Here is a 56,340-nt window from a genome sequence, read left to right as displayed (position 1 = left end):
ACGAGGGGTTGAAGTCCCGCCTCAAGGACTGGCGCGCAGCACGCAGCGCCGCCGTGACCGAGCGACCGCACGACTGATGCTGAAGCGCGGCTCCACCATCGGCATCCTGGGCGGGGGACAGCTTGGCCGGATGATGGCGGCAGCCGCCACCCAGCTCGGCTACAAGTGCATCGGCTACGCTCCCGAAGGCGACAATGTCGCAGGCGAGCTATGCGAGGATTTCTTCACCAACCGCTGGGACGACAAGGCCGCGCTCGCCGCTTTCGCCGCCCGCTGCGACGTGGTGACCTGGGAATTCGAGAACGTGCCGGTCGAAACCGCACGTGCCATTCCCGCTGGCCGTATCTTCCCCGATCCGCGCGCGCTCGAAACCGCGCAGGACCGGTTGAACGAGAAGCGCTTCGTCGAAGGCCTGGGCGGGCGACCGGCGGCCTATGCCAAGGTCGATTCGCCATCCGACCTCGAAGCTGCCGCCGACCGGCTCGGCGCGCCCGGCATCCTCAAGACCCGCCGCGACGGCTATGACGGCAAGGGCCAGTGGCGCATCATGTCGGGACGCGATGCCGCAGGGCTCAAGCTGCCCGACGTGTCCACGATCTACGAAGGCTTCGTCGAGTTCGACGCGGAATTCTCCGTCATCCTCGTGCGCGGACAGGACGGCGAAATCCGCTTCTGGGATAGCGCGCGCAACGTCCACGAGGATGGCATACTTGCCGCCTCGCTGCTGCCTGCCGGCGATATCGTCGAGCCGCAGGTGGCCGAGGCCCGCCGCCTTGCCGGAGAGGTCGCAGACGCGCTCGGTTACGTCGGCGTGTTGACGCTCGAGTTCTTCGCCACGCGCGAAGGGCCGATCTTCAACGAGATGGCACCGCGCGTGCACAATTCCGGCCACTGGACCATCGAGGGCGCGGCGACGAGCCAGTTCGAGAACCACATCCGCGCCGTCGCCGGTCTGCCGCTGGGCGACACGCGCACGGTCGCCGGGGTGATCGAGATGCGCAACATCATCGGAAGCGAGATCGCGGGCGCACATGCCTTCCTCGCCGAGCCCGATTGCCACGTCCACGACTATGGCAAGGCCGAGGTGCGCGAAGGGCGCAAGATGGGCCATCTGACCCGCCTGACCCGCGCATGAGCCTGTTCTGCATCTATGCCCGCGCCGCCAATGGCGCGATCGGCAAGGACGGCCAGCTGCCATGGCACCTGCCCGCCGATTTGAAGCGCTTCAAGGCGCTGACCATGGGCAGGCCGATGATCATGGGCCGCAAGACTTTCGAGAGCCTGCCGGGCCTCTTGCCAGGTCGCCGCCATATCGTCCTCACCCGGCGCGAGCGCTGGGATTCGACTGGCGCAGAAGTGGTCCGCTCGGTTGAGGAAGCGATCGCCGCCGCAGGCGAGGACGCGGCTGTTATCGGCGGTGCGGCGATCTTCGATGTCTTCCTCCCGCACTCGGCCCGTGTCGAGCTGACCGAGATCCACCGCGATTTCGAGGGCGACGTCTTCATGCCCCCGCTCGGCCCCGAATGGGACCTGTCGGGACGCGAAGATTTCGCTGCGGAGGGCGATACACCGGCCTATTCCTTCCTCACCTATAGCCGCGTGGGAGATACGGCCGGATGAAGCGCAAGGCCGGGATCGCTATCGGGATGCTGCCGCTCACGGGCGTGGTGGCGTTTTTCGTCATCGGCCCGGGCTGGATCGAGCGCGACCTCAACCGCATCGACGGCGAGCCGCTGATCGAGGTTTCGCAGGAGGCGCGCGACTTGCACGCGCGGCTGCAGATCGTCGATTTGCATTCGGACACGCTCCTGTGGAAGCGTAACGTGCTGGACCGCGCAGACCGCGGCCATGTCGACCTCCCGCGGCTGAAGGACGGCAATATTGCCCTGCAGGTCTTCTCCAGCGTGACCAAGTCGCCGCGCGGCCAGAATTACGATTCGAACACTGGCGAGACTGACAACATCACCCCGCTGGTGATCGGCCAGCTGCAGCCGGTCCGCACCTGGGGCAGCCTGCTCGAACGCTCGCTATGGCATGCAACGAAGCTCGACCGCGCGGTCGAGGAAGAACGCGACACGCTGTTCCAGATCAATGGCCGCGAAGACATCGAGCGCCTCATCCGGTCGCGCGACATGGGCCGCCCGAGCGTGGGCGCGATGCTATCCATCGAGGGCCTGCACAATCTCGAAGGCGATCCGGGCAATCTCGACACGCTCCACGCGGCGGGCTTCCGCATGGCCGGCCTCGCCCATTTCTTCGACAATGACCTCGCCGGATCGATGCACGGGACCGAGAAGGGCGGACTCACCGACAAGGGCCGCGCAGTGGTCCGCCGGATGGAAGAGCTCGGCATGGTAGTAGACATCGCGCATTGCAGCCCGGCCTGCGTCGGCGACATCCTGTCCATGGCCCGCCGCCCCGTCGTCTCCAGCCATGGCGGGGTGCAGGCGACCTGCGAGGTCAACCGCAACCTTTCGGACGAACAGATTCGCGGCGTCGCGGCGACGGGCGGCATCATCGGTGTGGGTTACTGGCCGGGCGCCGTGTGCGACACCTCGCCGCGCTCGGTGGCGAAGGCCATGCGCCACATCCGCGACCTCGTCGGTATCGGCCATGTCGCCCTCGGCAGCGATTTCGACGGCTCGGTGACGACACGGTTCGACACCAGCCAGCTGGTGCAGGTAACGCAGGCGCTGATGGACGAAGGCTTCACCGAAGAAGAGATTCGCGCTGCAATGGGCGGCAATGCCCTGCGCGTCCTGACGGCGGGGATCGAGCCGATGGAGCTGGCCTCGTGAGGTTCCTCGACCACCGCGAATCTCTGCCGCAGTCCTTGCGCGGGGCGATCATCGCGCTCGGCAATTTCGACGGTTTCCACCTCGGCCACCAGGCCGTGGCGAAGGAGGCGATCGACTGGGCGCGTGCCGAGGGTCGGCCCTCGATCATCGCCACTTTCGATCCGCATCCGGTGCGCCATTTCCGGCCCGATGCCCCGCCCTTTCGCCTGACCACGCTGGAGCAGCGGCAGGAACTTTACCTCGCGGCCGGCGCCACCGCGATGCTGGTGTTCCACTTCGACGGCGAGCTTGCAGGTACCACGGCGGAGGATTTCGTGAAGGTCCTGCTGGCCGAGCACCTCGGCGTGGCAGGCGTGGTGACGGGCGAGGATTTCACCTTCGGCAAGGGTCGTGGTGGCAACCGCGAAGTGCTCGAAACCCTCGGCCGCGAAGTCGGCATCGAGGCCCGCGCCGTCCCGGCTGTCCTGGACAAGGGCGCGCCCGTATCTTCCAGCCGCGTGCGCGACGCGCTGCGTGACGGCGACCCGCAGGAGGCCGCCCGCCTGCTCACCCGGCCCTTCGCGATCCGCGGCGTGGTCGAACACGGCGACAAGCGCGGGCGGACCATCGGCTATCCCACCGCGAACCTGTCGATCGAGCATTACCTGCGCCCGAAATACGGCATCTACGCCGTCACGGGCCGCATCCTGTCGACCGGCGAGGTGCTGAAGGGCGCGGCCAACATCGGTGTACGCCCGCAGTTCGAACCGCCGAAGGAATTGCTCGAGCCCTATTTCTTCGACTTCTCCGGCGACCTTTACGGGCAGGAAATCGAGGTGGCGTTCCACCACTTCCTGCGCGGCGAAGCGAAGTTCGACAGCCTGGATGAACTGGTCGCGCAGATGGAAAAGGACTGCGAGAGGGCGAAGGCCCTGCTCAAATGAGGACACACCTCAAGCGAGGCGGCCTCGCCTTCGCGCTTGCCCTGCTGGTCTTCAGCCTCGTCAATGCCAGCTGGCTGGCCCCGGACCCTGTCGGCGCGCCCAAGCTCATCGCCCATCGCGGCCTCTACCAGATGTACGACAAGGCCGGCGTCGGTCGCGACACCTGCACCGCCGACCGGATTTACGAGCCCTACCATCCCTATCTCGAGAACACGGTGGACAGCGTGCTTCGCGCGCACAAGCTGGGCGCGTGGCTGGTCGAGGTCGATATTGCGCCGACGAAGGACAACGAGCTGGTCGTCTTCCACGACTGGACGCTCGATTGCCGGACCGAAGGTACAGGCGAAGTGCGCGATGCGACGCTGCCTGAACTGAAGGCACTCGACATCGGCCATGGCTACACCGCCGACGGCGGCAAGACTTTCCCGTTTCGCGGCAAGTTCAAGGGCGCGATGCCCACCTTCACCGAGGTCCTCGCCGTCCTGCCGCCGCGCGGGCGCCTGATGGTCAATTTCAAATCGAAGGACCCAGCCGAAGCCGATCTCGTCGCCCGCGAACTGCGCAAGGCAGGCCGCGATCCGGTGAAATCGGGCGACGGCTTCTACGGCCATGACGGGCCGATCGACCGAATTCGCGAACTCTATCCCGAAGCCTGGGCGTGGAGCCAGGCGGGCGCCAAGCAGTGCTCGAAGGACTATGTCGCCTATGGCTGGACCGGCTACCTACCGCAGAGTTGCCGGGGCGAGACCTTGTTCGTGCCGCTCAACTACCAATGGGCGTTTTCAGGCTGGCCCAACCGCCTGATCGCGCGGATGGAAGCCCATGGCGGGCGGGTCATCGTGATCGGTCCCATCGGCGAAAATCGCCCCCGCGGCCTCACCCTGCCCGAGCAGCTGACCGAGATACCCGACAGCTTCAACGGCTATGTCTGGGTGGAGGATGCCTTTACCATTGCCTCGGCGCTCTATCCGAGCTTCGACGATCGCACGGTGGAGGAATGGGAAGCGAGCGAGGCCGCACTCGAGCAGCGCCGGGCAAGGAACCGCGATTGACGCTTTATCGCGCGGCGCAAATCCCCTAACGGCCAGCACCTATGTCCGAGCAGCGCGATTACAAAGACACGGTCTTCCTTCCCAAGACCGATTTCCCCATGAAAGCCGGCCTCCCGCAGAAGGAGCCGCAGATCCTTGCGCGCTGGCAGGAAGAGAACCTCTACGCCCAGCTGCGCGAGGCGCGCGCGGGACGCGAGAAGTTCATCCTCCACGATGGCCCGCCCTATGCCAATGGCGACATGCATATCGGCCATGCGCTGAACCGCATCCTGAAAGACATGGTGGTGCGTTCGCAGACGCTGCTCGGCAAGGATGCGCCTTTCGTGCCCGGCTGGGATTGCCACGGTCTGCCGATCGAATGGAAGGTCGAGGAACAGTTCCGCAAGAAGAAGCGCGACAAGAACGAAATCCCGGCCAGCGAATTCCGCGCCGAATGCCGCGCTTATGCGCAGCACTGGGTCGACGTTCAGCGCGAACAGCTGAAGCGCCTGGGGCTGATGGCGGATTTCGACAATCCCTATCTCACCATGCAGTTCGAAAGCGAAGCGACCATTGTTGCCGAGCTGATGAAGTTCGCCGAAGCCGGAAACCTCTATCGCGGATCGAAGCCAGTGATGTGGTCGCCGGTCGAGGAAACCGCGCTGGCCGAAGCCGAGGTCGAGTACGAAGACATCACCTCGACCCAGATCGACGTGGCATTCGAAATCGTGGAATCGCCGATTGCGGAACTGGTCGGCGCGCATGCGGTGATCTGGACCACCACGCCGTGGACGATCCCCGTGAACCAGGCTTTGGCCTATGGGCCAGAGGTTGAGTATGTCCTGCTGTCCGTGACTGCTGACACGGTGGGAATTGGAGCGCAAGGCGACAAGCTGGTCAACGAGGTTTTGGCGGCAGCCGGACTCCCGTTTCATACCAATCGTGTTTCCAAGTTTCTCGTTGCAAAAGAGTTGGCCACAGCCTTCGCTGAGCGCCTCAACAAAGCAGCGAAGGCGCTCGACTTCGGTGAAGTTGGCCCGCCCTCTCTCCAAGAGTATGTTGATCCTTACTCAGACCGAGAGGCGTCGATCAAAGGCTCCGACCTCGCCGGAACCGTCGCGCGTCACCCGATGCACCATCTCGGGGGCTTCTACGCCACGCCGCGTCCGCTGCTCGCGGGCGATTTCGTCACCACCGACAGCGGTACGGGCCTCGTCCATATGTCGCCCGACCATGGCGAGGACGACTTCCTGCTCTGCCGCGAACACGGCATCGAGCCGGTCTTCGCGGTCATGGGCGACGGGCGCTATCGCGATGACTGGGAATGGCTCGGCGCATCCGACGACCGCCGCCGTGCGGTGATCAACAAGGCCTTCAACGCGCCCGACGGCCCGATCTGCTCGGATTTGCGCGAAGCAGGCGCGCTGCTCTCGGCCAGCGACGACTACGCGCACTCTTATCCGCATTCATGGCGCTCAAAGGCCAAGGTCATCTATCGCTGCACGCCGCAATGGTTCGTGCCGATGGACAAGCCGCTCGACACGGGCGACTTCGACGTGGCCGCACCCGAAGGTTTCGGTGCTGCCGTGGCGATATTCACCAGCAAGGACCACTCCACCTTGCGCGAAATCGCCATGCGCGAAATCGAGCGGGTGAAGTTCTATCCCGAAAAGGGCCGCCGCCGCATCGGCTCCATGGTCGAAGGCCGCCCCGACTGGGTGCTTTCGCGCCAGCGCGCATGGGGCGTACCGATCACGCTCTTCGTGCGCAGCGACGGCACGTACCTGCAGGACCCTGCAGTCAATGCCCGCGTGGTAGAGGCAGTGCGCGAGAAGGGCGTCGATGCCTGGGACGAGGCCCGCAAGGCCGAATTCCTCGGGCCGGATTACGACGCGAACGAATTCGAGATGGTCACCGACATTCTCGACGTCTGGTTCGATTCGGGCTGCACCCACGCCTTCACGCTGGAAGGCGACCGCTGGCCCGATCAGCGCTGGCCCGCCGACCTCTATCTGGAAGGCAGCGACCAGCATCGCGGCTGGTTCCAGTCGAGCCTGCTTGAAAGCTCCGCCACCCGCGGCCGTGCGCCCTATGACGCGGTGCTGACCCATGGCTTCACCATGGATTCGGCCGGCAAGAAGATGTCGAAGAGCCTCGGCAACACCATCGACCCGCTGAAAGTCATGGAACAGTACGGCGCGGACATCATCCGCCTGTGGGCGCTGTCCGTCGACTTCACCGAAGACCACCGCATCGGCGATGAGATCCTGAAAGGCGTCGGCGACCAGTACCGCCGCCTGCGCAACACCTTCCGCTATCTCCTCGGCGCGCTCGACGGCTTCGTCGGCGACATGGGCGATGTGGGCGAGATCCCCGAGCTGGAGCGCTACGTGCTCGCGCTGCTGGCCGATCTCGACGGCAAGCTGAAAGCCGCGCTCGAGAGCTACGACTACAACACCTACACGCGCCTGCTGGTCGATTTCTGCAACGAGGACCTGTCCGCGTTCTATTTCGACATCCGCAAGGACTGCCTCTATTGCGACGGGCCGGACAGCGTGAAGCGCAATGCCTATCGCACCGTGCTCGACCTGCTGTTCCATGCACTCGTCCGCTACGCCGCGCCCGTGCTGGTGTTCACGGCGGAAGAGGCCTGGACCACGCGCTACCCCGATGGCGGCAGCGTACACCTGCTCGACTGGCCGGCGGTCCCCGGCGTCACCGCCGACGGCGCGCGCTGGGACAAGCTGCGCGCGCTTCGCGAAAAGGTCACCGAGGCGATCGAGCCGCTGCGCCGCGACAAGACCATCCGTTCGAGCCTCGAGGCCGACGTAGTCGTGCCCGCTGCCGCAGTTCCGGAAGGCTTCAGCGACGAAGACCTCGCCGAACTGTTCATCACCGCGTCAGTCGCACGCGGCGATAGCGACAGCGTGACTGTCACGCGAACCGGTGAACACAAATGCGGCCGCTGCTGGCGCCTGCTGCCCTCGGTCCCCGAGGACGGCGCGCTGTGCGATCGCTGCGAGGACGTGATCGAACAGATGGATGCTGCCGGGAGTGCGGGCCAATGACCCCCGTCCTGCGCAATCGCCTGACCGGCGTCGCCATCGCCTTTGCGATCTATGCCGCGGATCAGATCACCAAATGGTGGGTCGACGGGCCGCTGGGCCTCAAGGTGCCGGGCGACAAGCTCGACCTCCTGCCCTTCTTCGATTTCTACCGCGTCCACAATTACGGCGTCTCGCTGGGCTTGTTCGAGGCGACCAGCCCCGAAACGCGCTGGGCGCTAGTCGGAGTGACCGGGCTGATCGCGCTGCTGGTCACCGTCTGGATGTTCCGCGAGAAGCTGTTCGGGGACATTCTCGGCCTGTCGCTGATCCTCGGCGGCGCGCTCGGCAACATCAAGGATCGCTACGAGCTCGGCTACGTCCTCGACTTCGCCGATTTCCATATCGGGGAATTCCGCCCCTTCCTCATTTTCAATATCGCCGATGCCGCTATCACCATCGGTGTCGTTATCATCCTTGCCCGCGCGTTCTTCATGCGCGACAAGGACGTCGACGACATGATGGACGGCAAGCCGGCAGACGCCGCGGAGAGCAATACATGAAGACTATCACCCGCATCGCCCTCGTGAGCGCAGCCGCGAGCACGCTCGCCGCCTGTGGCAGCGGCGGTTTCCTCAACCGCGACCGTCCCGACGAATTCGCCGTGCAGCGCGCAGCCCCGCTGGTCGTGCCGCCGGACTTCAACCTCGTGCCCCCGGCACCCGGCGCACCGCGCCCGGCCGAAGGCACTGCCGCAGAACAGGCACTCGACGCGCTGTTCGGCGGTCCGGCACCGCGCAGCAGCGTGGAAACCTCGGTCCTCGATCGTGCCGGCACCCCCGAACCGGGCATCCGCAGCGCGGTCGGTAGCGCAGGCACCAACACGGTCGCCAAGGGCACCGTGGTCCGCGACATCGTCGCCGCCCCCGAAGGCGACGGCGCTTCGGCACAGGCCGTCATTCCCGGCTGATGCAGTGATGTGCGCACCCGCTTGGCGGCGGGTGCGGCAGACCTAGCCGTCGTCCTGGTCGACCGGTTTCGCCGGTCCCAGCGAGGTGACGAGCAATTTGTCGATCCGGCGTTCGTCGAGATCGACGACTTCGAACCGCCAGCCCTGTTCCTCGAACCATTCGCCTTCAACTGGCAGCTTCTTGAGCACGGCGAGGACGAAGCCCGCCACGGTCGCGAATTCGCGGTCGTCGCCATAATCGAGCCCGAGCCGGTCGGCGAGGGCATCGGCGCTGAGCGATCCTGCCACCAGAAGCGAGCCGTCCGCCCGCTCGACGATGCCCGGCGCATCGCCCGGATCCTGGTCGCTGGCGAAATCGCCGACCAGCGCGGTCAGCAGGTCCACCGGCGTGACGATCCCGTCGAGATGGCCGTATTCGTCATGCACCATGGCCATGGCGACATCGGCCTGCTGCAGGACGCGCAGCGCATCGACCGCGTCGAGCTGGTCGGGCACGACCTCCGCCCGGAGCAGCAGGTCGGCAAGCACGACCGGCTCGCCCGCGACCTGCGCGGCAAGGATTTCGCGCACGCGCACGAGCCCCACGACCTTGTCCGGCGATCCGTCGGCAACCGGCCAGACCGAATGCGGGCTTTCTGCCAGCAGAGCGGAGATCGCCTCCTCGTCGGCCGAGATATCCAGCCAGTCGACATCGGTCCGCGGCGTCATCACCTCGCGCACTGGGCGCTGGGCGAGACGGACCACGCCCGCCAGCATCTGGTGCTGTTCGTGCTCGATGATGCCGGTCTTGGTCGCTTCGGCGAACAGCATGTGCAGTTCTTCTGCCGTGACCGAGCTCTGCCCTGCAGGGCGCACGCCCAGCGCGCGGATGATCACGCTCGACGAGGTGTCGAGCAGCCAGACCAGTGGTGCTGCCACGCGCGCCAGCAGGGCCATGGGCAGCGACATGGCAGTCGCAATCGGGACGGCGGCGCGCAGGGCAACCTGCTTGGGGACCAGTTCGCCGATGACGAGGCTGAAATAGGTGGTCAGCGCGATGACCAGCGCGAAGCCCGCCTCGCTGGCCCAGTCGGTCGGGACACCGAGCGCCGCAAGCCGCTCGCCCACGGGTCCGCCAAGGCTCGCGCCGGAATAGGCACCGGCGATGATGCCGACCAGCGTAATGCCGATCTGCACGGTCGAGAGGAACTTGCCCGGGTCGGCAGCGAGCGCCAGCGCGGCCTTCGCGCCGGCGCTGCCCTGCTGGGCGGCCGAACGCAGCCGCGCAGTGCGCGCCGAAACGATGGCGAGCTCGCTCATGGCAAAGACGCCGTTGAGCAAAATCAGCCCGGCGATAATGAGAAGGTCGGTCCAGGGGAAAGGTGTCACGCTGCTGCGCTAGCACAATTATGGCCTCATGCCAGCGCTTCGCGGAACACGTAGGCGGTTCGCTTGTTAGAAGCTTCAGAGGCGCTGGTGGGCGCGTCCCGCCATGCGCGGTTCCGGCAGGAAAGAACAAGAGGCCGGTGCCGCACTCTGACAAGGGGAACGACATATGAAAAAATCACGCATTTTCCTCGCAGGTTTCTCGGCAGTGGCCCTGATGGGCACCTCGGCCTGCGTCACCGACCCGAATACGGGTGAGCAGAAGGTTTCGCGTACCGTCCTCGGCGGTCTCGGCGGCGCGGTTGCCGGCGGCCTGCTGGGCGGCGTCATCGGCGGCAAGACCGGCCGTATCGTCGGCGCGGTCGCAGGCGGCGCAGCTGGCGGTTACGTCGGCTACCGCATGGACCAGCAGATCAAGGAACTGAAGGAACAGACCGCAGGCTCGGGCGTCGATGTGACCGAAACCGATGGCGGCGAGGCGATTCTCGTCAACCTGCCCAACGGCGTCACTTTCGCTACCGGCAGCTCCAACATCAACGAGACCTTCCGCCGCACGCTCGACAATGTGGCGGCGAACCTGGTCCAGTATCCCAACAGCCTGATCGACGTTTACGGCTATACCGACACGGTCGGCGCTTCGGACTTCAACCAGCGCCTTTCGGAACAGCGTGCGCAGGCCGTTGCCAACTATCTGACCTCGCGCGGTGTCAGCTCTTCGCGCATCCGCTGGATGGGTTTCGGCGAAACGCGCCTCGCGGTGCAGACCGGCGACAACGTCAACGAGCCGCTGAACCGCCGCGTCGAAATCAAGATCATCCCCTTCGACCAGCAAGACGTCGAAGCCGCCCAGCAGGGCAACTGAAGAGCCGAGCCCTTCGGATAGTGTCGCAGAGGAAGGGGCCGGGTCGAACCCGGTCCCTTTTTCTATGCGTGTCCTATGCGCGGGAGAACGTCGCGGCGCGGTCCGACAGGTGCTCGACCGTGGCGCCGTGAATGCCCGGAGCGCTGGCGATGAGGCCGAAGGCGCGCGGGTCGCGCTTGTTGTAATCGAGCTTGCGGCCGAAAGCGTCGGACACGGCTGCCCCCGCCTCTCGCGCGACGAGCGCAGCTGCGGCGATGTCCCATTCGAAACCCCAGCGCAGCGTCGCGACGAGATCCGCCTCGTCGGCAGCGACCATGGCGATGCGCAGGGCGATGGAATTGGGCTGGTCGACCTTGGTCAGGATCCGGTCCTGCTTCATCAGGTCGGCGGCAGGCACGCGCGCGCCTGCAAACTCGAGCCGGTTCGATGCTTCCAGCTTCGCGCCATTGCGCGTCGCACCCTTGCCGGCGACGGCCTGCCATACCTCGCCCCGGGCAGGCGCGCAGAGCGAACCGATCAGCGGTCGACCGTTCGAGATCAGCGCGACCGACACGGCCCAGCCTGGCCTGCCGCGAATGAAATCGCGGGTCCCGTCGATCGGGTCGACCAGCCAGATGAGATCGCGTTCGAGCCGGGCAGGATCGTCCGCCGTCTCTTCGGACAGCCAGCCTGCCGAGGGCAGCAATGCGCCCAGTTCGCGCTTCAGGAAGGTGTCGACGGCGAGGTCCGCCTCGCACACGGGGCTGCCGGGAGTCTTCTCCCAGATGCGCACGTCGGCACCCGCCCCCGGCCAGAGGTCGAGTGCGATCCGCCCCGCTTCGGAGACGATCGATTCGAGTCGCTTGTCGTCGATCATGGATGGCGTGCGCCCCTGCACCCGAAAGTCGCACTTTTCAAGCGCCGCCAGACATGCTTATGCGCCCACGCGACTCTCTATCCCTCCAGCCGCGCCATTACGCGAAGGACGAAAGCCCGACATGAACATTCACGAATACCAGGCCAAGGAACTGCTGGCGAAGTACGGCATCGCGATTCCCGCCGGTCACGCCGCCCTCACCGTCGAAGAAGCGGTCGCAGGTGCGAAACAGCTGCCCGGCCCGCTCTACGTGGTGAAAGCCCAGATCCACGCCGGTGGCCGCGGCAAGGGCAAGTTCAAGGAACTCGGCCCCGATGCGAAGGGCGGCGTCCGCCTGTCGAAGAGCATCGAGGAAGTCGAAGCCAACGCGAAGGAAATGCTCGGCAACACGCTGGTGACCATCCAGACCGGCGTCGAAGGCAAGCAGGTCAACCGCCTCTACGTCACCGACGGCGTCGACATCGCCAAGGAATACTACCTCTCGATGCTCGTCGACCGCGCCAGCGGCCAGGTCGCGATGATCGCCTCGACCGAGGGCGGCATGGACATCGAGGACGTGGCCCACAACACGCCTGAGAAGATCACCACCATCACGATCGACCCGGCGCAGGGCTTCATGCCCCACCACGGCCGCGCGGTCGCCTTCGCTCTCAAGCTGACGGGCGAAACGAACAAGCAGTGCCAGAAGCTGGCCAAGCAGCTTTACACCGCCTTCATGGACCTCGACATGGAAATGCTCGAGATCAACCCGCTGGTCGAAACCGACAAGGGCGACCTGCTGGTGCTCGACACCAAGATGAGCTTCGACGGCAATGCGCTCTATCGTCACAAGGACGTGGAAGCGATGCGCGACGAGACCGAGGAAGACCCGGCCGAAGTCGAAGCGAGCGAATACGACCTCGCCTACATCAAGCTCGACGGCAACATCGGCTGCATGGTCAACGGCGCGGGCCTCGCCATGGCGACGATGGACATCATCAAGCTCAACGGCGCCTTCCCGGCGAACTTCCTCGACGTGGGCGGCGGCGCCACCACCGAGAAGGTCACCGCGGCGTTCAAGATCATCCTCAAGGACCCGGCGGTCGAGGGCATCCTCGTCAACATCTTCGGCGGCATCATGAAGTGCGACGTCATCGCCAATGGCATCGTCCAGGCGGCGAAGGACGTGAACCTGTCGGTTCCGCTGGTGGTCCGCCTCGAGGGCACCAATGTCCAGCAGGGTAAGGACATCCTCGAGAATTCGGGCCTGCCGATCGTGAGCGCCGACGACCTCGGCGACGCGGCGAAGAAGATCGTCGCGGAAGTGAAGAAGGCCGCCTGAGGGGCTGCCTGAAGGCACTGGAAGATTACCAAGGGCGGGCTCTGGCGACAGGGTCCGCCCTTCAAGTTTGAGGCGCGGGGAACACTCGCTCTCCGCCCGTCTTGTCTAAGGAAGGACTGACCCCGTCGCAGCTTGACGTTTACGTAAACGCAAGGTAGGTGGGCGCCAGACACATCCAGAGGAAGGAATACCCATGAAAATCCTCGTGCCCGTCAAGCGGGTGATCGACTACAATGTGAAGCCGCGCGTGAAGGCGGACGGGTCGGGCGTCGACCTCGCCAACGTGAAGATGAGCATGAACCCCTTCGACGAAATCGCCGTCGAAGAGGCCATCCGCATAAAGGAAGCGGGCAAGGCGGAAGAAATCATCGCCGTGTCCGTCGGCCCGGCCAAGGCACAGGAAACGCTGCGCACCGCGCTCGCCATGGGTGCGGACCGCGCCATCCTCGTCGAAGCCGATGACGAAGTCGAACCGCTCGCTGTCGCCAAGATCCTCAAGGCCATCGCCGAGGAAGAGCAGCCCGGCATCGTGATGCTCGGCAAGCAGGCGATCGACGACGATTCGAACCAGACCGGCCAGATGCTCGCCGCCCTCATGGGCCGTCCGCAGGGCACCTTTGCCAACACCGTCGCAGTCGAAGGCGATAGCGTCACCGTAAAGCGCGAAGTCGACGGCGGTCTCGAGACCGTGAAGCTGACGCTTCCCGCGATCGTCACCACCGACCTGCGCCTGAACGAGCCGCGCTATGCTTCGCTGCCGAACATCATGAAGGCCAAGAAGAAGCCGCTCGATACCAAGACCCCGGGTGATTACGGCGTCGACACCGCGCCGCGCCTCAAGACCACCAACGTCTCCGAACCGCCGGTTCGCCAGGCAGGCGAAAAGGTCGAGGACGTCGATGCGCTGGTCGCCAAGATCAAAGCCCTCGGCATCGCCTGAACCCCGGACAGGAAAGGAATAGACTTATGAAAACTCTCGTCTGGGTCGAACACGACAATGCCGAGATGAAGGACGCAACGCTTGCCGCCGTCACCGCTGCAGGCAAGCTGGGTGAAGTGCACCTGCTGGTTGCAGGCTCGGGCTGCCGCGCGGTCGCCGAACAGGCCGCCAAGGTCGCTGGCGTCGGCAAGGTCCACCTTGCCGACAACGCCGCCTACGAACACGCGCTGGCCGAAAACGTCGCGCCGCTCGTGGCCGACCTCATGGGCCACCACGACGCCTTCGTCGCTCCGGCCACCACCACCGGCAAGAACGTCGCCCCGCGCGTCGCCGCACTGCTCGACGTGATGCAGGTGTCGGACATCCTGTCGGTCGAAGGCCCCAAGACCTTCACCCGCCCGATCTACGCCGGCAACGCCATCGCGACGGTCGAATCCTCGGATCCCAAGCTGGTCGTCACCGTGCGCGGCACCGCCTTCGAAAAGGCCGCTGCCGAAGGCGGCTCGGCCACGATCGAAGACGTTGCGGGCCCCGGCGATGCCGGCCTGTCGAGCTTCGTTTCGGCCGAAATCGCTGAAAGCGATCGCCCCGAACTCACCAGCGCCAAGGTCATCGTTTCGGGTGGCCGCGCGCTCAAGGACGCGGCGACCTTCGAGGAAGTCATCACCCCGCTCGCCGACAAGCTTGGCGCAGGCATCGGCGCTTCGCGCGCCGCAGTCGATGCGGGCTACGTCCCCAATGATTACCAAGTCGGCCAGACCGGCAAGATCGTGGCACCGGAAGTCTACATCGCCATCGGCATTTCGGGCGCCATCCAGCACCTCGCCGGGATGAAGGATTCCAAGACCATCATCGCGATCAACAAGGACGAGGATGCCCCGATCTTCCAGGTCGCGGACATCGGCCTCGTCGGCGACCTGTTCAAGATTGTGCCTGAGCTGACCCAGAAGCTCTGAAAAGAACACGAACGAAAAAAAGGGCGGCAATTCCATTGCGAATTGCCGCCCTTTTCTTATGATGCTTCCACCAGCGTTTGCAGGAGGGGTCGCATCCATGAAATTCGTTACGCCATTATTTGTCCTTGCCGGACTGCAACTTGCAGCCGCTCCGCTCTCCGCCGCGGAACCCGTGGTTTTGCAGCCTGCAAGCAACTGGAATCTCGACTACAGCAAGGAGTCCTGCCGTCTGGGGCGCAAGTTCGGCGAAGGCGAAAATCAGGTTTTCCTCGTGATGACCAAATATGCTCCCGGAACGAGCATGGAGATCATCGCTTCAGGCAGGCTTCTCCACGACAAGCGTGTCAGGTCGCTGCATTACAGCTTCGGCGAAGGAAACGAGGTCGAGGTCGAACAGCCGCTGTTCGGTGATCTGGAGAACGGCGAGAGGATCTGGCAGTGGTCGGGCAGCATCCTGCCGCCTGACACGCAGAAAGCGCTCGAGGACGCGGAGGCGGATACGACCGCCTACCGTACAGCAGAAGAAAACGCTGCAGCTTTGGCCGACAGTTTCACCATGAAGCTCGGTGGCTCGAAAAAGGTAACGCTGGAAACCGGACGTCTGGCCGCGGGAAAAAAGGCGATGGACGACTGTCTTGCGAGCCTGGTGAAGAGCTGGGGCTACGACCCCGAAATTATCGCCACGATCGCCCAGGGGCCTGAACCGGTCGGGCGGATCACGCAGTGGTTCAATACCAATGATTACCCGACCGTAGCCTTGCGCAAGGACTTGTCGGGCGCGGTGCGCTTCAGGCTGGACATCGACGAGAGCGGCCAGATCACCGACTGTACCATCCAGTCCTCCTATTCGGACCCGGCCTTCCCCGAAACCGTCTGCAAGGAATTCACCCGCAGGGGCCGGTTCACACCCGCGCGCAATGCGGCGGGTGAACCTGTCGCCAGCTATTGGGCCAACACTGTCCTGTTCGTGACTGGATAAGGAGAAGGCTGGCCGGCGGCCGGTGTCGATCAGGCGATCACCTCGCTAATCGCGTGAAGCGTCACGCCTACGAGGCCGCCAACCATCGTGCCATTGATGCGGATGAACTGGAGGTCACGGCCGACTGCACCTTCCACGCGGTCGGTCAGCGTGGTCGCATCCCAGCGGCGCACCGTTTCCGACACCAGCTGCACGATCTGGTCGCCATAGCGCGTGGCGATACCGACCGCAGTGCGGCGGGCGAAGCGGTTGACCTGCATCTGTAGCCGCTCGTCATCGCGCAGCGCTGCGCCAAGTTCCGCCAGCGTTTCGCCGAGGTAGCCCGGGCCGGTCCCGCCCGAATCGCGGATCGAGCGGATCAAGCGCGAACGCAGCCGCTCCCACACACCTTGCCACCAGTCGGCAATGGCCGGGTTGTGCAGCAACTCGCGCTTCATGCGCTCGACCCGCTCCTGCATTTCGGGATCTTCGCGCAGGCCCTTGGCGAGTTCCTGCAGGCCTTCCTCGATCTTGTCGCGCAGCGGGTGCTGCGGGTCGACCAGCACTTCGGCCAGCAGTTTGTAGAGGCCGTCGATGACCGAATTGGCGAGCCGCTCGTCGAGCCCGGTAAAGCGCAGCACGGCATTGGCGCGGCGGTGGACCATGTCGCGCACCAGCGCTTCGTTGTCCTCTAGCACCAGCCCCGCCCAGCGGATGATCTTGTCGATCAGCGGCTTGTGCCGCCCGTCGGCAATCATCGCGTCCAGCATGCCGCCGAGCAGCGGCGCGATCTCGAGTTTTTCCAGCTGCGCGGCGATACCGCTGCGCACCTGCGTGCCGAGCCGGTCGGGATCGAGCGATTCGAGAACCTCCACCGCGAGTTCGCCCGCACCTGCCCTGATGCGCGTGTCCTGTGCGGCCTTGGGATCGGCGAGATAGCTGCCGACCGCCCCTGCAAGGTTCATCGACCCCATGCGCCGCGCGACGACCTGGGGGGTGAGGAAATTGCTGCGCAGGAAGTCCGCCATCGTGTCGGCGATGCGGTCCTTGTTTTCTGGAATGATCGCCGTGTGCGGGATCGGGAGCCCGAGTGGCCGGCGGAACAGCGCCGTCACGGCAAACCAGTCGGCAAGGCCGCCGACCATGGCCGCCTCGGCGAAGGCGTGGACGTAACCCCATGCCGGGTGAACATCGAGATAGCGGCTCGAAGCGATGAAGATCGCGGCCATCAGCACCAGCATGCCGGTTGCGGCGCGGCGCATGGAGCGCGCACGGTCGGGCGGAAGTGGAGCCACTCCCGCGCCGGTCGTCCTGGTGGAAAGTCCCGCCATGATCAGGCGACGATCACTCGGCCGGATCGATCCCGGCTTCCCCGCCAAGGGGCTGCAAGGGCTTGTGCTCGTCGCCCGGCTTGTAGGTCAGGAACCGCTGGCGCAGCCACGGACCGAGGCGCTTTTCGAAACCGTCGGCAAGGCTGAAGCCGGCAGGAACGATCAGCAGGGTCAGCAGCGTCGATAGGATCAGGCCGCCGATCACGACCCAGCCCATCGGCGCGCGCCACGCACCGTCGCCGGCAAGGCTGAGCGCGGTTGGCACCATGCCCGCGGTCATGGCGACCGTGGTCATGACGATTGGCTGTGCGCGCTTGCGCCCCGCATCCACGATGGCCTCGAATTTCTCGACGCCGCGTTCCATTTCCTCGACCGCGAAGTCGATCAGCAGGATCGAGTTCTTCGCGACGATGCCGAACAGCATCAGAATGCCGATGAAGACCGGCATGGAGAGCGGTTGCCCGATCGCCCAGATCAGCAGCAGGCCGCCAAGCGGCGCGAGCAGTAGCGATGTCATGTTGACCAGCGGCGACACGAAACGATGATAGAGCAGCACCAGAACCGCGAAGACCAGCAACATGCCGGACAGCAGGGCGATCTGGAAATTGACCATCATTTCCTGTTGCCATTCATCCTCGCCGAAGGGTGCGTTGGACACGCCCGAAGGCAGGTCTCGCATGATCGGCAGGGCATTGATGGCCTGCATCGCATCGCCCTTCGCCATGTCCGGCTCGAGGTCGGCGCCGACGAAGATGCGGCGGTTCTGGTTGTAGCGCTGGATCGAAGTCGGGCCCGAACCGAAGCTGATTTCGGCAACGCGGCTAAGCGGCACCGAACCGCCGGTCGATGTCGGTACGGGCAGGTTCTGGATCGTCGCGATGTCCTGGCGCGATTCCTCTGGCAGGCGCACGCGGATCGGCACCTGGCGGTCGGACAGCGAGAACTTGGCGGCGTTCTGGTCGATATCGCCCAGCGTCGCGATACGGATCGTCTGGCTGAGCGCGGCCGTGGTAACGCCGAGCTGCGCGGCAAGGTCGAGGCGCGGCTTGATGAGGATTTCGGGGCGACGCATGTCCGCCTCGATGCGCGGGGCGACAAGGCCCTTCACGCCCTTCATCTGCTCGACCAGCGTCGCCGCGGTCGCATCCAGCGTCTTGGGATCGCTACCCGAGAGCATCACCGAGATCGGTCGGCCCGTGCCGCCGCCGCCCTGGTTGGACTGGAAGGTCACGCGGGCATCCGGGATGTCTTGGAAGACAGGCGTCAGGTTCCGTTCGAATTCCTGCTGCGTCTTCTTGCGGTCGTCCTTCAGCGTAATGAAGAGGCGGGCATTGCCTTCGTTCACGCGCTGGAGCGCGGCCTCCACGTCGGGATCCTCGCCCACGATCGCAGCGACACGGTCAGCCACGCGCTCGGTCTGTTCGAGCGTGGTTCCGGGCACCATCTCGATACGCACGCGGCTGAAGTCGCCGTCTGAATCGGGGAAGAACTGGGCGGGCAGCGCCGCACCGACGAGGCCGGTGAGGATCAGCGCGGCAAAGCCGACGCCGAGCATCCACACGCGGTGGTCGCGCATGCGCGCCGCGAAGCGGTCCAGCCTCATGTTGAACCACTGGCGATACTCGCTGCCGAACAGCCGTGAGCCAAAGCCCATCGCCAACGCACTGACCTTTGCGGCAATGAAGCCGACGAAAAAGCCCAGCGCCAGGAACAGCAGCATCGTCGGGAAGGCGATGAAGAAGCCGATCGCCTGCGAGATCCACTCGGGCAGCATCGAGAGATGGCCCTTCCAGAATGCGATGTCGGTCATCCCGCCGAGCACGGAATTGAGGACCATGACCGTGCCGAAGAGGCCGCCGAGCCAGGCGATGGCGATAATACCGAACATCACGAGGCCGCCGAATGCATAGTACCAGTGGAAGCGGGCCGGCTGGATGCCGGCGCGCGCGCGGTCGGCGCCGCTGCGGTCGAGCGTCCAGCGCAGCAGCCGCTCGTACCGGTCCATCATCGGGCCTTCGCCGTGCGAGGCGTGCCCCTTGGCCTTGAGGAAGTAGGCCGCGACCATCGGCGTGATCATACGCGCGACGAGCAACGACATGGTCACCGATGCGACGACAGTGAGACCGAAGTTCTTGAAGAACTGGCCCGACACGCCCGGCATCAGGCCGACCGGCAGGAAGACAGCGACGATCGAGGCGGTGGTAGCGACCACCGGCAGGCCGATTTCGTCGGCTGCATCGATCGAGGCCTGGTAGGCCGTCTTGCCCATTCGCATGTGTCTGACGATGTTCTCGATCTCCACGATCGCATCGTCGACCAGCACGCCCGCCACGAGGCCGAGCGCCAGCAGCGAGAGCTGGTTCAGGGTGAAGCCGAGCAGGTCCATGACCCAGAAGGTCGGGATGGCCGACAGCGGGATGGCCAGCGCGGAAATGAAGGTCGCGCGCCAGTCGCGCAGGAAGAAGAACACCACGACGACAGCCAGGATCGCGCCTTCGATCATCGCCGCTATGGAGCTGTCGTACTGCGCCTTGGTATAGTCGACCGAAGTGAACAGGCGGGTGAATTCAATGCCCGGGTTCTCTTCCTTGATCTTCTCCAGCTCCTCGACCGCATTGTCATAGACGCTGACGTCCGATGCGCCGCGGGCGCGGGTGAGGCTGAAGGTCACGACCTGGCGACCGTCGATCTTGCCGAGCGAGCGGACCTCGCCGAAACTGTCGCGCACTTCTGCGACGTCGGAGAGCTTCACAGTGCGACCGCCGCCGATGGCGACCTGGACCTGCGAGAGCGCATATGCGGTATCGGCATTGCCGAGCACGCGGACCGACTGGCGCGATCCGGCGATTTCCGCCTGGCCGCCGGCCGCGTTGAGATTGTTCTGCCGCAGCGCGCCGTTGACCTGGCTGGCGGTTACGCCGAGCGACTGCATGCGGGCAGGATCGAGGATCACGAGAATCTCGCGCTCCACCCCGCCGCCACGGCTCACTTCGGCCATGCCCTCGATGCCGAGCAGGCGCTTGGCGACCGTATCGTCGACGAACCAGCTGAGCTGCTCGAGCGTCATGTCGGGCGCGCTGATGGCGAAATATCCGATCGGTTCGGACGAGGTCTGCACGCGCTGGACACGCGGTTCGAGAATGCCGTCCGGCAATTCGCCGCGGATCTGGCCGATGGCGGTTTCGACCTCGTTCACGGCCTGGCCGATGTCGTGGCCGATCTCGAATTCGATGAAGGTCGAGGAGAAGCCCTCGCTGGCGGTGGAGTTGAGGTTCTTCACCCCTTCCACGCCGCGCACGGCGGATTCCACGCGCTGGGTGATCTGGTTCTCGATTTCCGTCGGAGCGGCGCCGGGCTGCGAAATGCCCACGGTCACGCCGGGGAATTCGATGTCCGGCTGCTGCTGCACCTCCATGTCCGAAAAGCTCATGATGCCGGCCAGCATCAGCCCGATGAACAGGATAATCGGAATGATCGGGTTACGAATCGACCATGCGGAGATGTTGCGGAAATTCACCTGCCGGCCCCCGTCAGTTCTTCTCGACGACCGGCTTCACCGTCTCGCCTTCGTTGAGGAAGCCGCCGGCACGCAGCACGACCCGTTCCTGGCCGGTCAGGCCTTCGCGGATGACGATGCCATTGGGCGTGACATTGCCCAGCTTGATCGGGCGGCGGGCAACCTTGTTGTCGTCACCGACGATGTAGACGTAGCTTTCGCTGTCATCCGACATGATCGCGCTTTCGGGCAGGATCGGGGCGACGATCGTGCCGCTCTTGATCAGCGCGGTGGCGAAGCCGCCGGGGCGCAGCTCAGGCGCATAAGGCAGTGCGATGCGCGCCGTACCCTGGCGGTCCTGCGCATTGATGGTCGGGGCGACCTGCCAGATCTGGCCGGTGAAGCTCCTTTCCGAACCCACCGGCGTCACTTCGGCGCTTTCGCCAGCCGTGATGCGCGACAGTTCGATTTCGCCGAGGCGGGCGAGCATTTCCATCTCGCCGCCCTTGGCGATGCGGAACAGCGGCTGCGATCCGCCGCTGACCGTCTGGCCCGGTTCGACATTGCGTTCGAGCACGAGGCCGGCAGCAGGCGCGACGATGTTGAGGCGCGCGTTACGGGCCTGCAGTTCGCGCAGTGATGCCTGCGCCACGCGCACGCGGGCGACGGCTGCATCACGGGTCGCCGTCAGGCGATCGACATCGGCCTTGGACACGAAGCCGCGCTCGACCAGCTGGAGCGCGCGGTCGAGATTGGCCTGCGCGAGATTGGCATCGGCCTGCGCGACCTGGATCTGGGCCGCAGCACTCTGCGCCTGCTGCGTCTGGACCGAGCGGTCGATCACGGCGAGCACCTGGCCCGCCTGGACCCAACTGCCCTGCTCGACCGGAACGGAGACGACGCGGCCTCCTTCGCCCACGACGCCAACGGGCATTTCGCGGCGGGCAGCAAGCGTGCCGGTAGCGGTGATTTCACCTGCAATCGTGGTCCGACCGGGCGCGACGACGCTCACGGCAGGAGCCTGCGCTTGGCCGGCGTTCGGATCGGCCGGTGCGGAAGAAAGCATGAAGTATGCGCCGATTGCGGCCGCGAGAAGGATAATCGCGCCGATAATCAGGGGCTTCTTGTTTCGTGCAAGGCGCGACACGCTACCTCCTTCGTCGAATTCTACGGTCGACGTGTCGTCGATCTCGGATTTGATGCCTGCCTCGTAATTCATCGTTTTGCCCCGAATGGTCGCAGCCCTGTTCTCGACCACTGTATTAGTCGAGTAAAGCACAATCCGCAAGACTGCGCATGTCGGCCCTAGAACTGCCTGTAAGAGAGGGCAATGGCGCTCTCTACAAAGGGGCTATCTCGCCTGACGAACGCGCCAGACAAAAGGGGCGGCAGGTTGCCCCGCCGCCCCTTACGCATTTCGTATCGTTTTCTCGTTTAGCGGACGCGGCCGCGCTGCACGAGGTTCGCGATGCCCAGCAGCACCACGGCGCCGACGATTGCGATGACGAGACCGGTCAGCGAGAATTCCTGGACGCTGCCGGAAATGCCGAGCAGCGGGCCGGCGATGAGATTGCCGACCACCGAGCCGATACAGCCGACCACGATGTTCCAGAAGATGCCCATGGATGCGTCACGGTTCATGACCAGGCTCGCGAGCCAGCCAGCGATGCCGCCAACGATAAGTGCAATAATCCAACCCATTGATAATCCTCCTGCTTTTGCCGTCGTCCTCCCCTGAAACAGAGGCAAAGTGACGGAGAACACCCAGGATACTACTGCCCCGGGGTTAGATAGCAAGCGGCTGGATTCTCGATTGGTTCCCGCAGGCGCGGGTAATGCCTCAGTACTTGAACTGGCGTTCGTACAGGTCGCGGTAGTGCTGGATGCGCGTGACGCGAAGGCCCTGCATCCCCGAACGGTCGACCGCGCGCTGCCACGAGGCGAACTCTTCCAGCGTGAGGCCATAGCGTTCCAGGACCTCGTCGATCGTCAGCAGCCCGCCATTGACGGCTGCCACGACCTCTGCCTTGCGACGCACGACCCAGCGCTTCGTCGAGGGCGACGGCAAATCCTTGAGGGTCAGCGGCTCGCCGAGCGGGCCGATTACCTGTGCAGGGCGGATGTCCTGGTTCTCGATCATCTAATTCTCTTCGTCGCCATGCGCCGCACCATCTGCGGCATCTGCCCTGTTTAGCGGCTCGCCTTTGCCATGCGCTAAATCAGTATGGTTACCGACGCATTTACCTTTGTCGCAGGTTTCGCGGCGTGCTTCCCCGAAAGCCTCGAACCCGCCGGCCGAAGACCGTGCGAGTTCCGCGCGCAATTCGCGAGTCGCTTCCAGCCGCGCAACCAGCTCGGTCCAGCGAAACCGCTGCAAAACCTCGCTTTCACGTCCGTCGACGAAAGCCTGACGATTGATGTGCCCCTCAAACATGCCTCTGTGGATAAGCCCTCATGGTAAAGAACCCGTGAAGCATCGCCTGCGGCGCAAATCGGTAAATGGTGGAGGCAAGCCCCCAAGCCGTGTATGGGGCGCGCCATGCCCGAATCCCGCCTCCTCGAACCGGCGTCTGCCGCCGGCCTGTTCGACCTGCCGCGCCCGGCAAGCGAATGCCGCATCGTCGTCGCGATGTCGGGCGGGGTGGATTCCTCCGTGGTCGCCGCGCTGGCCGCGAAAAGCGGTGCCGAAGTGATCGGCATCACGCTGCAGCTTTACGATTTCGGTACGGCCACCGGGCGCAAGGGCGCCTGCTGCGCGGGCGACGATATTGCCGATGCGCGTGCCGTCGCCGACCGGCTGGGCATCGCGCACTATGTCTACGACCACGAAAGCGCCTTCCGCGAGGACGTGGTCGAAGCCTTCGCCGACGAATACCTCGCAGGCCGCACCCCCGTGCCCTGCATCCGCTGCAACATGGGGCCCAAGTTCACCGACCTCTTCGCTATGGCGCGCGAACTGGGGGCGGACTGCCTCGCCACCGGCCACTATGTGCGCCGCGTCGAGGGTCCGGCGGGAGTGGAGCTGCACCGTGCGCTCGATCCGGCGCGCGACCAGTCCTACTTCCTCTATGCGACGACCGAGGACCAGCTCGACTACCTGCGCTTCCCGCTCGGCGGGCTGCCCAAGGCCGAAGTGCGCGACCTGGCCGAAGCGGCAGGCCTGCGCAATGCGGCCAAGCCCGACAGCCAAGACATCTGCTTCGTGCCCGATGGCGACTATGCCAAGATCGTGAAGAAGCTGCGGCCCGAAGGCGGGCGCGCGGGAGATATCGTCCATGCGCAGAGCGGCGAAGTGCTCGGCCGCCACCAAGGGGTGATCCACTACACCGTCGGCCAGCGCCGCGGGCTCGAGATCGGCGGCCAGCCGGAACCGCTCTACGTGGTCGGGATCGATGCAGACAAGGCGCAGGTGCTGGTCGGCCCCCGCCCGATGCTGGCCGTGTCCGCTGCCCGCCTGATCGAGACCAACCGGATCGGCCCGCTGCCCGACGCCGGGCTGACGGCCAAGGTGCGCAGCCTGGCCAAGCCCGTACCGGTCACGCTCGAAGGCGCGCTTGGCGGCGGGGCGGCGACAACCATCCGCTTCGCCCAGCCCGAATACGGGGTCGCGCCCGGGCAGGCGGCGGTCATCTATGCCGGCGAACGCGTGGTCGGCGGCGGCTGGATCGACGGGACGACCGGCTTCGAGGGCTGATCAGCCCTCCCATTCCTTCAGCACGCAGCCATAGCCTTCGCGGTATGTCGCGGTTTCCGAGGCGATCAGCGGAATGCTGGCGGTCACGCTCTTTTCGGCGGGATCCTCGCTCAACATGACCAGTTCCATGCCTTCCAGCTTGTCCTTGGAGCAGTCCGACAGGCTGCGCCCCGAGACATAGCGGCACGAGCAGGCGACATGCGCGCCATAGGCCGTGCCTGCCTCCGAAGTGCGGCGCAGGCCCTCGCCCCAGGCGAACCACGCGGCCCCGCCGAGCGCGAGGACGAGGACAAAGAGCCACAGCCAGCGGCTGGACGTGAGAGTGCGTTTATTCGCCATTGCGACAGCGGTTTCCCCGTGCGAGTGCAGACCCATGAATTTGCGGTCGCGCTCCCTTATCGTCCTTACCCTTGCCGCCACAAGCCTTGCCGCATGCGGTTCGCCTGGTCCTGCCGAGGAACCGCCGCTGAGCGAGGAAGCGGTGGCCGCGGTGACCGAGAACGCCGGCGCTCCGGCGAAGGCGCTGGCGCGCGAGGTGGACGATCTCTTCACCATGGAAGGCCTTGGCGAAACGCGCGCGCTGATCGTCATGAAGGACGGCAAGATCGCGGCCGAACGTTATGGGGAGGACTACGATGCCGACACCCGGTTCGTCAGTTGGTCGATGGCCAAGACGGTCACTGCCATGATGATCGGCCAGCTGGTCGGCGACGGCCTGCTGCGCCTCGATGCGCCTGCTCCGGTCCCGCGCTGGCAGCGCAGCGGCGACCCGCGCGCCGACATCACCCTGCGCCACCTGCTCCAGATGCGCAGCGGACTGGAGCATACCGAGGCTGGCGACCCGCCCTACGAGAGCGGCGAGGTGCGTATGCTCTTCCTCGACGGGCGCGACGACATGGCGGACTATGCCACTGCCCAGCCGCCCGAAGCCGAGCCCGGGGCGAAGTTCGAATACTCCTCGAACACCACGGTCATCCTCGCCGACATCGCCGCGCGCACGCTGACCGAGAGCAGCGATCCCGAAGCGCGCCGCCGCGCGGTGAGCGACTATCTCCACGCCCGCCTGTTCGACCAGCTGGGCATGGATTCCATGACCCTCGAATTCGACCGGTCGGGCACGCTGATCGGCGGCAGCCTGATGCACGCGACGGCACGCGACTGGGCGAAGCTGGGCGAGCTGATGCGCCTCAAGGGCTCGCACCGGGGCGAGCAGCTGCTGCCGCGCAGCTGGGTCGCCGAGATGGTGAAGCCCAGCCCGAAGAGCCCGCATTACGGCCTCCAGACTTGGCTCAACCGCCCCAATGGCGAACCGGAGCACCCGCTCTTCCCCGACCGCGCGCCGCACAGCGCCTTTTCGATGATCGGGCACATGGGCCAGTACGTCTTCGTGTCGCCCGAACAGGGGCTGACCGTGGTGCGCCTCGGCCATTCCAATGCCGAAGAGCGCAAGGCCATGCTGCAGCAGCTGGCGGACGTGGTCGAACTCTACCCCGCCGAAGGCAGGTAGAACTCGCCCTTCACCACCGTCACGCAGGCCCCGCCAAGCCACGCCTGTTCGCCCTCGCGTCGGCAGGTCGCATGGCCCCCGCGCTGCGAGGCCTGGAAGGCGGTGAAGCTGTCGCGGCCCAATTGCTCGCTCCAGTAATAGGTCAGCGCCGCATGGGCCGAGCCGGTAAAGCTGTCCTCGTCCACTCCGCCGCCCGGCACGAAGACGCGGCTGACGACATCGGTATCGCGCCCGCGCGCCGTGCAGATGAACTGGTCGTTCCCCAGCGCGCGAAGCCCGCGCATGTCGGGGTCGAGCGCGCGCACCGCCTCTTCCGTGTCGAAACGGTAGACGCCGTAGCGGTCCGGGCTGAGCCAGACCTCGGCAGGCTCGGCACCCAGAAAGGCAACCGCCTCCGCCCATTCGCCGGGCTCGGTGCGGATCAGCGGCAAGGCCAGCTCGTAACCGTCCCCTGCGCGGCGCACTTCGAGGATACCGGCGTGGCGCGTGCGGAAGGTCACCCGCTCGCCGCCGCTTTGCGACAGCACGACATGACCGCTGGCGAGCGTCGCATGACCGCACAGGCGAACCTCTTCTGTTGGAGTGAACCAGCGCAGCTCGTAATCCGCTGCCCCGCTCGCATCGGGGATGATGAAGGCGGTTTCGGCAAAGGCGTTCTCTTCGCCGATGGCCTGAAGCACCTCGTCGGGCAGCCACTGGTCCAGCGGCATCACCGCGGCCTGGTTGCCGCGAAAGGGCGCATCGGCAAAGGCGTCGACATGCCAGTATGGGATGGTGGTCACTTGCCGTTCTCCAGCCGCTTAAACTCGTTTTCCTCGGCCAGCGGGTTGCCCGGCTCGTCAACATGGCCTTCGGGATCGATGTGGATGAGCAGTTCCATGTCGGGGAACTGGCGGCACAGGTCTGCCTCCACCCGCTCGATGATGTCGTGCGCTTCCTCCACCGTCATGTCGCCCGGCAGGTCGACGTGGAACTGGACGAAGTCGCGGTGCCCGCTGGTGCGGGTGCGCAGGTCGTGGAGCTTGGACAGCTCCGGATGCCGAGCCGCCGCTTCAATGAAGGCGAGGCGTTTCTCTTCCGGCCATTCGCGGTCCATCAGATCGTCCACCGCGGCGCGCGCGGCTGTGAAGGCGCCCCAGCCAAGCCACGCGGCAATGGCGAGGCCGAAAGCGGGGTCCGCACCCGTCAACCCGGCCATCTGGTCGAGCGCCAGCGCCGCGATCACAGCGAGGTTCAGGAACAGGTCGGACTTGTAGTGCAAATGGTCTGTCTGGATCGCGAGGCTGCGCGTGCGGCGCATGACGTAGCGCTGCCAGCCGAGCAACGCGAAGGTCAGCGCAATGGCGACCAGCGATACGCCGATACCCTCTGCCGCGGCCTCGGTCCCCTGCCCGCCGGCGAACTGCATGATGGCGCGGATCGCGATGCCGAAGGCCGAGAGCGCGATCAGCATGACCTGGAAGATGGCGGCAAGCGCCTCTGCCTTGCCGTGACCGAAGCGGTGGTCCTCGTCGGCCGGCTGCGAGGCGATCCACACGCCGGTCAGCGTGGCGAAGCTGGCGATGAGGTCGAGCGCCGAATCGGCAAGGCTGCCGAGCATGGCGGTCGAGCCGGTCTTCCAGCTCGCCCAGGTCTTGAGCGCGACCAGCACCACGGCAACGCTGATCGATGCCAGTGCGGCCGAACGGGCAAGGCGGGCGCGATCCTCGCTCACGGGTAGAGCAGCGTGTTCGACCACGCCTCGCTTGCCGATGCGCGCGTGAAGCGGCGGCGATCGTGGAGGCGAAACTCGCGATCGCGCCAGAACTCGATGGCGAGCGGGGTCAGTAGGAAGCCGGTCCAGTGCGGAGGGCGCGGGATGTCGCCTTCCGGATAGCGTTCCTCCAGCGCGGCGACGCGGTCGAGATAGACCCGCCGGTCGGCCAGCGGGCGCGACTGGTCGCTGGCGGCCGAACCGATCTGCGAGACGCGCGGGCGCGAATGGAAGTAGGCGTCGGCCTGCTCGCTGGTCACTTCGGTCAGCGGGCCTTCGATGCGGATCTGGCGGCGCAGGCTCTTCCAGTGGAACAGCAGCGAGGCGCGCATGTTGGCGCGGATTTCCTCGCCCTTGCGGCTTTCGGCGTTGGTGTAGAACACGAAGCCGCCGCCTTCACCCCACTGGCTGCCGTGGCCCTTCAGCAGTACCATGCGCACCGATGGCATGCCGTCCGCATTCGCCGTGGCCAGCGCCATGGCGTTGGGATCGTTCGGCTCGCTCGCCCTGGCCTCGCCGAACCACTCCTCGAACAGGGCGAAGGGGTCGGTTACGGGGATGGCGCTGGTCGCTTCACTCATCAGGCGGCAATCCTACAGCTTGGAACAGATGGAACACGGTCCTGCCACAAAAAGCCCCGCCCCGGCATTTCGCCCGCAAAATGGCGGAACTTCGTGCATCGCGAAGGGGTTGGGACCATGCATGACCTGCTCCCTAACCCCAGTGCCGCGCGTAGGAAAGCCTCGCCGCTTGCGCGGCGCGAGTGTTGCACCTAGCTAACACGCAATGGCCGATCCATACTCCATCCTTGGCGTCACCCGTTCCGCGTCCGAACAGGACATCAAGAGCGCCTATCGCAAGCTCGCCAAGGAGCTGCACCCAGACCGCAACAAGGACAATCCCAAGGCTGCCGAGCGGTTCTCGGAAGTCACCAATGCGTATGACCTGCTGTCCGACAAGGACAAGCGCGCCCGTTTCGACCGCGGTGAAATCGACGCGGACGGGAATCCGACCAATCCCTTCGGCGGCGGCTTCGGCGGCCATCCAGGCGGCGGCCAGCGCGGCTTCCGGGCAGAGGATTTCCAGGGCTTCGGCAATGACGGCGTCGATCTCGGCGATATTTTCGACGGCCTGTTCGGCGGCGGCCGGGCCGGCACACGCGGGCGCGCCGATCCTTTCGGCGGACGGCGCCCCCCGCCGCCGCGCAAGGGCGCCGACATCGCCTATACGCTGCGCGTGCCGTTCACCGACGCGGCCTCGCTGCGCGACCAGCGCATCACGCTGGCCGATGGCAAGACGATCGACCTGAAGCTGCCGAAGGGGCTGGAAGACGGCACCCAGATGCGCCTCAAGGGCAAGGGCGAACAGGGTCCGGGCGGCGCGGGCGATGGGCTCGTCACCATCCGCATCGACAGCCACAAGCTCTACCGCCGCGAAGGCTTCGACGTGCGCTTCGACCTGCCGATCACGCTCGACGAGGCGGTCGGCGGCGGCAAGGTGCGCGTGCCCACGGTGGATGGCCCGGTGATGATGACGATCAAGCCCGGGACCAGCGGCGGCACCGTGCTGCGCCTCAAGGGCAAGGGCTTCACCAAGAAGGACGGGACGCGCGGCGACCAGCTCGTCACGCTGGAAATCCAGCTGCCTGCCGACATGGACGAGCTTGCCAAGCGGCTCGACGGGTGGAAGGACGAAAGCGACCCACGCAGCAAACTCGGGGTGTAAGGCCGCTTGAGACATCCGACGCTTCCCCAGCCCGAAGAGCGCGAGATCCACTCGCTCTCTCCCGAGGCGCGGCGGCGGGAAGCCCAGACGTTGCGCGGGGAAGTCGCCCGCAGGGTCGGTCCGGGCACGCGGGCCTTCGAAGTGGTGAAGCGCACGGTCGTCGGCACGTTCAACGACGGCTTCATCCATGCCGGCAACCTTGCCTATCTGGCGATGCTGTCGATCTTCCCCTTCTTCATTCTCGGCTCGGCGCTGTTCTCGCTGTTCGGGGAGGAGGCCGAACGCGCCGCCACCATCAATGCCGTGCTGGTCGCCCTGCCACCCGTGGTCGGCAATGTGATCGAGCCGGTCGCGCGCGACGTGATCGAAGCACGCAGCGGCTGGCTGCTCTGGGCAGGCGCGGCCGTCGGACTTTGGACGGTCGGAAGCCTGGTCGAGACGATCCGCGACATCCTGCGCCGTGCATACGGCACGCGCATGACCAAGGCTTTCTGGAAGTACCGCATCTTTTCCAGCGGGGTGATCCTTGCAGCGGTGATGCTGCTGATGCTCTCGCTGCTTGCGCAGGTCGTCATCGGCGCCGCGCAGCAGGTGATCGAGGCCTATTTCCCGCAGCTGATGAACCGCGTGGTGGATTTGCAGCTGTCGCGCATCCTGCCCGCACTCGGCCTGTTCGGCTCGCTCTACATGCTGTTCTATTCGCTCACGCCCTCGCGCTATCGCCACAGGCGCTATCCCAAATGGCCGGGCGTGCTGTTCACGACGCTGTGGTGGATCCTCGTCACCACCTGGCTGCCGGTCGTGCTGCGCAGCTTCTTCACCTATAACCTCACCTACGGCAGCCTTGCCGGGATCATGATCGCGCTGTTCTTTTTCTGGCTTGTCGGCCTCGGTGTGGTTATCGGCGCGGAACTCAACGCGGCCCTTGCCGAAACCCCGGAAGAGGAAATCAACAAGGTCGGCCAGGAAGACGACCGGCGCAGGGGCGCGGAACGCAAACAGACGGAAGAGAAGGACGCAACATGAGCGGACTGATGGCAGGCAAGCGGGGGCTCATCATGGGGCTCGCCAACGACAAGTCGCTGGCCTGGGGGATTGCGAAGAAGCTGCACGAACAGGGTGCGGAAATGGCCTTCTCCTACCAGGGCGAGGCGCTGAAGAAGCGCGTCGACCCACTGGCGGAACAGCTAGGCAGCGATTTCGTGTTCGAATGCGACGTCTCGGACATGGACGCACTGGACCGCGCCTTCGACACGCTGAAGGGACGCTGGGAAACTATCGATTTCGTCGTCCACGCGATCGGCTTCTCCGACAAGAGCGAGCTGCGCGGGCAGTATGTCGACACCAGCCTCGACAACTTCCTGATGACGATGAACATCTCCGCCTATTCGCTGGTCGCGGTGGCGAAGCGCGCCAAGGACATGATGCCCGACGGCGGCAGCATCCTCACGCTGACCTATTACGGCGCGGAAAAGGTCATCCCGCACTACAATGTGATGGGCGTCGCCAAGGCCGCGCTGGAAACCAGCGTCCAGTACCTCGCCAACGATCTCGGCCCGCAGAACATCCGCGTCAACGCGATCAGCGCCGGGCCGATCAAGACGCTCGCGGCGAGCGGCATCGGCGATTTCCGCTACATCCTGAAGTGGAACGAATACAATTCGCCCCTGCGCCGCAATGTCACGATCGAGGACGTGGGCGGATCGGGCCTCTACTTCCTGTCCGACCTCTCATCGGGCGTGACCGGCGAGACGCACCATGTCGATGCGGGCTATCACGTCGTCGGCATGAAGCAGGAAGACGCGCCCGACATCGCGCTCGACAAGGCGTGATCTTGCGGCCGGGGGCCTAGGCGGCGTCCGGCCAGATACCGCGCGTGTCGTAGACCGCCTTGTTCTCGCGCTCTTCGGGCGGGATGACCTTGAAAACGTCGTGATCGACGAGGACGATGATCACATCGCTCTCTTCCAGCGCGGTGTCGATATCGACCAGCTCCGCGCCGGTACCGTGGAATTCGCGTGGCAGCTCGCCGGCATAGGGTTCGACCACCTGCACTCGCTCGCCATATTCGCGGGCGATGCTGGCCGCGACATAGCGTGCCGGGCTTTCGCGGAAGTCGTCAATGTTGGCCTTGAAGGCGAGGCCGAGGCAGGCGATTTTCGCGCCCGGATTGCCCTCCACCAGCGCCTTTGCGCGGGCGAGGACGTGGTGCATCTTGGCATCGTTGGTTTCGCGCGCCTGGCGGATGATCTTGGCTTCTTCGGGCGCGCCATGGACGATGAACCACGGGTCGACCGCGATGCAGTGGCCGCCCACGCCGGGGCCGGGTGTGAGGATGTTCACGCGCGGGTGCCGGTTGGCGAGGCGGATCACCTCCCACACGTCGAGGCCCTGCTTGTCGGCAATCATCGACAATTCGTTGGCAAAAGCGATGTTCACGTCGCGGAAACTGTTTTCGACAAGCTTGGTCATTTCCGCGCTGCGGGCGTCGGTGGTGACACATTCGCCCTTCACGAAGCGCTTGTAGAAAGCGAGCGCCTTACGCGCGCAGCGCGGGGTGATACCGCCGATCGAACGGTCGTTATGCGTCAGTTCCTCGAGAATCTTGCCCGGCAGCACGCGCTCGGGACAATAGGCAAGGCTGATGTCGGGCTGGCCGTCGGTGAGGCCGGGCATGGCCAGATCGGGCCGCTTGGCCGCGATCGCATCGCGCATTGCCTCGGTCGTGCCGACAGGCGAGGTCGATTCGAGGATCACCACGTCGCCCTTCTTGAGCACCGACGCGACGTTTTCCGCCGCGGCCATCACGTATGACGTGTCGGGCGTGTGGTTGCCGTCCTTGGCGAACGGCGTCGGCACGGCGATTACGAAGACATCGGCAGGCGCGATCTTGGTCGAGGCCTTGAGCAGGCCGCGCTGGACCACCGCCTGCACCAGCCCGTCGAGGTCGACTTCCTCGATATGGATTTCGCCGCGGTTGATTGTGTCGACCACGGTCTGCGTCACATCGACGCCGTGCACGCGGCAACCCGCACGCGCGATGATCGCTGCCGTGGGCAGGCCGATGTAGCCGAGGCCGATGACACAGACGTCGGGTTTGATGTCGCCACGCATGTCTTGAAAAAGTCCCGTCAGAAGTTTGCCCGCAGTCCTAGCGCGCGAAGGTAAATTTACCAGTAATGGTGAATCAGGCGCTCGCCAGCAGGTCGCAGATACGCTGCGCGGAATGCCCGTCGCCGAACGGATTGTGCGCGCGGGCCATGGCAGCATAGGCCTCTGCATCGTCGAGCAATCGGGTGGTCTCGCGCACGATCGTGTCGGCATCGGTGCCGACCAGCTTCGCGGTGCCGGCCTCGACGCCTTCGGGCCGTTCGGTCGTCTCGCGCATCACGAGCACCGGCTTGCCCAGCGCGGGCGCTTCTTCCTGCACGCCGCCGCTGTCGGTCAGCATCAACGTGCTGATGTCGAGCAGGCGCGCGAAGTGCGGATAGTCGAGCGGTTCGATCAGCGCGACATTGTCGAGACGGGCCAGCTGCTCGTTCATCACGGCGCGCACGTTTGGGTTCAGGTGGACCGGAAAAATAACCGCAACGTCATCGCGAGCAGCAATACGTTTAACCGCATCGGCGATATTCTGCATGCCGTCGCCGAAATTCTCGCGCCGGTGGCTGGTCATGCCGATGATCCGCTTGCCAGCGAAGCGCATCTCCAGGCCCGCAAGGCCGGAGGCGAGCGCAGGCTGCTCCTCGATCCGCTGCGTCACCCATTTGAGCGCGTCGATCACGGTGTTGCCGGTAACATGCACCGTGGCGGGATCGACGTTTTCCTTCAGCAGGGCCGCAGCGCTGGTTTCGGTCGGCGCGCAGTGGAGCGCGGCAAAAGTGCCCACGACCCGGCGGTTCACCTCTTCGGGCCAAGGGTGGTAGATATTGCCGCTGCGCAGGCCTGCCTCGACGTGGCAGACGCGGATCTGGCGGTAATAGGCGGCGAGCGCGCCTGCCATCACCGTGGTCGTATCGCCCTGCACCACCACCCAGTCGGGCCGTTTCTCGTCCAGCACCTTGCCGATGCCGGTGAGCGCGCGGGCGGTCAGTTCGTCGAGCGACTGGCCCGGCGTCATCAGGTCGAGATCGTGGTCCGGCGTCACTCCCGCAATCGAGAGCACCTGGTCGAGCATCCCGCGATGCTGCGCGGACACGCAGACCCGGCTTTCGAACCGGTCGTCCGCTTCCAGCGCATGGACCAGCGGGAACAGCTTGATCGCTTCGGGACGGGTGCCGAAAACGGTGAGGATGTTGGGGCGCGCAGTCATGAGGCTGCGCTGTAACGGGAAACGGTTAACAGGCCATAGACCTTATTCGGGCTGGTCGGCGGCCTCGGGCTCTTTGGCAACCACGGTCGGCTCGGTGGCCGGGGCAGCCTCGTCGCCCGGCAGCGGCTCGCCGCGTTCGCGCGCGAGGCGCTCCATGTATTCGCGCTCGATCATCTCGACATCGCGCTGGGTGCGCTCGGCATCGGCGTCGATGGTAGAGAGGCGTTCCTCGCGCTGTTCGGCGATGATCTGCGAGAAGCGCACGTCGCTGCCTTCGCGCTTTTCGGCGTAGGCCTTGTCGATGAACTGTTCGGTACAGCCCAGCACGCCGCCGGCACCGGCGGGCGAACAGGACAGGATGCCCGATGCGCCGACCATTTCGAGGCTTTCCACGCGCGAGGCCCAGCTTTCGTTTGCCGGGCTGGACGAAGTGCGCAGCGCCTCGGGGATACGGTAGCGTTCCGCTTCAGCCTTGCGCGCACAAACAATGATCGTGTCGCCTTCGCTCGGCGGGCAGGCATCGTCGCCATAGACCACGACCATGTTGTAGCGCTCGTCACCGGTGTCGACCGGCTGCTGCGCGGCGACGGGCGTCACGGCGAATGCGGCTGCGGTGGCGGCAAGGGCGAAAAGGGGCTTCGACATGGGAACCTCGTGGAATGCGGATGGCGCGATTAGGCGCGCCTTCGCGTGAATAGTCAATGAAGCGGGGCGGCATCAGGCCCGCACCGCGTCAGATCCGTTCCGAAATCCGGATCGCCGCGCGGCAACCCATGCGGATGAGGCCGGAGAGCACCGGATAGGCGGGCGCACGCTCCGCCCCTGCGGCTAGGGCGGCATCGCGATGTTCGCGCTCGTCCTCGCGGAATTCCTCGATCATCGCGGCGAGTTCGGGATCCTCGTTGGTTTCGGCGAGCTGGTCGAGCTGGTCGGAATAGTGCTTGTCGATCTCGGTCTCGACAGCAGCCGTGCAGGCCATCGCCGCTTCCGGACCGATCAGCGCGGTCACGGCGCCGAGCGCGAAACCGGCGCGATCCCAGAACGGCTGGAGCGCGGTCGGGCGCACGCCGCGGCGCGCCATCAGCGCATCGAACTTCGCGCGGTGGCCGGCTTCCTGTTCGGCCATGCCGGCGATTTCCGCCGAGTGCGGGCCGCGGTCGCCCATCACGGCAAGCTGGCCGGCATAGATGCGGGTGGCACCGAATTCACCCGCCTGGTCGACGCGGATCATCCGGGCGATGTGGTCGGGTGTCTTGCTCATGCCGCCTTGTCCTTTGCCAGCAGGCGGAAGATGAACAGCCCGCCCAGTACCGAGAAGAGGAAGTTGAAACCTGCAAGGCTAATGCCCAGCAGCGTCCATGGTGCCTCGTCGCAGCGGACCATCGGCGTGTTCATGATCGCATCGAGCGCGCTTTCGCCGGAGTCCGGCAGCGGGATCGCGGCGCAGGAGGTCACCCCTTCCCACCAGCCGTATTCGACGCCGGCATGGAAGAAGCCGATGGCGCCCGAGGTCAGGATGCCGCCTGCCGCCAGCGCGATCCAGAGCTTCTTCGGCGGAGCGAAGAAGGACACCAGCGCCAATGCGAGCGCGGCAAAGTGCGGCCAGCGCTGCCACCAGCACATTTCGCACGGGAACAAGCCGAAGCCGTATTGCGAGATATAGGCGCCTGCCAGCAGGGCTGCGGGGATCGCCAGCGCCAGCCGCTGGGCCAGCTGCGTCGGGGACGTGTCGGTCATACCGGGCGGTTGCTAGCCCTACTTGTTGCGCACGGCAACCGAGCTCGGCGAGGTCCGGCGCAGCGTCTGCAGCGCATAGTGCAGCTGGAAGTCCTTGATGCCCTGCTCTTCAAGCTCGGCAGCGGTCTGCTGGAAGCGTGGATCGGCGCGCTTGTCGCTTTCCAGGTCCTCGTCCTTGAGGCCGAGCTCGTTGATCAGGTGGCCGCGCAAATCGCTTTCGCGCATGATGAACTTGTTACGCTTGGCAAGGTCGGGGTCGGACAGCTGGGGCACGGTGATGTCAGGCTTGATGCCGCCTTCCTGCACCGAATGGCCCTTGGGCGTGTAATAGCGCGCCGTCGTCAGCTTGAGCGCCGCGTCGCGGCCGAGCGGAAGCAGCGACTGGACGCTGCCCTTGCCGAAGCTGCGTTCGCCCATGACCACCGCGCGGCGATGGTCCTGCAGCGCGCCGGCGACGATTTCGCTGGCCGAGGCCGAGCCTGCGTCGATCAGCACCACGATCGGGATGCCTTCCGCGATATCGCCGCGGAACACGGTTTCCGCGTCATAGCTGATCGATTCGCCGCGGGCACGGCCGCGCTGCGAGACGATCTGGCCGTGCGAGAGGAACAGGTCGGACAGCGCCACCGCTTCGTCGAGCGAGCCGCCGGGATTGGAGCGCAGGTCGAGCACGAGGCCGTTGAGGCGGCCGGCGGCCTGCTTCTGCAAATCCTTCCACGCGCCGTAGACGTCGGCACCGACATCGCGCGAGAATTCGTTGACCATGATGTGGCCGATCCGGCCGTCTTCCAGCTCCCAGGTGACCGGTTCGAGCTCGATCACGCCGCGCGTCACGCTGACGTCGAATGGCTCTTCGCGGCCCGGGCGGAAGATGGTGAGCTTGATCGCGGTACCGGCCTTGCCGCGCATGCGCGCCACTGCCTCGTCGAGTTCGAGGCCGTAGATCAGCTCGCCGTCGAGGTGGGTGATGTAGTCGCCTGCCTTCACGCCCATCTGGTCGGCAGGGCTGCCGCGGAAGGGCGAGATGACCTTGACCGCACCATCCTCGCTCACGACCGACAGGCCGAGACCGGAATAATTGCCGTCGATCATCGTCTCCAGCCGCTGGAGATCGGAACCGTCGAGATAAGCCGAATGCGGGTCGAGCGCGGCAAGCATGCCGTCGATCGCGCCATTGATCAGCACGTCGTCGGACACCGGCTCGACGTAGCTGGCCTTGATGCGCTGGTAGACCGCGAACAGCTTGCCGAATTCGGGGCCCGCCTTGCCATCGACCTGCGCGAGACCGGCGGTCGTCGCGGGAATGAGCGCGACGGCGGTCACGAGGGCGGCGGAACGGGCCAGTTCGGCAATCTTCATCAAACCAAATCCTTGCAAGCTGCGACCATTCTATAGCGCGCGGGGCGTGAATGAAAGATGAGCCGTTTTGTGTCCCTTCAAGGCACGGTTTTCGACCGACGGCCTAGCGCAGGTGGTCGAGCGGATTGACCGACTCCCCCTCGCGCCGCAATTCCAGCGCGATTTCGGGCCTGCGCAGCGGTGCCTGCCCCAATGGCGAACCGGCCGTGACGTTCTGGCCCACCTCGACCGCCACATTGCCGAGGCCCGTGACGAGGCTGGTCCAGCCATTGCCGTGCTCGACGATCACGATCGAGCCGAAGCCGCGATAGGGCCCAGCAAAAGCGACGCGGCCCGCACCCGGCGAGACGATCTGCGCGCGCGGACGCGGGGCGATGGCGATACCCGAGGTGCGCGAACCGGCGACGCTCGCTTCGCCGAAACCCGCCACCACGCGGCCTGCGACCGGCAGGAGGTAGCGCGAGGGCGCCTCGGTCGAATCGGGACTGGGCACGGCGACGGGCTGCGGCGCGGCGGCCTTGCCCTCTTCCGGGCGCAGGACAGGGCCGGGAAGCGCTGCGAGGCGCACGCGCAGGGCGCCGGCCAATTCGAGCTCGCCCACCAGCGCGTCGAGATCGCGTGCTTCTTCGGAAAGCACCAGCGCGCGTTCCGCCTCGCGCGATGCGCCGCCTGCAGCGCGGCGGGCCAGCACGCGCTCCTTCTCCGCCAGCGCCACGAGTTCCTTGCGGCGTGACGTCAGGCTCGCCTGCGCGGAACGGAGGCTGCCGAGCGTGTCGGCGCGGCTTTTCTCGAGCGCGCGGGCCCGGTCGAGATCGCCCCGCAATGCGCGGGTCCGCTCCCTCACGACCGGCATGGCCGACGCCAGCGCGGCGCGGGTGTGGACGACATCTTCCAGCGATCCGGGCTGCAAGGCCGCCAGCGCCAGCGGGCGGCGCGACATGGTCTGGAGCGCAGCGGTAAGGCGCATCAGCGGTTCGCGCTTGCGGGCCAGCTGGCGGTCGAGCGCGAGCCGCTGGCCTTCCACCAGCGCGAGCTCCGCCTCGGCGGCGGTGATCGCCGCTTCGGACTGCTGCACACGCGCGGCCAGCGCGGCGGCATCGGCCTGCGCCTTGTCGGCTGTGGCTTCCGAGCGGACGGACTGGCGCTCGAGCCGCTCGGCGCGGGCGCGGGCATTGCGCTGCTGCTGGCGCGCTGCTTCCAGCGCCTCGCGCGCATCGGCGGCATCGGCGAAGCGCGCCGCGTCGCTGCTTCCGGGCATGGCGATGCCGGGCAGCGCGACAGCAAGCGCCAGCGATGCGGCCATAAGCGGGAGGGCGACACGGATCATGGCGTCACTCCTGCAGCATCAGCCGCTGCGATGATAGGGGTGTCCGGCGATGATCGTCGTCGCGCGGTAGAGTTGTTCGGCCAGCATGGCGCGGGCAAGCAGGTGCGGCCAGGTCGCCTTGCCGAAAGCGAGCAGCAGGTCCGCCTCGCGTCGCTCCTCTTCCGAATGCCCGTCCGCCGCACCCAGCACAAAGCGGCATTCGCGCATCCCGTCGTCGCGCCAGCGCTCGAGGATCGCGGCCAATTCTTCGGACGGAAGGTCCCTGCCCCGCTCGTCGAGCAGCACGGTCTTGCACGGAGTTTGGGGTTCGGGAATGCGCCCGCCCGTATCGGGCAGCTCGGTGAATTTGACCGGCCAGGTCAGCCGCTTCTCATAGCGCGCAACCAGTTCCGCCTCGGGCGAGCGGGCAATCTTTCCGCGAGCGATGACGTGGAGCAGCAAAGCGCGAACCCGTGGTTTCACCTGCGTGGAGTCACGGCAGTCAAAGGGCGACTGCCCGCCCGCAGGTGCCCGCAGCGAAGCGGAGGAATGGCACCGAGGACGCTCGCGCGGAGGCGCGAGCGCAAAACGGTTTACGCCGTACCGGCTACCGGCGGCGCATCACCGAAGGCCCACATGCGCTCCAGGTTGTAGAAGCTGCGGACTTCGGGGCGGAAGAGATGCACCACGACATCGCCGGCATCGATCAGGACCCAGTCCGCGGCCGGAAGCCCTTCGAGCTTCACCGGGCCGAAGCCGTTCTTCTTGATCTCTTCAGCCAGCTTCTGCGCCATCGAGGCCACCTGGCGGGTCGAACGGCCCGATGCGATCACCATGTGATCGGCAATCGAGGTCTTCCCCTCGAGGTCGATGGTCACGACCTCCTGGGCCTGGTCGTCGTCGAGCTGCTTGAGCACGAGCGAAAGCAGGGCGTCACCGGCATCAGCCATGCGGACGACCTTCGCCGTGTCGGTCCCGGTACGCGCCGGGTCGGTATGCGCCTGTGTCATAGGCGTGCACTGTACTCCAAGATGCAGGGGCTGAGGCCATGGAAAAGACAACGCGCATCATGGCGCAGTCGCTTCCTCCTCGTGAGGAATGAGGCGGTGTGTCACCTGGTCTCGCGGGGAAAAACCGGCGTGGTGCGATGCCCAGTCGGGGTCGGCGCGGCGGATGGCCGTTGCCGAACGCGGGTCGGGATCGAAACGCAATGTCACCAGTGCCGGTGCGCTCCATTCGCCCCCATTTGCAAAGCTGGCGAGAGGAACGCGGTAGCGCCTCAGCCAGGCCATCGCGGGGCTCGCGACAGCATCCGCATCATAGCCGGGCCGCGCGATCACCGCAATCGGCATCCTGCGCGCTATTCCCCGCCAGTCGCGCCACAGGTGGAACTGGGCAAGGTTGTCCGACCCCATCAGCCAGACGAATTCGAATTTCGGATAGCGCCGCTGGATCGCGCCCAGCGTGTCGACGGTGTAGCGCGTGCCAAGCTCGCGCTCGATCGCGGTGGCGCGGATCGGGGCCCGCCTGGCCTGCTGCGCCGCAGAGGCGAGGCGCGCGGCGAGCGGGGCCATTCCCGCCTTGGGTTTCAACGGGTTACCCGGCGATACCAGCCACCAGACCTCGTCGAGGCCGAGCGCTTCGAGCGCGAACAGCGAGATGCGCCGGTGCCCGCCATGGGCCGGGTTGAAACTGCCACCCAGCAGACCGATTCGCCGCGCTGTTCCCGAGCCGCTCATGAATCGGCCCTAGCAGGCGCATAAACCCTTGTCATTGGGACGGAATCGGGCCGAATCGCTGGGCGCATGGTAAACAACGACTTAGGGAATGGTTCCCGCAAAAGTTCGGAAATTTCGCGCAGATGAAACGACTCGTCCCGCTTACTCTTCGACTCATGGATTCGGCGGGGTCAGGATTCGCCTTTGCCGGGAACTGTTGTTAGCGATCCCACCCAAGGGTCAAAGACCAAGGGACGGGTCGTTTTGGATAACAACATCGCACAGGGCGGTCGCATCGCCCGTATCAAGAGCTGGTTCCCGGATCGCGAGTTCTTCATGCGCTCCGAAGGCCAGGTCCGCTTCATCACCATCTCCTCGCGTGTGCAGATGACCGCTGCGGCAATCGCCGTGGCGGTGCTGTTCGTGTGGGCGGTGTCGATGGCGGTCGCCGGCTGGGCGCAGTACCGCGCCGCTTCGGACCGCCTCTCGCTGCTCGACCGCGAAGCCAAGGTCGCGACCTCGGAAGAACGCCTCGCCGCCTATGGCGACAATCTCGAGGAAGTCAGCGCCGACCTCGACCGCCGGATGGAATTCATCGAGGGCGTGGCCGAACTCCTGCCCGAGGAAATGAAGGTCGACACCGCTGTGTCCGACAGCACCGGCGAAGCGGCCGCCACGGTCGAGAAGGTCAGCGCCGCCTTCCCGCAGGCCGCAGAACTCGCCCGCATCGAAGCCCGCCAGCTTGCCGTGGTCGAAGGCCTAACCCGCTATGCCGACTGGCGCGCCCAGCGTGCCGCCGACGCGCTGAAGCAGCTCCAGCTCAATCCCGCCCAGGTGATCCGTTCCAGCCGCAACCAGGCGATGGGTGGTCCGCTCGAAGGGCTCGCCACCGATGCCGACGGCTCGATCGATCCGCGCTTCGAACGCCTCGGCCTTTCGATGGCGCGCATGGCCGCGCTCGAACAGGCGCTCGAAGGCGTCCCGCAGTTCGCCCCGGCTCGCAAGGACCTCATTTCCTCGGGCTTCGGCTATCGCCGCGACCCGTTCAACGGCCGCGCCGCAATGCACAGCGGTCTCGACTTCAAGGGCGCCACCGGCACCCCGATCTACGCCGCCGCCAAGGGCCGCGTCACTTTCGTCGGCCGCAAGGGCGGCTACGGCAATACGGTCGAAATCACCCACGGCAACGGCCTGATGACGCGCTATGCGCACATGTCGAAGTTCAATGCCAAGGTCGGCCAGCAGGTCTTGCCGGGCCAGACCATCGGTGCCATCGGCAGCACGGGTCGCTCGACCGGTCCGCACCTCCACTTCGAGGTCCGGATCAACAATCGCGCGGTCAACCCGCGTACTTTCCTGGAGACCGCCCCCCATGTTCTCGAAGAAATCCGCCGAGCCCCTGAGCTCGCCGACGCCAACTAATTCCGGACGCAGCATTCCCATGGCCAGCAAGAGCAACTCGACCTTCTCCGTTCTCGGTTCCGATCTCGCCATCAAGGGCGATATCAAGGCCTCGGCCGACCTGCACATCGACGGCAGCGTGGAAGGCGACATCGCCTGCTCCAGCCTCGTGCAGGGCGAAACCAGCACGATCACCGGCGGCGTGAAGGCGGAAACCGCCCGCCTGGCCGGCACGGTCAACGGTTCGATCACGGCGCGCGAACTGGTCATCCTGAAGAGCGCGAAGATCACCGGCGACGTCTATTACGACGCGCTGACCATCGAACAGGGCGCACAAGTCGAAGGCCGCTTCGCCCACCGCGACAAGTCGGTGAAGGCCGCTGCTCCCGCACAGCAGGCCAAGCAGCCGGAGCTTTCCGTCGCCAACTGAGCGGCGCGTCTGACAAGCTAGGAGAGGACGAAGGTCGTCCTGCGCATGGCGCAGGGCGGCCTTCTTCTTATGTGCGCCTCAGTCGAGCACTTCGGCGCGAAGGGCCTTGCGATCGAGCTTGCCGATCATGGTCTTGGGAAGGTCTTCGCGGATGACGACGTCGCACACACGCTCGTGCTTGCCGATGCGGGCGTTGAGCCATTCGCGCAGGGCATCGCCGGTGGCGCCTTCGCCGGCGTTCAGCGTGACATAGGCCTTGGGGCATTCGCCGAGGTATTCATCCGGAACGCCGATCACGAGCGCTTCCTTGACCGCTTCGTGTTCGAGCAGCACGTCTTCCACCTGGCTGGGGAATACCTTGAACCCGCCCACCGCGATCATGTCCTTGATCCGGTCGACGATGGCGAGGAAGCCTTCCTCGTCCACCGTGGCAACGTCGCCGGTGCGCAGCCAGCGCTTGCCGAAATGTTCGACGAACACGTCTTTCGCCGCATCGGGCCGGTTCCAGTAGCCCTGCATGATCTGCGGACCGTGCAGCGCCAGTTCGCCCGGTTCGCCGGCAGGGGCGATCACCTCGGGATTCTCCTTGTCGAGCAGCAGGACTTCGGTCCCCATGACGACCTGCCCGATGGTGCCGGGCTTGCGCTTGCCTTCGTAGGGGTTGGCCGAGACCACGCCCGAACTTTCGGTGAGGCCGTAGCCTTCCACCAGCCGCACGCCTGTGGCCGCTTCGAACTTCTCGCGCAGCGGGCCGGGCAGCGGCGCGCCGCCGGAAATGCAGACCTTGAGGGTCGAAAGGTCGGTCTTCGCAAGGTCCGGATGGTCCAGCAGCGCCTGGAACATGGTCGGCACGCCCGGGAACCCGGTCGCCCCGTATTTCTCGATCGTCTGCAGCACCTGCTTCGTGTCGAAGCGCGGGACCATGGCGATCGATGCGCCGGTCACCACCGCGTGGTTGAGCAGCGCGGTGTTGGCGAAGACATGAAAGAACGGCAGCGCGCCCATGAAGACCTCGCCCGCAGGATCTCCGAAGGGATTGAGCCCGGCAGTCTGCTGCGCATTGATCGACAAGTTCGCATGGGTCAGCATCGCGCCCTTGGGCGTGCCCGTGGTCCCTCCGGTATACTGGAGCAGCGCGAGGCCCTGCGGATCGAGCGGAGGCAGCGCGGCCTTGCTGGCAGCGCCTTGCGAAAGGAGATCGTCCCACGCGACCACCCCGTCGCCATAGGCGACCTTGGCGATCTTGCTGCGCGCGAACAGCTTGAGCGCGAGGCCCTTGAGCTTCGGCAGCATGCCCGAAAGCGAGCTCACCACCAGCGTCTCGAGCTGCGAGGCCTGCAGCACTTTTTCCGCTGTGCCGTAGAGTTCGGGCACGTCCACCGTGACCAGCAGGCGCGTGCCGCTGTCCGCGACCTGCGTGCTGAGTTCGTCGACCGAGTAGAGCGGGGAGAAATTCACCACCACCGCGCCTGCCAGCATCGCGCCGTAATAGGCCGCGACGTAGCTCGGCACGTTGGGCAGGAACAGGCCGACCCGGTCGCCCGGCGCGATACCGCGGGCGATCAGGCCGAGCGCGAACCGGCGGGCCTGCTCGTGTAGTGCGGAATAGGGATAGGTGCGGCCGAGGAAATGCAGCAGCGGTGCATCCGGCGTGGCGGTCGCCGTGCGCGCGAACATGTCGGGCAGCGCGATGGCTTCGAAACGCGTGTCCCAGGGGACGGGATGGTAATTGGGCAGCTTGCTTACATCCATGTCAGTAACATGGCCTATCTGCCCCTAAACGCAAGCAAAAAGGGCGGGCGAAGCCATCTGCCTCGCCCGCCCTTCGAATTGGCTTTGCCGGATGCTGTCAGGCTTCTTCGGCGGGTGCTTCGCCTTCTTCCTCGGCGGCACGCTTGGCGCGGAGCCATTCCTCGGCCTCGGCTTCCTGTGCGGCTTCGGCGGCGGCCTTTTCATTGGCATCGCGTTCGGCGCGCAGTTCCTCGATCAGCTTTTCGCGGTCGCTGCCCGAATCCGCCACGGCTGCAGCGCCTTCGATGCCGGCCTTCTTGGCAGCCTTGGCGACGACGGCGTCGAGTTCGCGCTGCGAACACAGGCCGAGCGTGACCGGGTCCTTGGGATTGATGTTCTGGATGTTCCAGTGGCTACGCTCGCGGATCGCGGTGATCGTGTTGCGCGTGGTGCCGATAAGCTTGGACACCTGCGCGTCCGAGACTTCGGGGTGGTTGCGCAGGATCCAGGCGATGCCGTCCGGCTTGTCCTGGCGCTTGGACACCGGCGTGTAGCGCGGGCCCTTGGTGCGGCTGACGGCGACGGGCGCGCGCTGCATCTTGAGGCGGTATTCCGGATCGGCCTGGCCGCGGTCGATTTCGGCCTGCGTCAGTTCGCCCGAGTGGAGCGGGTCGCGGCCGGTGTACTTGCTGCCTGCCAGGTCGTCGGCCATGGCCTGCACTTCGAGGATGTGGAGGCCGCAGAATTCGGCGATCTGCTCGAACGAGAGGCCGGTGTTGTCGACCAGCCAGGTGGCGGTCGCGTGCGGCATCAGCGGAGTGGGTTGGTCGGCCATGAAAGCGCCTTTTCTCAGACTTGAAAATAGAAGGGCCGCCCCTCGCGGAGCGGCCATTGCCCCGCCCATGTAGGCGAGAGGCGCGGATTCGGCAAGGCGCAACGCGCGCCCGCCGGCTCAGGCGGCAGGCAGCGCGTCGGGCGGCAGTGCGGCGAGCCCGTCGAGGAATTGCGCGGTCGCCGCTTCCCAGGAATACCGCCGGGCGAGCGCCACGCAGGCCGCGCTCTCGCAATATAGCGCCGCATCGATCGCTCGGTCGAGCTGGAACGACAGCGCGCCGACCTCGTCGGTCACGATATCGCGCGGGCCCGCAACCGGAAAGGCGGCGACAGGCGTGCCGCAGGCCAGCGCCTCGATCATGACAAGTCCGAAGGTGTCGGTCAGGCTGGGAAAGACGAAGACGTCCGCGCCGGCATAGCAGCCGGCCAGCTCGCGCCCGCTCTTTCGGCCAAGGAAAAGTGCATCGGGATAGCGGGCGCGCAAACCTGCCAGCGCAGGCCCGTCGCCGACCACGACCTTGCTGCCCGGATGCCTGCAATCGAGGAACGCTTCGAGATTCTTCTCCACCGCGACCCGGCCGACATAGAGCTGGATCGGGCGCGGCAGGCCGGCGAATTCGGCAGGCACGGGCGCGTCGGGCGTGAAGCAGGCAAGGTCGACGCCGCGGCTCCAGTGATGAAGCTTGTCGAGGCCATGGGCGCGCAGTTCCTCGCGGATGCTGCCGGTCGCGACCAGCACCCTGCTGGCGGGGCGGTGGAACCAGCTGATGTAGCGCCAGAACCATTCGCTCGGCAGGCTGGTCCGACGCGCCACATAATCGGGAAACTGCGTGTGGTAAGCGGTGGTGAAGCTCACTCCGGCAGACGCGCAATAGCGGCGTGCAGCAAGCCCCAGCGGACCTTCGGTCGCGACATGGATGGCACCGGGAGAAAACTCGCGCAGCATCCGCGCAACCACGCCGGGCCTTGCGAGCGCCAGGCGGATTTCCGGATAAGTCGGGCACGGAATGCTGGCGAACAGGTCGGGCGAGATCACCAGCACCTCGTGCCCGCCAGCACGCAGCAGGTCGCAGGTCGTGGTCAGCGTTCGCACCACTCCGTTCATCTGCGGCAGCCAGGCATCGGTCACGATTGCGATGCGCAGGGCCTTGCCCGTGCCGGTCGCCGCCAAAGGATCGAGAGTGGCGTGAGCGTTCACGCAGCCTCCAGCGCGGTCTCGGCCTCCATCACGGCCACCTTTTCCGCCTCGCGTTTCGCGATCTCTTCGGGCCAGTGGAGGATTTCCATGCTGCCGTCGAAATGCTCGACCAGCGCGGTGCAGCCTTCGACCCAGTCGCCGTCGTTATAATAGGCAACCGAAGTTCCGGCGTGATCGAAGTCGCGGATATCGGCAGTGTGGATGTGGCCGCAAACGACGCCGTCCACTCCGCGCTCGCCAGCAGCGCGGGCGACGATGGCTTCGTATTTCGAGATGAACTCGACCGCGTTCTTGACCTTGTGCTTGGCTGCCTTGGAAATCGACCAATAGGGCAGGCCGAACAGCTTGCGGACCGAGGCGACCCAGGTGTTGAGCCGCATCATCGCGTGGTAGAGTGCGTCGCCCACGAAGGCGAGCCAGCGGTGCGCCAGCATGATCGTGTCGAATTCGTCCCCGTGCAGCACCATCAGGCGGCGCCCGTCGGCCGTGTCGTGGAACGCGGCACGCGCAATCTCCACCCCGCCGAAATTCATCCCTGCAAAGGGGCGGACCATCTCGTCGTGATTGCCCGGGATATAGACGATTCGCGTGCCGCGATGCGCGCGCTTGAGGATGCGCCAGACGATGTCGTTGTGTTCGGCGGGCCAGTAGAACTTCTTCTTCAACCGCCAGCCGTCGATGATGTCGCCGACCAGGTAGAGCGTGTCGCTGTCGGTGTGGTCGAGGAAGTCGATCAGCAACTCGGCATTACAACCCTTGGTGCCGAGATGGATGTCGCTGATCCAGATCGTGCGGAAGCGCCGCCGCTCGTCGAGGCTGGTGCGCTCGGGCACCTTGGGCCGGACGGGCAGGAAGCTGGAAACATTGGCAAAAGCGGTGAGATCGGGCGTCAGTTCGGTCATGCAAGGCCTCCCCTGTTCGGGAAGCTCCATGCCATTCCATTATGACACCGGCATCGCAGCTCGGTTACACTTGCGCGTCTTTGCTACCGTTCGGAGTCAGGCCATTGCGATGTAGCCGGGCAGGGCCTCTACTCGTGCCAGCCATGCGCGGATCGCCGGATATTCGTCCAGCTTGAATCCGCCATCGCCCGCGACATGGGTATAGGCATAAAGCGCAATGTCGGCGAGTGTGACGCTGTCGCCCACGAACCAGTCGCGCGTGGCAAGATGCGCATCCATCAGCGCCAGCGCCTCACAACCGGCGATACGCTTGGCCATGATTTGCGCATCCTGCTGCTCGGTCAGCTTGTCCTCGCCCACGAAATGCAGCCAGAAGCGCAAGGTCGCGATATTGGGTTCGTGGCTGTACTGTTCGAAGAACATCCAGCGCAGCATGTCGGCACGCTCGAACCGTGTCTCAGGCACCAGCGCGCTGCCTTCGGCCAGGTACCAGCAGGCGGCATTGCTTTCGGGCAGGAAGCGATCGTCCACCTGCAGGACCGGGATACGCCCGTTGGGATTGACCTGTTCGAGGAATGCGGCGGTGCGCGTCTCGCCTGCCATGATGTCGTACTGGCGCAGGGCCAGCGGCACGCCCACCAGAGCGGCGGTCAGCTTGATCTTGTAGCAATTGCCGCTGCGCGGATCCTCGTGGAGCGTATAGTCAGCCATTGCCGACCTTGAGGACGATCTTGCCGACATGATCGCCCGCTTCCATCCGTGCATGGGCAGCGGAAACCTCTGCCAGCGGGAAAATCTCGTCCATCACCGGCGCGATGGTCCCGTCCTCGAACAGCGGCCAGGCATGGTTGTAGATCTCGTCGGCGAGCAGCGCCTTGAACTCGTCCGAACGCGGGCGCAGCGTCGAACCGGTCATGGTCTGCCGCTTGCTCATCAGCTTGGCCATGTTGATTTCCGCCTTGAGCCCGCCGAGCACGGCGATGGTCACGTGCCGCCCGTCCACCGCGAGGCAGTCGAGATTGCGCTGCACGTAATCGCCCGAGACCATGTCCAGCACCACGTCGGCTCCGCGGCCGTCGGTAAAGGCATTGACCTTCTCGACGAAATCCTGGGTCGTGTAATTGATCGCGAGGTCCGCGCCGATCCGGCGGGCGGCCTCGCACTTGTCCTCGCTGCCGGCGGTGGTGACGACGCTGAGGCCGAATTCCTTGGCCAGCTGGATGGCCATGGTGCCGATGCCGCTGGTCCCGCCATGGACCAGCAGGGTCTCGCCATCGCGCGCCCAGCCGCGCTCGAACACATTGTGCCAAACGGTGAACAGCGTTTCGGGAATGGCGGCCGCGGCGGCCATGTCCATGCCGTGCGGGACATGGAGGCAGTGGCCGGCATGGGCGAGGCAGTATTCGGCGTAGCCCCCGCCCGACACCAGTGCGCAGACGCGCCGGTTGAGCATTTCGGGCGCGGCCCCTTCGCCGATGGCGACGACGGTGCCCGACACCTCCAGCCCGGGAATGGGAGAAGCGCCAGGCGGCGGCGGGTAGAAGCCTTGCCGCTGGATCACGTCGGGGCGGTTCACGCCGGCATGATCGACCTTGATCAGGACCTGCATCGGACCGGGGACCGGCACGGGCAGCGTTTCGGGGCGGAAAACCTCCGGCCCACCGGGTGCATCGAAACCCATCGCGGTCATCGTTTCCGGCGGATTGTCGGCCAAGTATCGCCCCCGTCGCAAAATCGTGGCCCCTGCGCCACGCGGCGGTGCATTACCGCCTGGGCGTGTTGACAGCAACCGCCCAAAGGAAGAGCATGGCCGCATGGATGACGACGACCGTCCGCGCCCCAAGGGCGACGCCGCGAGCAAGCTCGCCGCGGAGGACCTGTCCCCTTATTCGATCGACGAACTGGAAGAGCGGATCCGCCTGCTCGAGGACGAAATCGCCCGCGTCGAAAAACACCGCCTGAAAGCCGCCGCACACCGCGATGCGGCCGACGCCCTGTTCGGGCGAAAGGGCTAGGGCGTGCGCGGGGGGCTGAAATTGCGCCGCCCGCTTCCCATATCGCTTTCCCACGCTGCCGTCCGGTCAGCTTTCGTCAAGCTTGATACCCTAGGCTCACCCTGTCTCGCCCTTCTGCGAGTCCCTCGAAAGTAGGATCCGAATGCCAAGTTTCGCTGCCAATCTCGAAAAGACCCTCCACGCCGCGCTGAGCGATGCGGGCGAACGTCGCCATGAATATGCGACGCTCGAACACCTGCTCCTGGCGCTGATCGGCGACGAGGACGCAGCGCAGGTCATGACCGCCTGCGGTGTCGACCTGGGCGAGCTGACGGCAGTGGTGACCCAGTATCTTGAACAGGAATACCAGTCGCTGAAATCCGACGACGGCGCCGACCCGCAGCCGACCGCCGGTTTCCAGCGCGTCATCCAGCGCGCCATTCTCCACGTCCAGTCCTCGGGCAAGGACACGGTGACCGGCGCGAACGTGCTGGTAGCGCTGTTCTCCGAACGCGACAGCTACGCGGTCTATTTCCTGCAGCAGCAGGACATGAGCCGCCTCGACGCGGTGAGCTTCATCAGCCACGGCATCGGCAAGGGCGGCAAACAGGTCGAGGCACGCCCGCCGCAGGGCGCGGAAGAGGCGCAGGGCAATGAGGCGGCGGAACAGGCCAAGCCTGCCGACAAGAAGGAAACCGCGCTCGACCAGTTCACGGTCAACCTCAACAAGAAGGCCGAGGACGGGCGCATCGATCCGCTGATCGGCCGCGGGCCGGAAGTCGACCGGACCGTGCAGATCCTGTGCCGCCGGTCGAAGAACAACCCGCTCTACGTGGGCGATCCCGGCGTCGGCAAAACCGCCATTGCCGAAGGCCTTGCGCGCAAGATCGTCGAAGGCGACGTGCCCGAAGTGCTGCTCGATGCGGTGATCTACTCGCTCGACATGGGCGCGCTCCTGGCCGGCACGCGCTATCGCGGCGATTTCGAGGAGCGGCTGAAGCAGGTCGTGAACGAGCTCGAGGGCATGCCCGACGCGATCCTCTTCATCGACGAAATCCACACGGTGATCGGTGCGGGTGCGACCAGCGGCGGGGCGATGGACGCCTCGAACCTCTTGAAACCGGCGCTGTCGAGCGGCGCGATCCGCTGCATCGGTTCGACCACCTACAAGGAATTCCGCAACCACTTCGAAAAGGATCGCGCGCTGCTGCGCCGGTTCCAGAAGATCGATGTGAACGAGCCCACTATCGAGGATACGATCAAGATCCTCCAGGGCCTGCGCAGCGCGTTCGAAGACCACCACAAGGTCAAGTACACGCCCGATGCGATCAAGACCGCGGTCGAGCTATCGGCGCGCTACATCAACGACCGCAAGCTGCCCGACAAGGCGATCGACGTGATCGACGAGGTCGGCGCGATGCAGATGCTGGTACCGCCCAGCCGCCGCAAGAAGAAGATCACCGCCAAGGAAATCGAGGCCGTGATCGCGACCATGGCGCGCATCCCGCCCAAGTCGGTGTCGAGCGACGACAAGAAGGCACTCGAAAACCTCGAGCGCGACCTCAAGCACGTGGTCTTCGGCCAGGATGCCGCGGTCGAGAGGCTATCGACCGCGATGAAGCTGAGCCGTGCAGGCTTGCGCGATCCGGACAAGCCGATCGGCTCGTTCTTGTTCTCCGGCCCGACCGGCGTCGGCAAGACCGAGGTCGCCCGCCAGCTCGCCAGCATCATGGGCATCGAGCTCAAGCGCTTCGACATGTCGGAGTACATGGAGCGCCACTCGGTGAGCCGCCTGATCGGCGCACCTCCGGGCTATGTTGGTTACGACCAGGGCGGTCTTTTAACCGATGCGGTTGACCAGAACCCGCACTGCGTCCTCCTGCTCGACGAAATCGAGAAGGCGCATCCGGACCTGTTCAACATCCTGCTGCAGGTGATGGATAACGGCCGCCTGACCGACCACCACGGCAAGACGGTCGATTTCCGCAACGTGGTGCTCATCATGACTACCAATGCCGGCGCGTCCGACATGGCACGGCAGGGGATCGGCTTCGGCGACGTGAGCAAGGAAGATGCGAGCGAAGAAGCGGTGAAACGCATGTTCACCCCCGAATTCCGCAACCGTCTCGATGCGATCGTGCCGTTTGCCTATCTCGGCAAGCAGACCGTCGCGCGCGTGGTCGACAAGTTCATCCTCCAGCTCGAACTGCAGCTGGCCGAACAGAACGTCGACATCCAGTTCGACAAGGAAAGCCGCGCATGGCTCGCCGACAAGGGCTACGACAAGCTCTACGGCGCGCGCCCGATGGGCCGCCTGATCCAGGAAAAGATCAAGCAGCCGCTGGCGGAGGAACTGCTGTTCGGCAAGCTGGCCGACGGCGGCGAAGTCGCGGTGACGCTGAAGGACGGCAAGCCCAGCTTCGAGCTGACCCCGGCACCGCCCAAGGCCAAGGCGAAGCCCAAGCGCAAGCCCGCGGCAAAGAAGAAGGCCGCGCCAAAGAAGAAGCCCGAGGCCGATACCAGCGAAACCAAGGGCGAAAGCTGAGCGGCCCGCCGCTCTAGCCAGAATCGCTTCCGTGTGATTGAACCTCCCCTGTTGCCGCAGGGGAGGTTTTTTCATGAGATACGCCTGTTTCGTCGCGCTCGGTATGGCGCTTGCCGCACCGGCCCATGCGCAGGATGCGCCCAGCCCGGACTTTACGGCAGAGGACCTGTTCGGCCTCAGCGTGGCGGCCGATCCGCAGATCAGCCCGGATGGCAAGCGCATCGCCTATGTGCGCCGGACCAACGATATCATGACCGATGCCGCGGTTTCCTCGATCTGGATGATCGACGTGGCGAGCGGGGCGGAAACGCCGCTGGTGACGGGAGAAGGCTCGCATTCCAGCCCGCGCTGGTCGCCAGGCGGCGATCGCCTCGCCTATGTCTCGACCCACAGCGGGGGCGGGCCCGAACTGCACGTGCGCTGGATGGCCAGCGGGCAGAGCGCGAACATCACGGCCCTGCCCGGCGCGCCGCAATCGCTGGCATGGTCGCCCGACGGCAAGCGCATCGCCTTTTCGGCCGACATCCCGTCCGAACCGCTCAAGCTCGGCTCGCCGCTTTCGCCGCCCGAAGGCGCCAAGTGGAAGCCGGGACCGCAGATCATCGACCGCGTGACCTATCGCTATGACGGGGCCGGCTATCTCACGCCCGGTTTCACGCAGGTCTTCCTCGTCAATGCGGTCGGCGGCGCGCCGCGCCAGCTGACCCATGGCGACCGCAATCACGGCGGCGGGCTCGAATGGACGCCCGACGGGCGCACCATCCTTATCAGCGGCAATCGCGACGAGGACTGGGAGCTGAGCGGCGTCGACAGCGAAGTCTATGCGATCGACGTGACCTCTGGCGCGATTACCGCGCTGACCGACCGCGACGGTCCCGATGCCAATCCGCAAGTCTCGCCTGACGGAAGGCAGATCGCCTACCTTGGCTATGACGACCAGGCGATGGCCTATGTCCAGAACGGCATCTACGTGATGGACCGCGACGGGTCGAACAAGCGCCGGATCGCCAGCGACTTCGACCGCGACGTGACCTCGCTCGAGTGGAACGCCGCAGGCCTCTTCGCAGGCTACGAGGACCAAGGCACCTACAAGGTCGCCAAGGTATCGCTGGGCGGCAGCGTCAGCCCGCTCGGCGCGGAGCTGGTCGATACCTATTACACGCGTCCCTATGCAGGCGGGCAGTGGAGCGTGTCCGATGGCGGCGTGCTCGCTTACACTAGCGGCAGCACTTTGAGGCCCTCCGACGTATCGGTGCTGCGCGGCGGCAAGGCCACGCGCCTGACCTCGCTCAACGACCTGAAACTGTCGGGCAAGCGCCTCGCGCAAGTGCGCGAACTGCAGGTAACGGCGGCCGACGGGACGAAGATCCCCAGCTGGATCGTGCTTCCCGCCGACTGGCAAGAGGGCAAGCCACTGCCGATGATCCTCGAAATCCACGGCGGCCCCTACGCCGGTTACGGCCCGAGCTTCTCCTCGGACTACCAGATCTACGCCTCGGCCGGTTATGCGACGCTCTATACCAATCCGGGCGGTTCGACCGGCTACGGCCAGGCTTTTGCCGACCGGATCGAGGGCAATTACCCGATCTCCAACCATGACGAGCTGATGGCGGCAGTCGATGCAGCCGTTGCCGCAGGCTATGCCGATGCAGGCAACCTGTTCGTCACCGGCGGATCGGGCGGCGGGATCCTGACCGCGTGGATCGTGGGCAAGACCGACCGCTTCGCTGCGGCCGCCTCCTACAAGCCGGTAATCAACTGGACCAACATGGCCCTGATGAGCGACGGCTACGCCTTCTTCGGCAAGTACTGGATGAAGGGCCAGCCGTGGGAGCGACCCGAAGATTACTGGCGCCGTTCGCCGCTCGCCAATGCGGCCAACATCAAGACCCCGACGCTGATGCTGGTGGGCGAGGAGGACTATCGCACCCCGCGCAGCGAGGCCGAGCAGTTCTACGGCGCGCTGAAGGTACTGGGCGTCGACACTGCGCTGGTCGTCATGCCCGGCGCAAGCCACAGCGATCTGACCATGAGCCCGAGCCAACAGGCGGCCAAGGGCGCGGCGGTCATCGCCTGGTTCGACAAGTACAAAGACAAATAAGGAAACCGGCGCGCCTCCCTGCCGTTGGTGCGGGGATGGCCGCCCCCTTTTCCTGGATCCGACCCGAGCCGCACGGCATCCACATCGTCCCCGCAGACTGCTGGGTCGATCCCTCGCGCGCGGTCGACAAGGCGCTGGTGACGCACGGCCATGCCGACCATGCGCGCGGCGGGCACGGCCAGACCGTCGCCACGCCCGAGACGCTGGCGATCATGAAGTTGCGCTACGCGACTTCTGCAGGCGCGACGCCGGTCGCCTATGGCGAGACGATCCGCCTGCCCGGCGGGGTCGATGCGACCTATGTGCCCGCAGGCCATGTCCTCGGCAGCGCGCAGATCCTGCTCGAACACGCGGGCGAGCGCGTGGTGGTGACGGGCGACTACAAGCGCCGCGCCGATCCCACCTGTGCGCCTTTCGAGGTGACGAAGTGCGACATCTTCATCACCGAGGCGACTTTCGGCCTGCCGCTGTTCACCCACCCGCCGATCGAGGAGGAGATGGCCAAGCTGCTCGAACGGCTCGCCGCGCATCCCGACCGCTGCGTTTTGGTCGGCGCCTATGCGCTGGGCAAGGCACAGCGCGTGATCGCGGAGCTGCGGCGCGCGGGACACCTCGACCCGATCTACCTCCACGGCGCGATGGAGAAGATGTGCCGTCTCTACGAGGAACACGACGTGGACCTCGGCGAACTCCGGCTCGTTGCTGACTATTCCAAGGACGATATGCGCGGCGCCATCGTCGTGTGCCCGCCCAGCGCCCTCAACGACCGGTGGAGCCGCCGCCTGCCTGATCCCATCACTGCCATGGCAAGCGGGTGGATGCGCGTGCGCCAGCGCGCACGCCAGCGCAATGTCGAGCTGCCGCTGGTCATTTCCGACCATGCCGACTGGAGCGAGCTTACCCGCACCATCGAGGAAGTCGGCGCACAGGAAAACTGGATCACTCACGGCCGCGAGGACGCGCTGCTGCGCTGGTGCCAGCTCCACCAGCGCCGCGCCCGCGCCCTGGCACTGGTCGGCTACGAGGACGAGGACGACTAGGCTAGTGGAAGAATTCGCCGCCCTCGTCGATGCGCTGGTCTACACGCGCTCCCGCAACGAGAAGCTGCGGCTGATCGCCGGGTATCTGCGCGCGACGCCCAACCCCGATCGTGGCTGGGCGCTGGCAGCGCTGTCCGACGGGCTCGACTTTCCGGCCGTCAAAAGCTCGACGATCCGCAATCTGATGCAGGAGCGGGTCGATCCGGTGCTGTGGACGCTGAGCCGCGATTTCGTCGGCGATACGGCAGAGACGGCAAGCCTGTTGTGGCCAGCCCCCGCCGATCCGCCCTCTCCGCCAAGCGTGAGCGAAACGGTCGACCTGCTCTCGGCCATGACGCGCAAGAGCGTGGTGACGGAGCTTCCCAGGCTGCTCGACCGGCTCGATGCCTCGGGCCGTTATGCTCTGCTCAAGTTGGCGACCGGCGGGATGCGCATCGGCGTATCGAGTCGCTTGGCGAAGACCGCCTTCGCGCAGGCTTTCGACGTGCCGGTCGACGAGGTCGAGGAGTACTGGCATGGGCTCCAGCCGCCCTACGCCGAACTGTTCGACTGGGCTGCGCATGGCAAACCCCCGCCCGATACCGAGAACCTGCCGACCTTCCGCCCCTTCATGCTGGCCCACCCGCTCGAGGACACGGTGGTCGACCTCGCCGATTATGCAGCAGAGTGGAAATGGGACGGCATTCGCGTGCAGCTCGTGCATGCCGGCGGCGAGACGCGGCTCTATTCGCGCTCGGGCGACGATATTTCCGCGACCTTCCCCGAATTGCTCGACGTGCTGCCCTTCAACGCGGTGCTCGACGGCGAGCTGCTCGTGCGCGGCAGCGTGCAGGGCGGTGAAGAAGGCGGGGCAGCCAGCTTCAACGCGCTGCAGCAACGCCTCGGACGCAAGACCGTGTCGAAGAAGATGCTCGCGGAATATCCGGCCTTCGTGCGCCTCTATGACGTCCTGATCGTCGAGGGCGAGAATTTGCGGGAACGGGCATGGACGGAGCGTCGCTCGCAGCTCGAGGCGCTAATGGCGCGCCTGCCGGACAGCCATTTCGATATCAGCAGCGTGGTCGAGGCGCGCGATTTCGAGCACCTCGCGCAGATACGTGAAGGCAGCCGCGACGATGCGATCGAAGGGCTGATGCTCAAGCGCAAGGACAGCCCCTATATCGCCGGTCGGCGCGTGGGATACTGGTACAAATGGAAGCGCGACCCGCTGCTGGTCGACTGCGTGCTGATGTATGCCCAGCGCGGCAGCGGAAAGCGATCAAGCTTCTATTCCGACTACACTTTCGGTTGCTGGGACGGCGACCCGGATCAGGGCGCGGACCTGCTGCCGGTGGGCAAGGCCTATTCGGGCTTCACCGACGAGGAGCTGAAGAAGCTCGACCGGCACGTGCGCCAGAACACAGTCAACCGCTTCGGCCCGGTGCGCGAAACCGACCGGAGCTTGGTGTTCGAGGTCGCCTTCGACAGCGTGCACGAGAGCAAGCGGCACAAGTCCGGCCTCGCCATGCGCTTCCCGCGCATCCACCGCATCCGCTGGGACAAGCCGCCGCACGAAGCGGATCGGATCGATGCGCTGCGGTCGTTGATCAGGGATTGATTTCGGAGCGATTCGGGGCAAGCTGTTGCCGTGCATCGCTACGACCCCGCCCGCCAGAAGCTGGCCATCGGCCTCGCCTTCCTTGCTGGTGCGGTCGACGCCACAGGGTTCCTCGCCACGGGTGGCTATTTCGCATCGTTCATGTCGGGCAATACGACAAGGCTGGGCGTGGACTTCGCCACAGCCGCGGGTGCGGTCCTCCTGCCGCTGACGATCATCGGCAGTTTCACCGGGGGCGTGATCATGGGCGCAATTGTCGCCGGGCGATGGCCTGCGTGTCGCAAACGCTTGCTCTTGATGGGCGTGTCCGCACTGCTGGGCCTGGGCGCTTTGGCCCATTCAGGTGGTTACACCCTCGGCTTCCTTGTTCCGGCGGCTTGCGCGATGGGCCTCGCCAACAACGTCTTTTCCAAGGATGGCGAGGTCACGGTCGGCGTTACATATATGACGGGCGCGCTCGTGCGCTTCGGACAAGGGATTGCCGCAAGGCTGACGGGCCGGACCGCACCAAGCATGCGCGGATACGGTCTGCTGTGGCTTGCCCTGGCGATAGGTGCTTTCGGAGGAGGTTGGGTGTACGCCCACAATCAGGTCATTGCGCCGCC

The 56,340-nt window shown here is 65.6% G+C and carries 55 protein-coding genes (2 of these 55 cut by a window edge); 27 read left to right on the top strand and 28 right to left on the bottom strand.

Features of this window, described 5'->3' with window-relative positions:
• The 9 genes in view from purE to GRI42_RS11795 are tightly spaced (at most 41 nt apart) and all read left to right on the top strand, a layout consistent with a single transcriptional unit that may run on beyond the window.
• Positions 1-77 carry the 3' portion of a 5-(carboxyamino)imidazole ribonucleotide mutase gene (purE, locus tag GRI42_RS11835; protein WP_160608682.1) on the top strand. It extends 406 nt beyond the left edge of the window, so only the last 77 of its 483 coding nucleotides appear in the window; its start codon lies off the left edge, out of view; it ends in the stop codon at positions 75-77.
• The gene (locus GRI42_RS11830; protein ID WP_160608681.1) at positions 77-1,135 is read left to right on the top strand and encodes a 5-(carboxyamino)imidazole ribonucleotide synthase; all 1,059 of its coding nucleotides are present in this window, start codon (positions 77-79) and stop codon (positions 1,133-1,135) included. The genes purE and GRI42_RS11830 overlap by 1 nt, the downstream gene beginning before the upstream one ends.
• Positions 1,132-1,620 carry a dihydrofolate reductase gene (locus tag GRI42_RS11825; RefSeq protein ID WP_160608680.1) on the top strand — a complete coding sequence of 163 codons (489 nt, stop codon included), beginning with the start codon at positions 1,132-1,134 and terminating at the stop codon, positions 1,618-1,620. The genes GRI42_RS11830 and GRI42_RS11825 overlap by 4 nt, the downstream gene beginning before the upstream one ends.
• Positions 1,617-2,798, top strand: coding sequence for a dipeptidase (locus GRI42_RS11820; RefSeq protein ID WP_160608679.1), 1,182 nt, complete (start codon positions 1,617-1,619; stop codon positions 2,796-2,798). The genes GRI42_RS11825 and GRI42_RS11820 overlap by 4 nt, the downstream gene beginning before the upstream one ends.
• Complete coding sequence (locus GRI42_RS11815) at positions 2,795-3,721, top strand: bifunctional riboflavin kinase/FAD synthetase (protein WP_160608678.1); 927 nt, start codon at positions 2,795-2,797, stop codon at positions 3,719-3,721. The genes GRI42_RS11820 and GRI42_RS11815 overlap by 4 nt, the downstream gene beginning before the upstream one ends.
• A complete protein-coding gene (locus tag GRI42_RS11810) occupies positions 3,718-4,773 on the top strand; it encodes a glycerophosphodiester phosphodiesterase family protein (RefSeq protein WP_160608677.1) in 1,056 nt (351 codons plus the stop codon). The genes GRI42_RS11815 and GRI42_RS11810 overlap by 4 nt, the downstream gene beginning before the upstream one ends.
• Before the next feature lie 41 nt (positions 4,774-4,814).
• The gene (ileS, locus tag GRI42_RS11805) at positions 4,815-7,820 is read left to right on the top strand and encodes an isoleucine--tRNA ligase (RefSeq protein ID WP_160608676.1); all 3,006 of its coding nucleotides are present in this window, start codon (positions 4,815-4,817) and stop codon (positions 7,818-7,820) included.
• Positions 7,817-8,359: a signal peptidase II gene (gene lspA, locus GRI42_RS11800; protein WP_199800461.1), complete on the top strand. Its 543-nt coding sequence runs from the start codon at positions 7,817-7,819 to the stop codon at positions 8,357-8,359. The genes ileS and lspA overlap by 4 nt, the downstream gene beginning before the upstream one ends.
• Positions 8,356-8,766, top strand: coding sequence for a DUF3035 domain-containing protein (locus tag GRI42_RS11795; protein ID WP_160608675.1), 411 nt, complete (start codon positions 8,356-8,358; stop codon positions 8,764-8,766). Before lspA ends, GRI42_RS11795 begins: the two co-directional genes overlap by 4 nt.
• A gap of 42 nt (positions 8,767-8,808) precedes the next feature.
• On the opposite strand, the gene GRI42_RS11790 is transcribed toward GRI42_RS11795, so the two are convergent.
• Entirely contained in the window at positions 8,809-10,134 is a 1,326-nt protein-coding gene (locus GRI42_RS11790) for a hemolysin family protein (RefSeq protein WP_160608674.1), read from the bottom strand.
• 166 nt (positions 10,135-10,300) lie between these two features.
• On the opposite strand from GRI42_RS11790, the gene GRI42_RS11785 reads away from it, so the two are divergent.
• Entirely contained in the window at positions 10,301-10,993 is a 693-nt protein-coding gene (locus tag GRI42_RS11785) for an OmpA family protein (RefSeq protein ID WP_160608673.1), read from the top strand.
• 73 nt (positions 10,994-11,066) lie between these two features.
• Here the strand turns inward: GRI42_RS11785 and GRI42_RS11780 are convergent, their stop codons facing one another.
• Positions 11,067-11,849 carry a 3'(2'),5'-bisphosphate nucleotidase CysQ gene (locus GRI42_RS11780; protein ID WP_160608672.1) on the bottom strand — a complete coding sequence of 261 codons (783 nt, stop codon included), beginning with the start codon at positions 11,847-11,849 and terminating at the stop codon, positions 11,067-11,069.
• A 121-nt stretch (positions 11,850-11,970) separates the two neighbouring features.
• Between GRI42_RS11780 and sucC the strand changes: the two genes are divergently transcribed.
• From sucC to GRI42_RS11760, 4 genes are all read left to right on the top strand, one after another.
• A complete protein-coding gene (gene sucC / locus GRI42_RS11775) occupies positions 11,971-13,170 on the top strand; it encodes an ADP-forming succinate--CoA ligase subunit beta (protein ID WP_160608671.1) in 1,200 nt (399 codons plus the stop codon).
• Positions 13,171-13,363: 193 nt separating this feature from the next.
• Positions 13,364-14,110, top strand: coding sequence for an electron transfer flavoprotein subunit beta/FixA family protein (locus tag GRI42_RS11770; protein WP_160608670.1), 747 nt, complete (start codon positions 13,364-13,366; stop codon positions 14,108-14,110).
• 26 nt (positions 14,111-14,136) lie between these two features.
• The gene (locus tag GRI42_RS11765) at positions 14,137-15,066 is read left to right on the top strand and encodes an electron transfer flavoprotein subunit alpha/FixB family protein (protein WP_160608669.1); all 930 of its coding nucleotides are present in this window, start codon (positions 14,137-14,139) and stop codon (positions 15,064-15,066) included.
• A 97-nt stretch (positions 15,067-15,163) separates the two neighbouring features.
• The gene (locus tag GRI42_RS11760; protein ID WP_160608668.1) at positions 15,164-16,045 is read left to right on the top strand and encodes a TonB family protein; all 882 of its coding nucleotides are present in this window, start codon (positions 15,164-15,166) and stop codon (positions 16,043-16,045) included.
• A gap of 29 nt (positions 16,046-16,074) precedes the next feature.
• On the opposite strand, the gene GRI42_RS11755 is transcribed toward GRI42_RS11760, so the two are convergent.
• The 6 genes from GRI42_RS11755 to GRI42_RS11730 form a co-directional block, all read right to left on the bottom strand.
• Positions 16,075-17,286, bottom strand: a complete 1,212-nt coding sequence (locus tag GRI42_RS11755) for a DUF445 domain-containing protein (RefSeq protein ID WP_160609202.1) — start codon at positions 17,284-17,286, stop codon at positions 16,075-16,077.
• Positions 17,287-17,368: 82 nt separating this feature from the next.
• Positions 17,369-20,872 carry an efflux RND transporter permease subunit gene (locus GRI42_RS11750; protein ID WP_160608667.1) on the bottom strand — a complete coding sequence of 1,168 codons (3,504 nt, stop codon included), beginning with the start codon at positions 20,870-20,872 and terminating at the stop codon, positions 17,369-17,371.
• 13 nt (positions 20,873-20,885) lie between these two features.
• Positions 20,886-22,070, bottom strand: a complete 1,185-nt coding sequence (locus tag GRI42_RS11745) for an efflux RND transporter periplasmic adaptor subunit (protein WP_160608666.1) — start codon at positions 22,068-22,070, stop codon at positions 20,886-20,888.
• 215 nt (positions 22,071-22,285) lie between these two features.
• Positions 22,286-22,552 (bottom strand): GlsB/YeaQ/YmgE family stress response membrane protein, encoded by a 267-nt coding sequence (locus tag GRI42_RS11740; protein ID WP_160608665.1) that lies wholly within the window; start codon positions 22,550-22,552, stop codon positions 22,286-22,288.
• Between the two features lie 139 nt (positions 22,553-22,691).
• The gene (gene sciP / locus GRI42_RS11735) at positions 22,692-22,991 is read right to left on the bottom strand and encodes a CtrA inhibitor SciP (RefSeq protein WP_160608664.1); all 300 of its coding nucleotides are present in this window, start codon (positions 22,989-22,991) and stop codon (positions 22,692-22,694) included.
• Entirely contained in the window at positions 22,992-23,285 is a 294-nt protein-coding gene (locus GRI42_RS11730; RefSeq protein WP_160608663.1) for a hypothetical protein, read from the bottom strand.
• A gap of 105 nt (positions 23,286-23,390) precedes the next feature.
• On the opposite strand from GRI42_RS11730, the gene mnmA reads away from it, so the two are divergent.
• Complete coding sequence (mnmA, locus tag GRI42_RS11725) at positions 23,391-24,545, top strand: tRNA 2-thiouridine(34) synthase MnmA (RefSeq protein ID WP_160608662.1); 1,155 nt, start codon at positions 23,391-23,393, stop codon at positions 24,543-24,545.
• Here the strand turns inward: mnmA and GRI42_RS11720 are convergent, their stop codons facing one another.
• Positions 24,546-24,884 carry a hypothetical protein gene (locus GRI42_RS11720; protein ID WP_199800460.1) on the bottom strand — a complete coding sequence of 113 codons (339 nt, stop codon included), beginning with the start codon at positions 24,882-24,884 and terminating at the stop codon, positions 24,546-24,548.
• A gap of 34 nt (positions 24,885-24,918) precedes the next feature.
• Between GRI42_RS11720 and GRI42_RS11715 the strand changes: the two genes are divergently transcribed.
• The gene (locus GRI42_RS11715) at positions 24,919-26,052 is read left to right on the top strand and encodes a serine hydrolase domain-containing protein (RefSeq protein WP_160608661.1); all 1,134 of its coding nucleotides are present in this window, start codon (positions 24,919-24,921) and stop codon (positions 26,050-26,052) included.
• Here the strand turns inward: GRI42_RS11715 and GRI42_RS11710 are convergent.
• From GRI42_RS11710 to pdxH, 3 genes are read right to left on the bottom strand one after another with little or no spacing between them, the layout of a single operon-like run.
• On the bottom strand, positions 26,031-26,834 hold the full coding sequence (locus tag GRI42_RS11710; protein WP_160608660.1) for a PhzF family phenazine biosynthesis protein: 804 nt from the start codon (positions 26,832-26,834) through the stop codon (positions 26,031-26,033). The two genes, GRI42_RS11715 and GRI42_RS11710, sit on opposite strands and share 22 nt — an antisense overlap.
• Positions 26,831-27,766, bottom strand: coding sequence for a cation diffusion facilitator family transporter (locus GRI42_RS11705; protein WP_160608659.1), 936 nt, complete (start codon positions 27,764-27,766; stop codon positions 26,831-26,833). Before GRI42_RS11705 ends, GRI42_RS11710 begins: the two co-directional genes overlap by 4 nt.
• Positions 27,763-28,386, bottom strand: coding sequence for a pyridoxamine 5'-phosphate oxidase (pdxH, locus tag GRI42_RS11700; protein WP_160608658.1), 624 nt, complete (start codon positions 28,384-28,386; stop codon positions 27,763-27,765). The genes GRI42_RS11705 and pdxH overlap by 4 nt, the downstream gene beginning before the upstream one ends.
• Before the next feature lie 205 nt (positions 28,387-28,591).
• On the opposite strand from pdxH, the gene GRI42_RS11695 reads away from it, so the two are divergent.
• From GRI42_RS11695 to fabI, 3 genes are read left to right on the top strand one after another with little or no spacing between them, the layout of a single operon-like run.
• On the top strand, positions 28,592-29,530 hold the full coding sequence (locus GRI42_RS11695; protein ID WP_160608657.1) for a DnaJ C-terminal domain-containing protein: 939 nt from the start codon (positions 28,592-28,594) through the stop codon (positions 29,528-29,530).
• A 6-nt stretch (positions 29,531-29,536) separates the two neighbouring features.
• The gene (locus GRI42_RS11690) at positions 29,537-30,556 is read left to right on the top strand and encodes a YihY/virulence factor BrkB family protein (RefSeq protein WP_160608656.1); all 1,020 of its coding nucleotides are present in this window, start codon (positions 29,537-29,539) and stop codon (positions 30,554-30,556) included.
• A complete protein-coding gene (fabI, locus tag GRI42_RS11685; RefSeq protein ID WP_160608655.1) occupies positions 30,553-31,362 on the top strand; it encodes an enoyl-ACP reductase FabI in 810 nt (269 codons plus the stop codon). The genes GRI42_RS11690 and fabI overlap by 4 nt, the downstream gene beginning before the upstream one ends.
• A gap of 16 nt (positions 31,363-31,378) precedes the next feature.
• Here the strand turns inward: fabI and wecC are convergent, their stop codons facing one another.
• The 10 genes from wecC to GRI42_RS11635 form a co-directional block, all read right to left on the bottom strand.
• Complete coding sequence (gene wecC, locus GRI42_RS11680) at positions 31,379-32,644, bottom strand: UDP-N-acetyl-D-mannosamine dehydrogenase (protein WP_160608654.1); 1,266 nt, start codon at positions 32,642-32,644, stop codon at positions 31,379-31,381.
• Positions 32,645-32,717: 73 nt separating this feature from the next.
• Positions 32,718-33,842 carry a non-hydrolyzing UDP-N-acetylglucosamine 2-epimerase gene (wecB, locus tag GRI42_RS11675; protein WP_160608653.1) on the bottom strand — a complete coding sequence of 375 codons (1,125 nt, stop codon included), beginning with the start codon at positions 33,840-33,842 and terminating at the stop codon, positions 32,718-32,720.
• A gap of 42 nt (positions 33,843-33,884) precedes the next feature.
• Complete coding sequence (locus GRI42_RS11670; RefSeq protein WP_160608652.1) at positions 33,885-34,487, bottom strand: hypothetical protein; 603 nt, start codon at positions 34,485-34,487, stop codon at positions 33,885-33,887.
• Positions 34,488-34,575: 88 nt separating this feature from the next.
• Positions 34,576-35,103, bottom strand: coding sequence for a demethoxyubiquinone hydroxylase family protein (locus GRI42_RS11665; RefSeq protein WP_160608651.1), 528 nt, complete (start codon positions 35,101-35,103; stop codon positions 34,576-34,578).
• A complete protein-coding gene (locus GRI42_RS11660; protein ID WP_160608650.1) occupies positions 35,100-35,579 on the bottom strand; it encodes a disulfide bond formation protein B in 480 nt (159 codons plus the stop codon). Before GRI42_RS11660 ends, GRI42_RS11665 begins: the two co-directional genes overlap by 4 nt.
• Positions 35,580-35,597: 18 nt before the next feature.
• Positions 35,598-36,938: a S41 family peptidase gene (locus GRI42_RS11655; RefSeq protein WP_160608649.1), complete on the bottom strand. Its 1,341-nt coding sequence runs from the start codon at positions 36,936-36,938 to the stop codon at positions 35,598-35,600.
• A 103-nt stretch (positions 36,939-37,041) separates the two neighbouring features.
• Positions 37,042-38,265, bottom strand: coding sequence for a murein hydrolase activator EnvC family protein (locus GRI42_RS11650; RefSeq protein WP_160608648.1), 1,224 nt, complete (start codon positions 38,263-38,265; stop codon positions 37,042-37,044).
• An 18-nt stretch (positions 38,266-38,283) separates the two neighbouring features.
• Positions 38,284-38,706, bottom strand: coding sequence for a 23S rRNA (pseudouridine(1915)-N(3))-methyltransferase RlmH (locus GRI42_RS11645; RefSeq protein ID WP_160609200.1), 423 nt, complete (start codon positions 38,704-38,706; stop codon positions 38,284-38,286).
• 131 nt (positions 38,707-38,837) lie between these two features.
• Entirely contained in the window at positions 38,838-39,254 is a 417-nt protein-coding gene (rsfS, locus tag GRI42_RS11640; protein ID WP_160608647.1) for a ribosome silencing factor, read from the bottom strand.
• A 57-nt stretch (positions 39,255-39,311) separates the two neighbouring features.
• The gene (locus GRI42_RS11635; protein WP_160608646.1) at positions 39,312-39,983 is read right to left on the bottom strand and encodes a nicotinate-nucleotide adenylyltransferase; all 672 of its coding nucleotides are present in this window, start codon (positions 39,981-39,983) and stop codon (positions 39,312-39,314) included.
• Between the two features lie 315 nt (positions 39,984-40,298).
• Between GRI42_RS11635 and GRI42_RS11630 the strand changes: the two genes are divergently transcribed.
• Both GRI42_RS11630 and GRI42_RS11625 read left to right on the top strand, forming a co-directional pair.
• Positions 40,299-41,384 carry a M23 family metallopeptidase gene (locus tag GRI42_RS11630; RefSeq protein WP_170290041.1) on the top strand — a complete coding sequence of 362 codons (1,086 nt, stop codon included), beginning with the start codon at positions 40,299-40,301 and terminating at the stop codon, positions 41,382-41,384.
• Positions 41,385-41,403: 19 nt separating this feature from the next.
• On the top strand, positions 41,404-41,793 hold the full coding sequence (locus tag GRI42_RS11625) for a bactofilin family protein (protein ID WP_160608644.1): 390 nt from the start codon (positions 41,404-41,406) through the stop codon (positions 41,791-41,793).
• Positions 41,794-41,871: 78 nt separating this feature from the next.
• On the opposite strand, the gene GRI42_RS11620 is transcribed toward GRI42_RS11625, so the two are convergent.
• From GRI42_RS11620 to GRI42_RS11595, 6 genes are all read right to left on the bottom strand, one after another.
• On the bottom strand, positions 41,872-43,545 hold the full coding sequence (locus tag GRI42_RS11620; protein WP_160608643.1) for an AMP-binding protein: 1,674 nt from the start codon (positions 43,543-43,545) through the stop codon (positions 41,872-41,874).
• A 97-nt stretch (positions 43,546-43,642) separates the two neighbouring features.
• Positions 43,643-44,359, bottom strand: coding sequence for a DUF1013 domain-containing protein (locus GRI42_RS11615; RefSeq protein ID WP_160608642.1), 717 nt, complete (start codon positions 44,357-44,359; stop codon positions 43,643-43,645).
• Positions 44,360-44,476: 117 nt separating this feature from the next.
• The gene (locus GRI42_RS11610; RefSeq protein ID WP_160609199.1) at positions 44,477-45,502 is read right to left on the bottom strand and encodes a glycosyltransferase family 4 protein; all 1,026 of its coding nucleotides are present in this window, start codon (positions 45,500-45,502) and stop codon (positions 44,477-44,479) included.
• A 50-nt stretch (positions 45,503-45,552) separates the two neighbouring features.
• Positions 45,553-46,458, bottom strand: coding sequence for a UDP-2,3-diacylglucosamine diphosphatase (locus GRI42_RS11605; protein ID WP_160608641.1), 906 nt, complete (start codon positions 46,456-46,458; stop codon positions 45,553-45,555).
• A gap of 96 nt (positions 46,459-46,554) precedes the next feature.
• On the bottom strand, positions 46,555-47,169 hold the full coding sequence (locus GRI42_RS11600; RefSeq protein ID WP_160608640.1) for a glutathione S-transferase family protein: 615 nt from the start codon (positions 47,167-47,169) through the stop codon (positions 46,555-46,557).
• Positions 47,162-48,148 carry an NAD(P)H-quinone oxidoreductase gene (locus GRI42_RS11595; RefSeq protein WP_170290040.1) on the bottom strand — a complete coding sequence of 329 codons (987 nt, stop codon included), beginning with the start codon at positions 48,146-48,148 and terminating at the stop codon, positions 47,162-47,164. The genes GRI42_RS11600 and GRI42_RS11595 overlap by 8 nt, the downstream gene beginning before the upstream one ends.
• A gap of 124 nt (positions 48,149-48,272) precedes the next feature.
• Between GRI42_RS11595 and GRI42_RS11590 the strand changes: the two genes are divergently transcribed.
• From GRI42_RS11590 to GRI42_RS11565, 6 genes are all read left to right on the top strand, one after another.
• Positions 48,273-48,473, top strand: a complete 201-nt coding sequence (locus tag GRI42_RS11590) for a DUF1192 domain-containing protein (RefSeq protein WP_160608639.1) — start codon at positions 48,273-48,275, stop codon at positions 48,471-48,473.
• A gap of 142 nt (positions 48,474-48,615) precedes the next feature.
• Positions 48,616-50,997, top strand: a complete 2,382-nt coding sequence (clpA, locus tag GRI42_RS11585; protein ID WP_160608638.1) for an ATP-dependent Clp protease ATP-binding subunit ClpA — start codon at positions 48,616-48,618, stop codon at positions 50,995-50,997.
• Positions 50,998-51,070: 73 nt separating this feature from the next.
• Complete coding sequence (locus tag GRI42_RS11580) at positions 51,071-53,098, top strand: alpha/beta hydrolase family protein (protein WP_160608637.1); 2,028 nt, start codon at positions 51,071-51,073, stop codon at positions 53,096-53,098.
• A 35-nt stretch (positions 53,099-53,133) separates the two neighbouring features.
• A complete protein-coding gene (locus GRI42_RS11575) occupies positions 53,134-54,138 on the top strand; it encodes a ligase-associated DNA damage response exonuclease (protein WP_160608636.1) in 1,005 nt (334 codons plus the stop codon).
• A 4-nt stretch (positions 54,139-54,142) separates the two neighbouring features.
• Complete coding sequence (locus tag GRI42_RS11570) at positions 54,143-55,735, top strand: cisplatin damage response ATP-dependent DNA ligase (protein ID WP_160608635.1); 1,593 nt, start codon at positions 54,143-54,145, stop codon at positions 55,733-55,735.
• Between the two features lie 30 nt (positions 55,736-55,765).
• A protein-coding gene (locus GRI42_RS11565) for a YoaK family protein (protein ID WP_160608634.1) crosses the window boundary here: on the top strand, positions 55,766-56,340 show its 5' portion. The gene runs 91 nt beyond the window's last position; 575 of the gene's 666 nt are visible here — the first part of the coding sequence; its start codon is at positions 55,766-55,768; the stop codon falls past the right edge of the window.

Source organism: Qipengyuania gaetbuli, from assembly GCF_009827315.1.
Lineage (GTDB): Bacteria > Pseudomonadota > Alphaproteobacteria > Sphingomonadales > Sphingomonadaceae > Qipengyuania > Qipengyuania gaetbuli.
Note: the sequence above shows the minus strand (reverse complement) of the source record. Positions and strands in the feature narration are given on the sequence as shown.

Bases quoted from the DNA above. Each gene is read 5' to 3' on its own strand.
- GRI42_RS11830 (WP_160608681.1), top strand. From the start codon at position 77: ATGCTGAAGCGCGGCTCCACCATCGGCATCCTGGGCGGGGGACAGCTT.
- GRI42_RS11825 (WP_160608680.1), top strand. From the start codon at position 1,132: ATGAGCCTGTTCTGCATCTATGCCCGCGCCGCCAATGGCGCGATCGGC.
- GRI42_RS11820 (WP_160608679.1), top strand. From the start codon at position 1,617: ATGAAGCGCAAGGCCGGGATCGCTATCGGGATGCTGCCGCTCACGGGC.
- GRI42_RS11810 (WP_160608677.1), top strand. From the start codon at position 3,718: ATGAGGACACACCTCAAGCGAGGCGGCCTCGCCTTCGCGCTTGCCCTG.
- ileS (WP_160608676.1), top strand. From the start codon at position 4,815: ATGTCCGAGCAGCGCGATTACAAAGACACGGTCTTCCTTCCCAAGACC.
- lspA (WP_199800461.1), top strand. From the start codon at position 7,817: ATGACCCCCGTCCTGCGCAATCGCCTGACCGGCGTCGCCATCGCCTTT.
- GRI42_RS11795 (WP_160608675.1), top strand. From the start codon at position 8,356: ATGAAGACTATCACCCGCATCGCCCTCGTGAGCGCAGCCGCGAGCACG.
- GRI42_RS11785 (WP_160608673.1), top strand. From the start codon at position 10,301: ATGAAAAAATCACGCATTTTCCTCGCAGGTTTCTCGGCAGTGGCCCTG.
- GRI42_RS11780 (WP_160608672.1), bottom strand. From the start codon at position 11,849: ATGATCGACGACAAGCGACTCGAATCGATCGTCTCCGAAGCGGGGCGG.
- sucC (WP_160608671.1), top strand. From the start codon at position 11,971: ATGAACATTCACGAATACCAGGCCAAGGAACTGCTGGCGAAGTACGGC.
- GRI42_RS11770 (WP_160608670.1), top strand. From the start codon at position 13,364: ATGAAAATCCTCGTGCCCGTCAAGCGGGTGATCGACTACAATGTGAAG.
- GRI42_RS11765 (WP_160608669.1), top strand. From the start codon at position 14,137: ATGAAAACTCTCGTCTGGGTCGAACACGACAATGCCGAGATGAAGGAC.
- GRI42_RS11760 (WP_160608668.1), top strand. From the start codon at position 15,164: ATGAAATTCGTTACGCCATTATTTGTCCTTGCCGGACTGCAACTTGCA.
- GRI42_RS11755 (WP_160609202.1), bottom strand. From the start codon at position 17,286: ATGCGCCGCGCCGCAACCGGCATGCTGGTGCTGATGGCCGCGATCTTC.
- GRI42_RS11745 (WP_160608666.1), bottom strand. From the start codon at position 22,070: ATGAATTACGAGGCAGGCATCAAATCCGAGATCGACGACACGTCGACC.
- GRI42_RS11740 (WP_160608665.1), bottom strand. From the start codon at position 22,552: ATGGGTTGGATTATTGCACTTATCGTTGGCGGCATCGCTGGCTGGCTC.
- sciP (WP_160608664.1), bottom strand. From the start codon at position 22,991: ATGATCGAGAACCAGGACATCCGCCCTGCACAGGTAATCGGCCCGCTC.
- GRI42_RS11730 (WP_160608663.1), bottom strand. From the start codon at position 23,285: ATGTTTGAGGGGCACATCAATCGTCAGGCTTTCGTCGACGGACGTGAA.
- mnmA (WP_160608662.1), top strand. From the start codon at position 23,391: ATGCCCGAATCCCGCCTCCTCGAACCGGCGTCTGCCGCCGGCCTGTTC.
- GRI42_RS11720 (WP_199800460.1), bottom strand. From the start codon at position 24,884: ATGGCGAATAAACGCACTCTCACGTCCAGCCGCTGGCTGTGGCTCTTT.
- GRI42_RS11715 (WP_160608661.1), top strand. From the start codon at position 24,919: ATGAATTTGCGGTCGCGCTCCCTTATCGTCCTTACCCTTGCCGCCACA.
- pdxH (WP_160608658.1), bottom strand. From the start codon at position 28,386: ATGAGTGAAGCGACCAGCGCCATCCCCGTAACCGACCCCTTCGCCCTG.
- GRI42_RS11695 (WP_160608657.1), top strand. From the start codon at position 28,592: ATGGCCGATCCATACTCCATCCTTGGCGTCACCCGTTCCGCGTCCGAA.
- fabI (WP_160608655.1), top strand. From the start codon at position 30,553: ATGAGCGGACTGATGGCAGGCAAGCGGGGGCTCATCATGGGGCTCGCC.
- wecC (WP_160608654.1), bottom strand. From the start codon at position 32,644: ATGCGTGGCGACATCAAACCCGACGTCTGTGTCATCGGCCTCGGCTAC.
- wecB (WP_160608653.1), bottom strand. From the start codon at position 33,842: ATGACTGCGCGCCCCAACATCCTCACCGTTTTCGGCACCCGTCCCGAA.
- GRI42_RS11670 (WP_160608652.1), bottom strand. From the start codon at position 34,487: ATGTCGAAGCCCCTTTTCGCCCTTGCCGCCACCGCAGCCGCATTCGCC.
- GRI42_RS11665 (WP_160608651.1), bottom strand. From the start codon at position 35,103: ATGAGCAAGACACCCGACCACATCGCCCGGATGATCCGCGTCGACCAG.
- GRI42_RS11660 (WP_160608650.1), bottom strand. From the start codon at position 35,579: ATGACCGACACGTCCCCGACGCAGCTGGCCCAGCGGCTGGCGCTGGCG.
- GRI42_RS11655 (WP_160608649.1), bottom strand. From the start codon at position 36,938: ATGAAGATTGCCGAACTGGCCCGTTCCGCCGCCCTCGTGACCGCCGTC.
- GRI42_RS11650 (WP_160608648.1), bottom strand. From the start codon at position 38,265: ATGATCCGTGTCGCCCTCCCGCTTATGGCCGCATCGCTGGCGCTTGCT.
- rsfS (WP_160608647.1), bottom strand. From the start codon at position 39,254: ATGACACAGGCGCATACCGACCCGGCGCGTACCGGGACCGACACGGCG.
- GRI42_RS11635 (WP_160608646.1), bottom strand. From the start codon at position 39,983: ATGAGCGGCTCGGGAACAGCGCGGCGAATCGGTCTGCTGGGTGGCAGT.
- GRI42_RS11630 (WP_170290041.1), top strand. From the start codon at position 40,299: ATGCGCTCCGAAGGCCAGGTCCGCTTCATCACCATCTCCTCGCGTGTG.
- GRI42_RS11625 (WP_160608644.1), top strand. From the start codon at position 41,404: ATGGCCAGCAAGAGCAACTCGACCTTCTCCGTTCTCGGTTCCGATCTC.
- GRI42_RS11620 (WP_160608643.1), bottom strand. From the start codon at position 43,545: ATGGATGTAAGCAAGCTGCCCAATTACCATCCCGTCCCCTGGGACACG.
- GRI42_RS11615 (WP_160608642.1), bottom strand. From the start codon at position 44,359: ATGGCCGACCAACCCACTCCGCTGATGCCGCACGCGACCGCCACCTGG.
- GRI42_RS11605 (WP_160608641.1), bottom strand. From the start codon at position 46,458: ATGACCGAACTGACGCCCGATCTCACCGCTTTTGCCAATGTTTCCAGC.
- GRI42_RS11600 (WP_160608640.1), bottom strand. From the start codon at position 47,169: ATGGCTGACTATACGCTCCACGAGGATCCGCGCAGCGGCAATTGCTAC.
- GRI42_RS11595 (WP_170290040.1), bottom strand. From the start codon at position 48,148: ATGACCGCGATGGGTTTCGATGCACCCGGTGGGCCGGAGGTTTTCCGC.
- GRI42_RS11590 (WP_160608639.1), top strand. From the start codon at position 48,273: ATGGATGACGACGACCGTCCGCGCCCCAAGGGCGACGCCGCGAGCAAG.
- clpA (WP_160608638.1), top strand. From the start codon at position 48,616: ATGCCAAGTTTCGCTGCCAATCTCGAAAAGACCCTCCACGCCGCGCTG.
- GRI42_RS11580 (WP_160608637.1), top strand. From the start codon at position 51,071: ATGAGATACGCCTGTTTCGTCGCGCTCGGTATGGCGCTTGCCGCACCG.
- GRI42_RS11575 (WP_160608636.1), top strand. From the start codon at position 53,134: ATGGCCGCCCCCTTTTCCTGGATCCGACCCGAGCCGCACGGCATCCAC.